The organism is Clostridium punense, from assembly GCF_017874425.1.
GTDB classification, from domain to species: domain Bacteria; phylum Bacillota; class Clostridia; order Clostridiales; family Clostridiaceae; genus Clostridium_J; species Clostridium_J punense.
In genome coordinates this window covers 57672-115342 of sequence record NZ_JAGGLL010000013.1, presented here as the reverse complement: position 1 = coordinate 115342, position 57671 = coordinate 57672, and the positions used below count along the sequence as shown (strand labels likewise).

Annotated in this window: 51 protein-coding genes, 1 pseudogene and 1 other annotated feature (1 of these 53 only partly in view); of the genes and pseudogenes, 6 read left to right on the top strand and 46 right to left on the bottom strand. The window is 31.4% G+C overall.

Features of this window, described 5'->3' with window-relative positions:
• Positions 1-25 precede the first annotated feature (25 nt).
• The 30 genes from J2Z44_RS09810 to J2Z44_RS09665 form a co-directional block, all read right to left on the bottom strand.
• Positions 26-733 carry a pirin family protein gene (locus J2Z44_RS09810; protein WP_021282026.1) on the bottom strand — a complete coding sequence of 236 codons (708 nt, stop codon included), beginning with the start codon at positions 731-733 and terminating at the stop codon, positions 26-28.
• Between the two features lie 281 nt (positions 734-1014).
• Positions 1015-1461 carry a MarR family winged helix-turn-helix transcriptional regulator gene (locus tag J2Z44_RS09805; protein ID WP_021282027.1) on the bottom strand — a complete coding sequence of 149 codons (447 nt, stop codon included), beginning with the start codon at positions 1459-1461 and terminating at the stop codon, positions 1015-1017.
• Between the two features lie 100 nt (positions 1462-1561).
• Positions 1562-1822, bottom strand: a complete 261-nt coding sequence (locus tag J2Z44_RS09800; RefSeq protein WP_021282028.1) for a TfoX/Sxy family protein — start codon at positions 1820-1822, stop codon at positions 1562-1564.
• Between the two features lie 148 nt (positions 1823-1970).
• A complete protein-coding gene (locus J2Z44_RS09795; protein WP_021282029.1) occupies positions 1971-4022 on the bottom strand; it encodes a methyl-accepting chemotaxis protein in 2052 nt (683 codons plus the stop codon).
• Between the two features lie 544 nt (positions 4023-4566).
• Positions 4567-6618, bottom strand: coding sequence for a methyl-accepting chemotaxis protein (locus tag J2Z44_RS09790; RefSeq protein WP_021282030.1), 2052 nt, complete (start codon positions 6616-6618; stop codon positions 4567-4569).
• Between the two features lie 111 nt (positions 6619-6729).
• Positions 6730-7182 carry a cupin domain-containing protein gene (locus J2Z44_RS09785; RefSeq protein WP_209649534.1) on the bottom strand — a complete coding sequence of 151 codons (453 nt, stop codon included), beginning with the start codon at positions 7180-7182 and terminating at the stop codon, positions 6730-6732.
• A 100-nt stretch (positions 7183-7282) separates the two neighbouring features.
• The gene (gene eutH / locus J2Z44_RS09780; protein WP_021282032.1) at positions 7283-8365 is read right to left on the bottom strand and encodes an ethanolamine utilization protein EutH; all 1083 of its coding nucleotides are present in this window, start codon (positions 8363-8365) and stop codon (positions 7283-7285) included.
• Positions 8366-8515: 150 nt separating this feature from the next.
• Positions 8516-9058 (bottom strand): BMC domain-containing protein, encoded by a 543-nt coding sequence (locus J2Z44_RS09775; RefSeq protein WP_021282033.1) that lies wholly within the window; start codon positions 9056-9058, stop codon positions 8516-8518.
• Between the two features lie 21 nt (positions 9059-9079).
• Positions 9080-9352, bottom strand: coding sequence for a EutN/CcmL family microcompartment protein (locus J2Z44_RS09770; protein WP_021282034.1), 273 nt, complete (start codon positions 9350-9352; stop codon positions 9080-9082).
• 28 nt (positions 9353-9380) lie between these two features.
• Positions 9381-10100: a hypothetical protein gene (locus J2Z44_RS09765; protein ID WP_021282035.1), complete on the bottom strand. Its 720-nt coding sequence runs from the start codon at positions 10098-10100 to the stop codon at positions 9381-9383.
• Positions 10101-10259: 159 nt separating this feature from the next.
• Positions 10260-10892 carry an ethanolamine utilization phosphate acetyltransferase EutD gene (gene eutD / locus J2Z44_RS09760; protein WP_205410109.1) on the bottom strand — a complete coding sequence of 211 codons (633 nt, stop codon included), beginning with the start codon at positions 10890-10892 and terminating at the stop codon, positions 10260-10262.
• 20 nt (positions 10893-10912) lie between these two features.
• Positions 10913-11665 (bottom strand): hypothetical protein, encoded by a 753-nt coding sequence (locus J2Z44_RS09755; RefSeq protein WP_021282037.1) that lies wholly within the window; start codon positions 11663-11665, stop codon positions 10913-10915.
• A gap of 554 nt (positions 11666-12219) precedes the next feature.
• A complete protein-coding gene (eutM, locus tag J2Z44_RS09750; RefSeq protein ID WP_021282038.1) occupies positions 12220-12504 on the bottom strand; it encodes an ethanolamine utilization microcompartment protein EutM in 285 nt (94 codons plus the stop codon).
• A gap of 187 nt (positions 12505-12691) precedes the next feature.
• On the bottom strand, positions 12692-14158 hold the full coding sequence (locus tag J2Z44_RS09745; RefSeq protein WP_021282039.1) for an acetaldehyde dehydrogenase (acetylating): 1467 nt from the start codon (positions 14156-14158) through the stop codon (positions 12692-12694).
• A 12-nt stretch (positions 14159-14170) separates the two neighbouring features.
• Positions 14171-14890, bottom strand: coding sequence for a BMC domain-containing protein (locus tag J2Z44_RS09740; RefSeq protein WP_209649533.1), 720 nt, complete (start codon positions 14888-14890; stop codon positions 14171-14173).
• Positions 14891-14905: 15 nt separating this feature from the next.
• Positions 14906-15562, bottom strand: coding sequence for an ethanolamine utilization microcompartment protein EutL (eutL, locus tag J2Z44_RS09735; RefSeq protein ID WP_021282042.1), 657 nt, complete (start codon positions 15560-15562; stop codon positions 14906-14908).
• A gap of 17 nt (positions 15563-15579) precedes the next feature.
• Positions 15580-16461 carry an ethanolamine ammonia-lyase subunit EutC gene (eutC, locus tag J2Z44_RS09730; RefSeq protein ID WP_021282043.1) on the bottom strand — a complete coding sequence of 294 codons (882 nt, stop codon included), beginning with the start codon at positions 16459-16461 and terminating at the stop codon, positions 15580-15582.
• Positions 16462-16475: 14 nt separating this feature from the next.
• Positions 16476-17843: an ethanolamine ammonia-lyase subunit EutB gene (locus J2Z44_RS09725; RefSeq protein ID WP_021282044.1), complete on the bottom strand. Its 1368-nt coding sequence runs from the start codon at positions 17841-17843 to the stop codon at positions 16476-16478.
• 22 nt (positions 17844-17865) lie between these two features.
• A complete protein-coding gene (gene eutA / locus J2Z44_RS09720; protein ID WP_031271011.1) occupies positions 17866-19299 on the bottom strand; it encodes an ethanolamine ammonia-lyase reactivating factor EutA in 1434 nt (477 codons plus the stop codon).
• A 135-nt stretch (positions 19300-19434) separates the two neighbouring features.
• Entirely contained in the window at positions 19435-20841 is a 1407-nt protein-coding gene (locus J2Z44_RS09715; RefSeq protein ID WP_021282046.1) for a sensor histidine kinase, read from the bottom strand.
• 32 nt (positions 20842-20873) lie between these two features.
• Positions 20874-21452 (bottom strand): ANTAR domain-containing response regulator, encoded by a 579-nt coding sequence (locus J2Z44_RS09710; RefSeq protein WP_021282047.1) that lies wholly within the window; start codon positions 21450-21452, stop codon positions 20874-20876.
• A gap of 42 nt (positions 21453-21494) precedes the next feature.
• Positions 21495-21932, bottom strand: coding sequence for a EutP/PduV family microcompartment system protein (locus J2Z44_RS09705; RefSeq protein ID WP_021282048.1), 438 nt, complete (start codon positions 21930-21932; stop codon positions 21495-21497).
• Positions 21933-21941: 9 nt separating this feature from the next.
• Positions 21942-22286 carry an ethanolamine utilization microcompartment protein EutS gene (gene eutS, locus J2Z44_RS09700; RefSeq protein WP_021282049.1) on the bottom strand — a complete coding sequence of 115 codons (345 nt, stop codon included), beginning with the start codon at positions 22284-22286 and terminating at the stop codon, positions 21942-21944.
• A gap of 172 nt (positions 22287-22458) precedes the next feature.
• The gene (locus J2Z44_RS09695) at positions 22459-23628 is read right to left on the bottom strand and encodes a 1-propanol dehydrogenase PduQ (RefSeq protein WP_021282050.1); all 1170 of its coding nucleotides are present in this window, start codon (positions 23626-23628) and stop codon (positions 22459-22461) included.
• Between the two features lie 364 nt (positions 23629-23992).
• A complete protein-coding gene (locus tag J2Z44_RS09690) occupies positions 23993-24382 on the bottom strand; it encodes a YbaN family protein (RefSeq protein ID WP_021282051.1) in 390 nt (129 codons plus the stop codon).
• Positions 24383-24779: 397 nt separating this feature from the next.
• Complete coding sequence (locus J2Z44_RS09685; RefSeq protein ID WP_245353225.1) at positions 24780-29237, bottom strand: amino acid adenylation domain-containing protein; 4458 nt, start codon at positions 29235-29237, stop codon at positions 24780-24782.
• 84 nt (positions 29238-29321) lie between these two features.
• A complete protein-coding gene (locus tag J2Z44_RS09680) occupies positions 29322-30014 on the bottom strand; it encodes a thioesterase II family protein (protein ID WP_209649532.1) in 693 nt (230 codons plus the stop codon).
• 63 nt (positions 30015-30077) lie between these two features.
• Positions 30078-30770 (bottom strand): 4'-phosphopantetheinyl transferase family protein, encoded by a 693-nt coding sequence (locus J2Z44_RS09675; protein WP_021282055.1) that lies wholly within the window; start codon positions 30768-30770, stop codon positions 30078-30080.
• Positions 30771-31223: 453 nt separating this feature from the next.
• Entirely contained in the window at positions 31224-31865 is a 642-nt protein-coding gene (locus J2Z44_RS09670; RefSeq protein ID WP_021282056.1) for a hypothetical protein, read from the bottom strand.
• A 455-nt stretch (positions 31866-32320) separates the two neighbouring features.
• Positions 32321-33727 (bottom strand): MATE family efflux transporter, encoded by a 1407-nt coding sequence (locus tag J2Z44_RS09665; RefSeq protein ID WP_209649531.1) that lies wholly within the window; start codon positions 33725-33727, stop codon positions 32321-32323.
• Positions 33728-34257: 530 nt separating this feature from the next.
• Between J2Z44_RS09665 and J2Z44_RS09660 the strand changes: the two genes are divergently transcribed.
• Positions 34258-35286: a patatin-like phospholipase family protein gene (locus J2Z44_RS09660; RefSeq protein ID WP_021282060.1), complete on the top strand. Its 1029-nt coding sequence runs from the start codon at positions 34258-34260 to the stop codon at positions 35284-35286.
• Positions 35287-35492: 206 nt separating this feature from the next.
• Here the strand turns inward: J2Z44_RS09660 and J2Z44_RS09655 are convergent, their stop codons facing one another.
• The 3 genes from J2Z44_RS09655 to J2Z44_RS09645 form a co-directional block, all read right to left on the bottom strand.
• Positions 35493-35957: a GNAT family N-acetyltransferase gene (locus J2Z44_RS09655; protein WP_021282061.1), complete on the bottom strand. Its 465-nt coding sequence runs from the start codon at positions 35955-35957 to the stop codon at positions 35493-35495.
• Between the two features lie 393 nt (positions 35958-36350).
• Complete coding sequence (locus tag J2Z44_RS09650) at positions 36351-36623, bottom strand: CD3324 family protein (protein ID WP_021282062.1); 273 nt, start codon at positions 36621-36623, stop codon at positions 36351-36353.
• Between the two features lie 459 nt (positions 36624-37082).
• Positions 37083-38363 carry an FAD-dependent oxidoreductase gene (locus tag J2Z44_RS09645; protein ID WP_021282063.1) on the bottom strand — a complete coding sequence of 427 codons (1281 nt, stop codon included), beginning with the start codon at positions 38361-38363 and terminating at the stop codon, positions 37083-37085.
• A 275-nt stretch (positions 38364-38638) separates the two neighbouring features.
• Here J2Z44_RS09645 and J2Z44_RS09640 point away from each other — a divergent pair, with 275 nt between their 5' ends.
• Positions 38639-39175 carry an HD domain-containing protein gene (locus J2Z44_RS09640; RefSeq protein WP_021282064.1) on the top strand — a complete coding sequence of 179 codons (537 nt, stop codon included), beginning with the start codon at positions 38639-38641 and terminating at the stop codon, positions 39173-39175.
• A gap of 171 nt (positions 39176-39346) precedes the next feature.
• On the opposite strand, the gene J2Z44_RS09635 is transcribed toward J2Z44_RS09640, so the two are convergent.
• From J2Z44_RS09635 to J2Z44_RS09605, 7 genes and pseudogenes are all read right to left on the bottom strand, one after another.
• A complete protein-coding gene (locus tag J2Z44_RS09635; protein WP_021282065.1) occupies positions 39347-40801 on the bottom strand; it encodes a PH domain-containing protein in 1455 nt (484 codons plus the stop codon).
• On the bottom strand, positions 40791-41282 hold the full coding sequence (locus tag J2Z44_RS21945; RefSeq protein ID WP_021282066.1) for a PH domain-containing protein: 492 nt from the start codon (positions 41280-41282) through the stop codon (positions 40791-40793). Before J2Z44_RS21945 ends, J2Z44_RS09635 begins: the two co-directional genes overlap by 11 nt.
• Entirely contained in the window at positions 41272-41844 is a 573-nt protein-coding gene (locus J2Z44_RS09625) for an HD domain-containing protein (RefSeq protein WP_021282067.1), read from the bottom strand. The genes J2Z44_RS21945 and J2Z44_RS09625 overlap by 11 nt, the downstream gene beginning before the upstream one ends.
• 262 nt (positions 41845-42106) lie before the next feature.
• Complete coding sequence (gene metG, locus J2Z44_RS09620; RefSeq protein WP_021282069.1) at positions 42107-43732, bottom strand: methionine--tRNA ligase; 1626 nt, start codon at positions 43730-43732, stop codon at positions 42107-42109.
• A 252-nt stretch (positions 43733-43984) separates the two neighbouring features.
• Positions 43985-44246: a binding site (T-box leader), on the bottom strand.
• Positions 44247-44528: 282 nt separating this feature from the next.
• Positions 44529-45104 (bottom strand): annotated as a pseudogene (locus tag J2Z44_RS09615) (DJ-1/PfpI family protein).
• 40 nt (positions 45105-45144) lie between these two features.
• Positions 45145-45693: a DUF2087 domain-containing protein gene (locus J2Z44_RS09610; RefSeq protein WP_021282072.1), complete on the bottom strand. Its 549-nt coding sequence runs from the start codon at positions 45691-45693 to the stop codon at positions 45145-45147.
• A complete protein-coding gene (locus J2Z44_RS09605) occupies positions 45694-46104 on the bottom strand; it encodes a hypothetical protein (RefSeq protein ID WP_021282073.1) in 411 nt (136 codons plus the stop codon).
• Positions 46105-46686: 582 nt separating this feature from the next.
• Here J2Z44_RS09605 and J2Z44_RS09600 point away from each other — a divergent pair.
• Genes J2Z44_RS09600 through J2Z44_RS09590 form a run of 3 tightly spaced genes read left to right on the top strand, consistent with a single transcriptional unit; the run spans position 46687 to position 50352 of the window.
• Positions 46687-47802, top strand: a complete 1116-nt coding sequence (locus tag J2Z44_RS09600; protein WP_209649530.1) for a glycosyltransferase — start codon at positions 46687-46689, stop codon at positions 47800-47802.
• Positions 47795-48892, top strand: coding sequence for a UDP-galactopyranose mutase (glf, locus tag J2Z44_RS09595; protein ID WP_021282075.1), 1098 nt, complete (start codon positions 47795-47797; stop codon positions 48890-48892). The genes J2Z44_RS09600 and glf overlap by 8 nt, the downstream gene beginning before the upstream one ends.
• Entirely contained in the window at positions 48892-50352 is a 1461-nt protein-coding gene (locus tag J2Z44_RS09590; protein WP_021282076.1) for a flippase, read from the top strand. The genes glf and J2Z44_RS09590 overlap by 1 nt, the downstream gene beginning before the upstream one ends.
• Before the next feature lie 46 nt (positions 50353-50398).
• On the opposite strand, the gene J2Z44_RS09585 is transcribed toward J2Z44_RS09590, so the two are convergent.
• On the bottom strand, positions 50399-51643 hold the full coding sequence (locus tag J2Z44_RS09585) for a dicarboxylate/amino acid:cation symporter (protein ID WP_209649529.1): 1245 nt from the start codon (positions 51641-51643) through the stop codon (positions 50399-50401).
• A gap of 128 nt (positions 51644-51771) precedes the next feature.
• Here J2Z44_RS09585 and J2Z44_RS09580 point away from each other — a divergent pair, with 128 nt between their 5' ends.
• Positions 51772-52635 (top strand): AraC family transcriptional regulator, encoded by an 864-nt coding sequence (locus J2Z44_RS09580; RefSeq protein WP_021282078.1) that lies wholly within the window; start codon positions 51772-51774, stop codon positions 52633-52635.
• A gap of 220 nt (positions 52636-52855) precedes the next feature.
• Here J2Z44_RS09580 and J2Z44_RS09575 read toward each other — a convergent pair whose 3' ends face one another.
• The 5 genes from J2Z44_RS09575 to J2Z44_RS09555 all read right to left on the bottom strand — a co-directional run.
• On the bottom strand, positions 52856-53557 hold the full coding sequence (locus J2Z44_RS09575; protein ID WP_021282079.1) for a CPBP family intramembrane glutamic endopeptidase: 702 nt from the start codon (positions 53555-53557) through the stop codon (positions 52856-52858).
• A 113-nt stretch (positions 53558-53670) separates the two neighbouring features.
• Positions 53671-55101 carry a sensor histidine kinase gene (locus J2Z44_RS09570; protein WP_021282080.1) on the bottom strand — a complete coding sequence of 477 codons (1431 nt, stop codon included), beginning with the start codon at positions 55099-55101 and terminating at the stop codon, positions 53671-53673.
• Positions 55102-55106: 5 nt separating this feature from the next.
• Positions 55107-55790, bottom strand: a complete 684-nt coding sequence (locus J2Z44_RS09565) for a response regulator transcription factor (protein ID WP_021282081.1) — start codon at positions 55788-55790, stop codon at positions 55107-55109.
• A gap of 198 nt (positions 55791-55988) precedes the next feature.
• Positions 55989-56987: an Ig-like domain-containing protein gene (locus tag J2Z44_RS09560; protein ID WP_021282082.1), complete on the bottom strand. Its 999-nt coding sequence runs from the start codon at positions 56985-56987 to the stop codon at positions 55989-55991.
• Between the two features lie 482 nt (positions 56988-57469).
• Positions 57470-57671 carry the end of an Ig-like domain-containing protein gene (locus J2Z44_RS09555; RefSeq protein ID WP_021282083.1) on the bottom strand. The gene runs 773 nt beyond the window's last position, so only the last 202 of its 975 coding nucleotides appear in the window; the start codon falls outside the window, past its right edge; its stop codon occupies positions 57470-57472.

Below are 57671 nucleotides of genomic sequence, written 5' to 3'. Positions count from 1 at the left end.
TATTATTAAATCTATTGTAATTTTTTTATTTTTCCTCACTTTTTTTCATTTCTATTATTATGAAATGTGAAAGTGTCTTAGCTCTAATTTTTATATTCTCTTCTATAATTTCCATAGCATCACTTCTACTTAAAGTTATACCATTTATAATCCCTTCTCCTTCTACTTGAACTAGATAACCTTGCCTTCCTTCTTTTACTTCATATTCTATTTCTCCATTCTCTTCTAACTCTAAAGCAGAGAAGTTTACGTCTTGATTTATCTTAATTGGAGCTTCTCCATCCTTACCAGAAACCATATGAAGCCACTTATTTTTTCTTTCTTCCCAGTGAAATCTGTATTCACCATAGTTTGGCTTGTAGTCCTTTTTATCAGGAAGTATCCAAATTTGAAGAAGCCTTGTTACATCTTCACCTAAGTTATGCTCACTATGATAAACTCCAGTGCCTGCACTCATATATTGAACATGACCACGATTTAAGGTGCTTTTATTTCCCATACTATCTCCATGAGTTAATGCACCTTGAACTACATAAGATATAATTTCCATATCCCTATGGGGATGAGTATCAAAACCTGTATGCGGATTAATCAAATCGTCATTTATAACTCTTAGCACTCCAAAGTTTATATTATTAGGATTATAATACTCTGCAAAGGAAAAGTGGAATATACTTTTTAACCATCCCAAATTGCTGGAGCCCATATTTTTACTTTCAATTTTTCTTATCATATTTTTCCCTCCTGTTCATAATTGTTACATAAACCTAAATTACTTACTTACTTGAACTTACAACCTTACCTTAATTCCTTAATGTTTTCTATAATGGGTTGTATTCATCATGAATAAAATTCGTCATTAATATAATTAATTTTTCCTCATATTAACCTATAATTGACCTGTAAAATACTCCGCCAATTTCAACTGCTGCGTCATTCAACTTATTAAGGTTCTATCTCTATTAAGTATATTACTAATTAGTAATATATTATTAAAAATTATGGTGTATTCTCCTATACACCTGATAATTTTTTTAATAAGCCTATAAGGCTTTGCTTTTCTTCACCTGTTAAGGTACTAAAAATATCATTAATATTTTCTATATGCTTAGGAAAGATATCCTCAATAATAGCCTTCCCCTTCTCAGTAATACTTATTAGGTTTACTCGCTTATCCTCTTCATCTTTGTACCTGATTACCAGTCCATCTTTAACTAAATTCTCAATAACCACCGTCATATTTCCACCAGTGGAAAGAGTTTTTTCTATTATATCTTGAATTTTCAAATCACCTTTATGGTATAACACTTCAAGAACTGAAAATTGTGAAACTGTTAATCCTCCCTCTTTGATAGTTTTATATTCTTGTCTATGAACATTATTTGTAGTTCTACTTAATGCGATTAAAGTTTTTAAATTTAAATCACTTAATTCTCCGTAAGTTATTTTTTTATTATCCATACTTAAAATATATTACTAATTAGTAATATTGTCAAGAGGTTTTTTTGTTTGTTTTAACAACCTATTTTTTATTTCCATACTTATGCTTATATAACGATAACTAAATTTCTTTCACAGAATTATAAAATTCTTTTAGCTGTACTTTCACTTCACTTGAAAGATTATGCCACCTAGTTTCTTGAATTGCACCTTCTAAAGCACATAACCTATTTATACAAGCTGAGCTATCTATAGCTCTAATATCTAACCAAGCTTGCTTACTTCCCACCTTTTTTAACGCCTCAATTGTATGAATTCCTACTTCTCCAAGTTGTGCTTCTAGCTTCTCTCCTATGTTGGGTAGTTTAGATAGTTCTCCCATGATTTTCTCCCCTTTCATCATCTACAATCTTCCATACTTACCTTTAATTATAGCCAAATTAAATGAAAAATAAAAGAACCATGTACCTTTGTACATGATTCTTCTAAGCTTTTATATACAATAAGAAGGGGAATTTCTTATTAGTAAACTAAACCTTAAACTGACCTATCATTTCATTAAGCTTCTGAGCTAAATTAGCTTGATTTTCCGCCGCCTTTGATATTTGCTCCATTCCATTAGCAGTTTCAGTAATACTACTTAAAATTTCACTAGTATTTTCTGAGGATGTCTGTGCAGTTAAGGCCATACTTTCAATAGCTTCTCCAATTTGATTCACTGTTGCAGTGATTTCCTCCGTCATTGCTGCAATATTTTCTGACATAGAACTTACAAAGGCTGCATCATCATTGTATCGCTGTCCTACTTGTACTAGAAGTTCATAGTCTTTAATTACATTTTCATTTATAAATCCGAGAACTCCAGAAGAGTTTTCAGATAAATTGTTAAAGGCAATTTGAACTTTATCAATAGTAGCTTTTATATTAATTACAGCACTTGCGGACTGCTCTGCTAGCTTTCTTACTTCTTCTGCAACTACAGCAAAGCCTTTGCCGCTTTCTCCTGCTCTAGCGGCTTCAATTGCTGCATTTAGTGCTAGTAAATTTGTTTGCTTAGATATATTAGCAATAGTTTCTGCCATTTCAACTATTTCACTAACTACTTTCACTTGTTCAATTGCTTTAACTATATTCTCTTCCTTCTCTTTATAAATAACATGTGCTTTAGCATTAGAGTCTTGTGCCCTAACACTAACTTTATTAGCCCTATTGCTGATTTCTTTAGATTCTAAACTTCCCTCTGTTGCCTTTCCTGAAAGCACTTGAATACTGGAATTTACTTCCTCTACAGATGCGGTTATTTCCTCCGCAGCAGCACTAGCTTCCTGAGAACTATTTAAAATTTCATTGGTAGAACTACTTATAGCGTTAATCCTTCCTGCCATTTCATCTACTGTTGCAGATAGTTCTTCACTGGTAGCACTCATGTCCTGAGAGTTTTCTGAAATCACCTTTATAATATTTTTTAAGTTATCACTCATTTTGTTTAGGTTTCCCGACATTTGTCCTAATTCATCTTGAGAGTTTATAACAAGGGTTTCAGTTAAATCTCCCTCAGCTATGGCCATTGCAAATTTATTTACCTTGCTGATATTTTTTGTAAGGTAAGTTGTGAACAATAAAACTGCAACTATAGCAAGTACTATTGTACCAATAGCTAAGGTTATAAGTTTATATAATAGTGAAGTTACTGGAGAGTATAATTCACTTTGAGGAATTGTAATCCCCATAGTCCAGCCTACTTCTGGTATATCAATGTAGTATACGTTATTTTTACCGTTTTCGTCAGTAAGTACATATTCACCCTTTTTCTTCTCTAACATATCTTTTCCTAAACTAGCTAAGCTTTCATTTTGCTCTTCAGTAATTTTCTTTATCATATTCTTCTTTTCATCTTTATCTGCAATATAAAGCCCAGTATCATCAATCAAAAAGGCTCTCCCACTGTTACCGACTTTTATATTTTTTATCATGTCTTGGATAGTTGAGATATTTATATCTGAGGTTACAACACCTATGAAGCTATTATTAGCATCATACATTGGACTTGTGCTGGTTATCATACTTATCTTAGTAACTGGATCCATATAGGCCTTAGACCAAAGAATATCATTTTTACTGCCTACAGCACTCTTATACCAAGGCTCCTGAAAATAATTATAACTTTCTGAGTTATATTCATCAGTATATTTTACTGTCCCGTTATCCTTATAAGCATAAAGTCCCTTAAACTTATCCTGTGGAGTAAATTTATAAGGTTCAAACCATATCCCTGCTCCTAAGGTTTCATCATTTGTAGCTGGCACTTTAACAAGTATATCTTGGTAATTCTTTTCTGGAAGTGCCCCTTGAGATGCTTCCACTACTTCAGCAAGAACTTCTGCAATTTGTCCATGTCTAAATAAATTTTTTCTTATGCCTTCAATATTTGCTGTAAGTTGATTTACCATTTTCGTTTTAATTTCCTCATTAATTATGGCCTTAGAGCTTAAGTAACTTATACTTGTTAAAGTCACCAAGGACAATAGGATAACTGGAAGTATAAAAGTTAAAGTTTTTATTTTGATACTCTTTAATTTCATGGCATTTCCCTCCTATTAATTCATATATCCAACTTAATTTAGATTAAGTTTTTACTCTTAATAAAATTTCTAGTTATGAGTTTAAAATAAAACCATAGCTATGTAACTAGTTTATATACTCATATTAAATCCTCATAACTTTATATTCGACCAAAATCGTCAACAGTTTACACCTTTTTATGAATATTTTTGTGTATTTTATTCATTTTTCACTTAACATAGTTTGCATATTAACTTTTGCTATTAATTATTTTTACATATTTTACATCATTGCATAACACACTACATCCCAAGGCTATTTTTCTTCCTTTCGACCACTATGCTATATTTCCAATATCCTCTAAGACTTTTTAAATCTGAAATGCTAATACCTTCAAAATACAAATTCAATTCATTGTATAAAAATTCAAACTCCAAAATTCTATTATGAATCTTAGAGTTTGAATTTAATTATTAAATCTAATTTTAGTGGTAAAAATATATTAATTCTAAAAGGTTACTCTTAAATTATAAATCCTAAAAAGAATTAGAAACCATTATAAATTTAGACTTTAAACTGACCTATCATTTCATTAAGCTTTTGAGCTAGATTAGCTTGATTTTCTGCTGCTTTTGATATTTGCTCCATACCATGGGAAGTTTCAGTGATACTACTTAAGATTTCACTAGTGTTTTCTGCAGATACTTGTGCTGTTTGAGCCATGCTTTCAATGGCTTCTCCAATTTGATTTACTGTGGCAGTTATTTCCTCGGACATAGCTGCAATATTTTCTGACATAGAGCTTACAAACTCTGCATCCTCATTATATCGTTTTCCAACTTTCACTAGGAGTTCATAATCCTTTATTACATTCTCATCAATAAAACTAAGTATACCAGAAGAATTCTCGCTAAGATTTTCAAAAGCCTCTTGAACCTTTCCAATGGTACCTTTTATATTTACTACAGCATTTGCTGATTGCTCTGCTAGCCTTCTTACTTCTTCAGCTACCACTGCAAAACCCTTTCCACTTTCCCCTGCTCTAGCAGCTTCAATTGCTGCATTTAATGCCAATAGATTAGTTTGTTTAGAAATATTAGCAATAGTTTCTGCCATTTCCACTATTTCACTTACTACTTTCACTTGTTCAATGGCACTAACTATGTTCTCTTCCTTATCTCTATAAATTGCTTGAGTTTCATCACTTGATTTTTCTGCCTTAATACTCACCTCATTGGCTCTATTACTAATTTCTTTGGCCTCTAAGCTTCCATCCACTGCCTTTCCCGAAAGTACATGAATGCTTGAATTTACCTCTTCTACAGAAGCAGTCACTTCCTGTGCAGCAGCACTTGCCTCTTGAGAACTGTTTAAAATTTCATTTGTGGACCTGCTTATAGCACTAATTCTTCCTGCCATTTCATCTACTGTTGCAGATAATTCTTCACTGGTAGCACTCATGTCCTGAGAATTCTCAGAAATCACCTTTATAATGCTTTTTAAGTTATCACTCATTTTGTTTAAGTTTACTGCCATTTGTCCTAATTCATCTTGAGATTTTATAACAAGGGTTTCAGTTAAATCGCCTTCAGCAATGGTCATAGCAAATTTATTCACTTTGCTGATATTTTTGGTTAGATAATTAGTAAATAGTAGTACTACTACTATAGATACAATTATTGTACTAATAGTTAATACTATTAGCTTAGATAACAGAGAATCCACTGGAGAGTATAACTCACTTTGCGGAATAGTAATTCCCATAGCCCACCCCACTTCAGGTATGTCAATGTAGTACACATTATTCTTACCATTCTCATCTGTAAGTACGTACTCTCCATTCTTCTTCTCTAGCATTTCCTTTCCTAAACTAGCTAGACTTTTGTTTTCTTCTTCAGTAATTTTCTTTATCATATTTTTCTTTTCATCTTTATCTGCAATATAAAGTCCAGTATTGTCAATTAAAAAGGCCCTTCCACTATTTCCGACCTTAATATTTTTTACCATCTCTTGAATAGTTGCTAGGCTAATATCTGAAGTAACTACCCCTAAAAAACTATTATTCTCATCCTGTATTGGGCTTGTGGACGTTATCATACTTATTTTAGTAACTGCATCTACATAAGGATTGGACCATTCAAGCTGATTTTTACTACCAACTCCAATTTTATACCAAGGTTCTTCAAAATAATTATGTTGTCCAGTACTATACTCGTCAGTGTATTTCACCTCACTGCCTTCCTTATAGGCATAAAGACCTTTAAACTGATTATTAGTACTAAACTTATATGGCTCAAACCAAATTCCTGCACCTAAGGTTTCTTCATTAGTTGCTGGAAGTTTTACTAATAGATTCTCATAATTTTTCTCAGGTAAAACTTTGTAGGATGCTTCCACCATTTCTGCTAAAGACTCTGTTATTTGTCCATGAATAAAGAGTTTCTTTTTTATCTCTTCAATATTAGAATTAAGTTGGTTAAACATCTTCCCTTTAATTTCATCATTTATTATAGCCTTAGAACTTAAGTAACTTATACCGGTCAAGGTTATTAGTGCTACTAAGATAACTGGAAGTATAAAGGCTAAAGTTTTCGTCTTAATACTTTTTAGTTTCATAATATTCTCCTCCTACTATTTCTACTAACGCACTAAAAAGAGGCAAGATTTCTCTTACCTCTTCTTAATAGTTTATCTAAGGTTGTCTAAGGTTGTTTGAGATTATTGATTTTATTCTAACTCAGCCCAGTTTGCTGGGTAAGTTACATACATAAATTTAGCATAGTTTGGAACAGTAAAATTAATTGAGGAGTTTTTAGGAATAAATATTATGTCACCTTTATGTCCTACTACTTTTCTTCCATCTATATCAATTTCTAAAGTTCCTTCTATTACATAGTCTACTTCATCATACTTTAAAGTCCATGCAAAGCTTGTTTCTTCCATTTCCATTATTCCACAACCAAGTCTTGGACTTTCTTCAAGAGTTAATACATCCTTTAAAAGAACCTTGTCCCCTTCTTTTCCTGTATCAAACTTCTCTGGCTTTACTGTACTTGTTTTTATAGCCATAATTCCACTTGGGTCAACTTGCTTTTCAAACTCTGGAGTAGTTTGTCCTATTTTTTCATTTATTATTTTTCTTATAATTTCTTCTATTAATTGTTCATTTATATTTTCCATTGTGACATCTCCTAAATTAAGATTATTTGTACTCAATTTATATTTGAATTTAGATATTGTACCTAAGTTTTTACTTTATTCTCCCATTGGTTTTAAACACTTAAGCTTTCTTTGCTTTTGGAGTAATTAAGCAAGCCACCGCAACTGCTGTAGCTCCTGCAACTAATTTACCTACTACCATAGCAGCAATCATTTCTTTATTAACTCCAGCTGCAAAACCTAAGTGATCACCAAATACAAAGGCAGCACTTACAGCAAAAGCTACGTTGATGATTTTTCCTCTTTCATCCATGTCTTTCATCATACCAAACATTGGAATGTTGTTTGCCAAAGTAGCTATCATTCCAGCTGCTGCAACTTCTCCTATACCTAAAAGAGAACCAAGTTTCATAAGAGGTTTTTGGAATACCTTTGTAATGAAGTGTACTAACGGGTAAGCACCAGCAAGAACTATAGCAATGCTTCCTACTACACTTATTCCCTCACTAATTGGAGCCATTCCAGGAATAACTACAAAACCTGTAAGAGTTTCTATTATTATAGCTGCAAGTCCAACAGTTATTACTGCTGTAACAAACTTACCAAAATAAGTAAAGCCTTTTATAATTTTTTCTGGTGCAAATTTTAATCCAAGAGCAATAAGCACTGCGAAAAGTATAATTGGAGTTAAGTTTTTTAGTACTAATAGTGCTGGTAATCCTGCTACCAATCCACCAACAAAAGATCCTAGTGGAATTGTAATCATACCAGCTAAAACTCCTTTAGCAAGGAATTTTTGATCTTCTTTTTCAATTATTCCAAGAGCTACTGGAATTGTAAATACTATAGTAGGTCCCATCATTGATCCTAAAATTAATCCTGCAAAAGGTGCAACACTTTGGTTTTCAGCAAGCTGTTGAGCTAACTGGTAACCACCCATGTCACAAGCAAGTAAGGTTGTTGCAAACATCGAAGGGTCTGCTCCAAGAGCTTTGTAAACTGGTACAACTATTGGTTTCAATACGTTAGCTAAAACTGGAGCAAAAGATATGATTCCAACCATGGCAATAGTTAAAGCACCCATAGCCATGATACCTTCTTCAAATTTTTCTCCATAACCAAATTTGTTACCAAGTATTTTGTCTACGGCACCTATTACCATGAATAGTACCATGATGTATATAATAATTTCATTTATACTCATTTTTCTATCCTCTTTTCTTTCTAAATTTATTACATATTCTAGATTTTTTCAGTGTGATGGGTTACTTCCCCCCTTGATTAAGTAAGGAAGTAAACCCTTTCACTGAGACAAATATATTTTACATATAAATTACTAGCTATATAAAATTCCCTATAAGTTATTAATAATGTCTTTACTAGGAGAAGGAATTATAGTTTTGTATATAACCTTTTTGGAGCTAATAGAGTTTTCAGCTATTTTAATAGCTTCTTCCACACTGCTCACAGAACCACTTATTACAAAATAGGATTTACCACCTATGCCATTGCCAAGAACAACTTTAATTAACCTAACTGAAGCTGACTTTAACGCTAAGTCTAATGCAATCATTGATGAAGTAACTGTGGCAGTCTCAAAGACTCCAATAGCTTCAGTACACTGAAAGGGTGCTCTTTTTCTTAAAGATGATATTAAATCCTCATGGGCATTAGAAATCACTGTACTTTCAACAATTTTTTCTTTATCTTTAACTACTACAGAGTTAACAGCTTCAGTGACATCTCCTATTTCTCCAGTAAGGATTATCATAAACTTTCCTGGACAAATATGCCTTAACATTAATATTTCAACTGTAGCAGCCTTAAGCATTTTATCTCCTGTTTCTATTCCCTTAGCTATACTGCTAAACTCCATAATCCCTAAAGATTTTAACATTGAATATCACCTGCGCTTTAATTAATCTTGTAATTCTAAAGAATCCACAATTCCAACTATGGTTGCATCCACAGGAACTTTTTTATTATCTCCTAAGTTAACTCTTGCTGAGCTTCCACCTACAATTAAAACTTGATCTCCAATTCCAGCACCAACACTATCTGCTGCAACAATTGCTTCTTCAGTCTTTCGGCCCTTATAATCTAATTTTCTTACCACTAAAAATTTCAAGCCATTTAGACCTTCATCTTTTCTAGTAGCCCATAAATTCCCTACAACTTCTCCTACTATCATAATTATAGACCTTACCTCTCGTGAATTATTATTGTTTTATAATTTGTACCTTTGAAACTCTTGCATAATCCATGGCTAAAGGTGTTACTATGGATTTTTTAGAAACCAAAACTTTATTTATTCCGTTTTTATAAATATTTCTTAGCTCCACTTCAGAAATTAGCTTCTTCTTCGTTAAATCCACAAACTCTACTTCATTAGTTTCTCTATAAGCTTTTTCTTCCATATTATCTTTTAATTTAGAAACTTTTTCTTCTACTTCGTATTTTGCACCATCAATTTCACTTAAAAGTTCCTTTAGTCCTACATAAACAACTCCATAGGACTTTAATTTTTCTTCATAGGTTTTGAATAAATTAAAGAATTGTTTATTAGCTGTTGTCCCAAAATTTTGGTATTCTAAACCTTTTTTCATTGCGAATACTTTTTTTCCTCTTAGAATAACATCAGTAAATACAGTTTCCTTTACAGAACCGCCTATGCCATTAGCTAAATTAGCTAACTCTTTAGGTGATATATTTTGAAGAACTATACCTTCATAACACTCTAAAGCTTCCATATTGTCTATGGAGTCTACAAGGTAGTTATTATCTCTTAGTGCTCCAGAAAGAACTGGGCATAAATCCTCAGCTTTCTCAAGGATTAACACCTTCTTTTTATCAGTGAAACACTCCTTACTACTTAACATTTCTTTTAGTCTTGCCATAACCTCCTTGGTTATAAGCTCTACTAATTCTTCTTTATTCATTTTATCTTCCCCTTTTACTTAGGAAATTAAATTTATAGAAAACTCACCAAAACTTAATGGCTTATCTCATATTTATTATAATACTTATAAATCACATTAAGCTTATTGCTACAGCCCTATAATTACAAAATTAAGGTCTATCCTGAGTATGTTTTATAGTTATTTCAGTATTACTGCTCTCATACCTTTAGAGAATCCACAAGCATTAGCTTCATCATAATCTAAATGTACTACAGTATTAAACTTATCACTAACTCTAACTGCCACATTAGTGAAGATTACTCCTCTATCCCCTGTTAGCTTAATGCTTACTTCATCATTGTTACTTACTCCATATTTTTTTGCATCTTCTGTAGTAATATGAATATGTCTTTTTGCAGCAATTACGCCCTTATCTAATTTTAGCACTGACTTGCTAGTGGCAAGGATTATAGAACCACTATTTTCTACATCTCCTGACATTTTAACTGGTGCCTTTACTCCTATAGATACAGCATCAGTCATTGATAATTCTACCTGAGTTTCTTCTCTTTCTGGTCCTAAAACTGAAACATTATGTAAAGTTCCCTTAGGACCTATCAGTGTAACTTTTTCTTCACATAGATACTGACCTGGTTGAGATAGCTCTCTTTTTTTAGTAAGCTCATAGCCCTTACCAAATAAAAGTTCCACTGCAGTCTTTGAAAGGTGAACATGTCTTCCTGAAGCCTCAACTAAAATTCCTTCATCTTCTGCTTCATTCTTTAATCTTCTTACAACTTCATCAACTATATAATTAAGATTCAACTCCATTTTGCTCATCCACTCATCTCCTATTTATACTTTCCAGCCATATACTTACACATCATAATATAAAAACAGCTGCTTAACCTATTTAGTGCTAAGGCTAAATCCATTCTAGTAGGCTCTCCTTCTCCATTTTTGAAAGCCTGATATGCTGAAATTTCTACTTCTCTACTTTGTGCTCTAAGTGCATTTAGAGCAACTACTACTGGTCCCATATCACAGCTTGGGAAAATAATATGGTCTGTGTTTAAATGTTTTTTAGGGTTGTGGGAGTAGGCTCTTAACTCGACATAATTTAACCCAATAAGAGATTTAATTGAAAACTCACTTTCCACAACTTCAGCTTCCAAGACTTTTCTTACATAAGAAAGTACTTCTTCCAGCTCTTTTACTACTTTCATTTCATTTAAGCTCTTACATTGAATTTGAACTTCTAATATTTTTGCTTGAAGACTGTCTACGTTTCCTCTAAAAATAATTCTTTTATGATCTTTAGCAACCAGTTTATTTTTATTAAGCTGAGTCATATGCTCAGGTTTCTTTTCAAAAACTCCTCCATTGATATGGATGTATTTTGGTATAAAACCCTTAGGCTCACTTTGAATATTCTGATTTTTTGCTTCTTTACTTTTTTCATCTTTATATATCAATTTAATATTCTTATCTTGTAGGTATTGTCTTGCTGAAGGAGTAATTATAACTCCCTTTTCAATTTCAAATTCTTTTATTTCTAAATTTTTAAGTTTTGCTCTTAAGGTGCTTTCTGTTAAAACACTCATTTCCTCACATCCTTTAAATAATGAACAAGTTCATAAAGATGTTATTTATAAAGATATGCAGGGTTTAGTGCTGTTTAATAGGTTAGTTACTAGGTTGGTTACATAGGTTGGATTTTTTAATTTAACCCTGCATATCTGAATTAACTTAATTCCTTGTAGTATAGTTTTCTAAGCTTAAAATGTCACTGCAACGTTTTGGAATCCCCCCTGTGTTACCAGGGGAGATTTAAAGGGAGGTTGCAAGTAAGTTCCCTTTAGACTTTTAAAGGCACATAAACTTTAAAAGCCAGAGTTAATTAATCTATCAATAAATTTTACTAGTTTAGCTTTATTTGTTTAATCAACTTTGGAAGGGGGCACTCTCACTCTAAGCTTATTAAAGTATTAAGAATGAGAGTGATATCCTTGGTAAGTGTGATTAAATGAATAAATTTGTTTTTTCAATCCCTTTATAAGTATTTTCAACTTTATTAAAATGTTTTTTCATACAACAATTATTTTCAGCTAAAAGCTATCACTTATAAAGGCGTAAAAATTATCCTTCTAAAATTTGATTAAAGATTAGCTTTTGGAAGAATAACTTCTACTTCACTGTGTGGTCTTGGAATTACGTGTACTGACACTAATTCTCCAACTCTTTCAGCAGCTGCTGCTCCTGCATCTGTAGCAGCCTTAACAGCTCCAACATCTCCTCTAACTAGTACTGTTACTAGTCCGCCACCAACTTGCTCTTTTCCTATTAATGTTACGTTTGCAGCTTTAACCATTGCGTCTGCTGCTTCAATTGCTCCTACTAATCCTTTAGTTTCGATCATTCCTAATGCGTTCATATTTGCCATTTTAATATCCTCCTAAAATTTCGTTTATTATTTTAATTTTATTTTTTATAGTGAACCAAGGCATGAACTAAACTTTTACCTGAACCTACCTTGGTTATTTATTGCTTAAAGCAACTTTTTTGTTATGAGTTTAAGATTATATATCATTGCGTGGATTAATGCTTAAATCTTACTATATTAGAAAATCTTATTTATTTAGTGCTGATAATTTCTCAACTACTTTGCTTATGATTAACTCTAAATATTCTTCATTAATGGTATTAACAGGTTCTTCCTGTTTTGTTCCCCTTAAATCTTCAAGCTCTCTAACTCCATAAGCCACTCTTTTTATGTTTAATAGATTAATTGGACCTACATTGTCAGAAGTTGAACTTCCACCAACAGCTCCACAGCCTAGGGTTAAGGCAGGTACTAGGTTTGTTGATCCACCTATACCTCCTAAAGCTCCTGGAGTATTTACAAGTAATCTTGAAACTGGAATTCTTAGTCCAAATTCTTTGATTACCTCTTTATTTTCACTATGAAGTACTAGAGTATGTCCCTTTCCTTCATTCATTAATATTTCTGTACAAAGGTTAATCCCTTCTTCTAAGTTATCTACAGTGTAGAAAGCTAGAATTGGAGTAAGCTTTTCTCTTGAGTAAGGATTATTTTTTCCTACTGTAGTTTGCTCAGAAATTAGAACTCTAGCTCCTGCTGGAACATTTAAGTTTGCCATGGATGCTAGTGCCTCAACACTTTTACCAACTATCTGTGGGTTCATGGTTCCATTAGCTCTTAAAATGAAGTTTCCAAGTTTTTTAGATTCTTCTTCATTTAAGAAGTAAGCACCTTGCTTTTTAAGTTCCTTTATAACCAATTCCTTCATTGATTTCTCAACTACTACTGATTGTTCTGAAGCACAAATTACTCCATTATCAAAGGTCTTACTGTCTAAGATTCTTTTAACAGCAAGCTCCACCTTTGCTGACTTATCTATAAAGGCCGGTCCATTTCCTGGTCCTACTCCAATGGCTGGAGTTCCAGAACTATAAGCAGCTTTTACCATTGCCTCTCCTCCAGTTGCAAGGATAAGTGCTGTATCTTTATGTTTCATTAATAAGTTTGTGCTTTCAAGAGACGGTATAGTAATACATCCAATTAACCCTTCTGGAGCCCCTGCTTTAACAGCTGCTTCAGTTAAAACTTTTGCAGTTTCAATAATGCAATTCTTAGCATTTGGGTGAGGAGAAACTACTATTCCATTTCCTGACTTTAACGCAATTAAAGTTTTATAAATTGTTGTAGAAGTTGGATTGGTTGAAGGAATTAATCCAGCTACTACTCCTACTGGAACAGCAACCTCGAAGAATTTCTTTTCTTCATCTTCTCTTATTATTCCAACAGTTTTCATGTCCTTTATATTTTCATAAACCACTTTGCTTGCAAAGGTGTTTTTAACTACTTTGTCTTCCCATCTACCAAAACCTGTTTCTTCCCAAGCCATTTTTGCAAGCTTAACAGCTTCTTTTTCTGCTGCCTTTGCAACTTCTTCAACAATCTTATCAACTTTCTCTTGGGTAAAAGTTTTATATATTTCTTGAGCATCTTTAGCCTTGGCGATAAGATTTCTAGTTTCTTGTATAGACATCAAATCTTTATCTAAAGTTATCATTTATCCTACCTCCTAGTTGCCCTTTAGTATGGCTTCAATCAGTTGTTCTTTCTTACTAAACTTAATTTGCTTCTTAGTTAAAGAAATATTTAGCTCTTCTCTAAGCTGTCTTGCTAAGGATCTAAGTTCTGTAACTTTCAAAGCTTCAAGTTCTTCTCTTTTCATGGATTTACTTAATTGCCTCTTTGTTATAACCTGATTTTTATCCTTTTCTAGGTTTTCACTTAAGTTTTCTTTCCCATCTTCTAAAGAGATTTCTTCTTCCTTAGTAGATTCAATTGTACTCTTGTCCTCTACTAAACTACTCTGCTCTAGGGTTGTTACATCAACCCTTGCACTATCATCTTCTTTAGCTTCTTTTATCTCTTGTTTTTCTTCAACTAAGGTGCTTTGTTTCTCTTCTGTTATATTCTTGTCTTCAAATATTTCAATAGTTTCTTTTTTTTCAAGTATGCTCCATACTCCCTCATCCGCTCTTGCAATAACATGGGTGTTTCTTAAGACTCCTAGCTTGTCTACTGCAATTGCAGCAGCTTCCACTGCAGCTTTAACAGAGCCTACTTCTCCAGTAATAAGTATGGTAACAATACCACCCTTTACGAATTCACAGCTAACAAGTTCAACACTTGCTGATTTAGCAGCTACATCTAATGCTTCAACAGCCCCAATAAACCCTGTGGTTTCAATTAATCCTAAGGTGGAATTTGACCTGGTTAATTTGGAATTAATCATAATCACTACCTAAGATTAGTAATCTGTAGGATTATCTGCTACAAATTTAACTGCTGCTGCAAAGGCATCACAAGCTGCTTTACAAGCCGATTGGCTTCCTGTTAATAAAGCTCCACCAAAGTTTGTTTCTGATGGTGGGCCAAAGAAAGCTTTAAGATCTACTGCTGCAGCCTTCATTGCTGCATCTAGAGCATACATAGCTTCAAGTGGTGGTGCAATTAAGTAAGCTAAAGCCTCTCCTTCTTCTATTCCAGCTGTTTTAGAAAGATAAGAACCTGTTCTTGATATACATTGTGCATAGTATGCTATGCTATCATCTTCATTGGCACTGTAGAAAGTAGCTACTCCACTCTCAATAAAATCTACTGCTGCATTAAGTCCACTTCTAACTTCTGCTGGGCTTGGTCCTGCAATGATTCCAATTACTTCTCCTGCAAGCTTTGTGTTTGCATTAGCAGCTCCACCATAAAGGGATCTTCCATACACTACTTCCACATCTGCTGCTTTTGTGGCTTCGTCTAATGCTGTATATGTAACGTCATCGCAATCAGCTGTGATTATTCCTATACTCTTGTGTTCTGGTTTTAATTCAAATTGTTTTGCCATATCAGCATTTACATTAGGAATTATTTTAACGCTTAATACTGATGGACGAAGTTGATCATTTTTCATTTTCTTTTCCCCCTAAATTATAGTTTTAAATCTAATCCGCTGGCTTTTTTCTCTAACATTAATTTAATAATATCTGCTATATAAGCACCTGCTTCAACAGAAGGTGTACCACCCTTGTGAATGTTTGATACCACAGTTCTTCTTGATTCTGGCATTCCAACAGTTCCTTTGTATGCAATGTAAGCACTCATACTTTCTGCAGTAACAAGACCTGGTCTTTCACCAATTAGTACGCAAGTTACATCTGCACCAATTTCTTCAGAAATTACATCCATTGCTCCAACTCTTCCTAGTTTCACAAAGAAAGGTGTTCCAACAGTGATACCATAACCTTCAAGCCCTTGAATTAAAGCTGGTAGAATATCCTTCACGTTAGCTTCAATAGCTTTTGAGCTTAAGCCGTCTGATACATAAATTTGAACTTGAGGTTTTTTCTTGAAGGAGCTTAGTTTAGCTAACTCTTCTTTTGATATTTGTCTTCCAAGGTCTGGTCTTGTTATAAACTCATCCTTAGAAGAACAATTAGTTTGTAGCGTTATTAAATTCATTTCCTTTAAAATATCTTCATTAACATCTGTAAATACAGAGTCCTGAGCTGATGCGTGGTCTGCTCTGAATCTTAGCATGGTTTCAGTTTTATATCTTGCTCCAGTTCTGCCAATACCAATTCTTGCTGGAGTGTGTTTTTTCATTTTTAAGTAACCTTCTCTATCTGTAGGATCTTCTACAAGAAGAGTTGTTTTTATGTCAACTTCAGTTATATCTGGAATCATTCCATTTAAATCAACTTCATAAGTTTCCTTTGTTGTGCTTTTTTCAGTAGCTGCTGCTCCTTGTTTTGTAGTCATTTCTACTAGAACTTGCTCAACTAATCTTTTTAATTCATTTTCTGAAAACATTTTTTTACCCCCTCTTACTTCTTAAGAAATATAGAACCGTCGCCTGCTTTTCCTGTTAGTCTTCCATTTTCCATGAAGCCCCACTTCTCAAGCCATGCTTCAAATTCAGCTATTGGTCTTTTGCCTAAAAGTTCTCTTAAGGCAGCAGTTTCGTGGAAGCCTGTACATTGATAGTTAAGCATTACATCGTCTCCATGAGGAATTCCCATAAAGTATGTGCATCCTGCAGTACCAAGTAATATTGCTAAGTTTTCTATATCATTTTGGTCTGCTTTCATGTGGTTTGTATAACACGCATCACAACCCATTGGAAGTCCTGTTAATTTACCCATGAAGTGGTCTTCAAGTCCTGCTCTTATAACCTGCTTATTGTCATATAAGTACTCTGGTCCTATAAATCCTACAACAGTATTTACTATGAAAGGTTGATACTTTTTAGCAAAGCCATAGCATCTTGCTTCCATTGTTACTTGGTCTGCTCCATAGTGAGCATCTGAAGATAACTCTGAACCTTGTCCAGTTTCAAAATACATTACGTTAGGACCTGCTGCAGTACCATGAGTTAAGGCAAGTTGTCTTGCTTCTTCAATTAAGTCTCCTGATATTCCAAAGGCTTCGTTTCCTTTTTGAGAACCTGCAATACTTTGGAATATTAAATCTGTTGGAGCACCTTGTCTAATTGCTTCCATTTGTGTAGTTACGTGAGCAAGTACACAGTTTTGAGTTGGTATTTCATATTTTTGTTTTATTTCTTCAAATTTCTTAAGTACCTTTGATACACTTCCAACAGTGTCATCTACTGGGTTTAATCCTATAACAGCATCACCTATTCCATAAGTTAAACCTTCTAATAATGATGCTAATATTCCATCTACATCATCTGTTGGATGATTTGGCTGTAATCTTGCAGATAATCTTCCTGGTTCTCCTATAGTTGTGTTAGCATGGGCTGTTACTTTTATTTTGCTAGCTCCGTAAACTAAGTCTAAGTTTGACATTAACTTAGCTACAGCTGCTATAACCTCACTAGTTAATCCTCTACTAATTCTTCTTATATCTGCTCCTGTAGTTTTTTCATTTAAAATCCACTCTCTTAGCTCAGATATAGTCCAGTTTTTAATTTCTCCATAGATTTTTTCATTAACAGCATCTTGGATAATTCTTGTAACTTCATCCATTTCATAAGGAACCACAGGATTATTTCTTACATCAGCCACAGTTAAGTTACTTAAAACCACTTTAGCTGCAACTCTTTCCTGAGCAGTAACTGCAGCTATACCTGCTAGTTTATCTCCTGATTTTTCCTCATTAGCTTTTGCTAGAACTTCTTTAACATCTTTAAATTGATACACTTTACCAAACAATTGTGTTTTTAGTATCACTTTGTTCACCCCTCTATTAAAATTATGAATTGAATACTAATGTTTTAATGACTACTGGAACTACCTTTCCATTTACAAGTGGACTACCAATGTCAATGTAGTCACCATTTTCAACCTTAATGCTGTCAATACAAACTACATTGCTGCTTTTATTTAGCTGTCTATGAATAGTTTGTCCTAAAACTTTTGCTATATCATTTTCAACAATAACAAACACTGGATAATTCCTTTGTAAAAGTTCAGTCATTCCATTTATTAAAGCTTTTGACAGGTTTTGAATATCAACAAAACTTGGACTCTTTGGTCCCTTTATTGCCACTGCCACCTGTTGACTTTCATTTTCTAAGTTAAACCACTTAAGTTTTTCTCTAAGACTTTCTTCTATTGAGTTAAAGCCCTTATCCTCATCCTCTGAGGAAAGCTTTAGTATAGGTAAATTCTTTATTGGAAATATATCTTCTGTGTAGGTTATGGTACTACCACTTATATCAGTGGTATGTGAGCCTGCACCTACAACAGTGGCTCTAATAGTTTCTTTGGCAGGTTTCAGTTTTAGCGTTTTAACTAAAGTTGATTTTGCAATTTCTTCTCCTAAAACTACTCCCATATCTCCATACTTAAAGGGGTCAGAGTAGTCACTTCCATAAATATAATCAGCTACTCCACCAGAAAAGGTTATATGTTCAATGGTATAGCCATCTTTGATACCCTTATTAGTTAAAAGCTTTTCATACATTGGAGTTCTTACCTTTAAACACACTGACTCTTCTAAAATTCCTACCATTGCCTTAGCAATTTTTCTTATTTTGTCTAAATCAGCAACTTGTCCTACATCAATTGCTACACCAATGCTTTCTGCCAGCTTTTTAATTTTAGGGTAGATATAATAAATTTTTTTACTTTGTAAATCTATTTTTATAAGCCTACCACCTATATCTAAACAGCCTGTATCTACTAACTCTCCATTTTTAAATAAAGCTAAGTTAGAAGTTCCACCGCCAATATCAATGTTTACCACATAGGCATTTTCTTCATCTGAAACCTTATCTGCTCCTGCACCTCTACCTGCAATAATAGATTCCAAATCAGGACCTGCTGTTGCTACCACGAAGTCTCCTGCAAAACCACTAAGATTTTGTAATACTTCATTGGCATTTTCTTTTCTAGCCGTATCCCCTGTAATTATCACTGCTCCAGTTTTAACATCTTTTACAGTAACTCCAGCCCTTTCATATTCTGCTGCTATGATTTCTCTTACCTTGTTTCCATCAATTTTTTTTTGATCTATTAAAGGTGTGAAGTGGATATTACTTCTATATATGATTTCTTTATCCACAATTTTAATTCTAGGTACCGTAAAGCTACTTGCTGTGTTTTCAATGGTTATATTGCTAAACACAAGTTGAGTTGTAGAAGTACCAATGTCAATTCCTACACTTAAAATTTTTTCTTGTATTTTTCTCACCCCTTTTTAGAGAAATATAAAAGCCCAGAATTTATATTTTTAAATAGCTACATTAAATATAACCATTTAAAAATATATACTCTGGGCTCCGTTGCCACCTAATAAACACGTCATTGTGCTTATATATTAATTTTTAAAATCAAAGATTACCTTTGTACCCTCTGAATTAGAATAAATATCTAAATTTCCTTCTAGCTTATCATGTATCAGGCTTCTTACAATCATAAGACCTAAACTATTTTTAGGAACTGTATCCACTTCAAAGCCATTACCATTATCTATAATAGAAATGGTGGAATACATATTTCCTTTTTCAATATTAATTATGATTTCTCCTTCACTTTTTTCCTTAAAGGCATGCTTTATAGAGTTTTGAAGAAGTTCATTGACTACTAGTGCGGTTGTGGTTGCTTTATCAGAACTTATTCTAAAGTCATCACCAGTAATCTTAATTGCTAAATCTATGTTATCCCTTTTTTCGAAGGTTACCATACTAGATTTTATTCTATTAATAACTTCTTTGATGTTTACCTCATCAATACCTTGCTTTGCAAGAATTTCATGGGTAGCTGCTATGCTTAATATTCTATTTATACTATCATTCATAGCATTTAAGAAAGCTTCATTATGAATTCTTCTAGACTGCAGTCTTAGAAGACTTGCAATGGTTTGAAGGTTATTCTTAACTCTATGGTGAATTTCTCTTATTACCACAGACTTATGAACTAATTCCTTCTCCTTTTCCTTCATATCAGTTATATCTCTTATGAGCACAACTAATTTTAAAGCTTTATTACTTTGAACTATATACTTTATCTGTAAGCACATCCCCCCTACTTCATGTTCGAAGGTGTCAATACAGTTATTTGAAATTATATCTTTAAAGCATCTGTTAGTTACAGAGAGATTTGCAAAGTTCATTCCAAGAATGTCCTCATTGTATCCTAACTTACTGTAAAGTAACTCTGCACCAGGATTCTTAAACTTTAAGATACCACTTTCATCAAAAATTAAGATAGCTTCATTAACATAATAAGCTATGTCACTTTCTTTTTCATATTTTCCTGCTATTTGTGTAGTTAACTCTTCATTAGCCTCAGCTAATATTTCTATTTTTCTGTCATTGCATAAGTCTTCTGTAACATCCTTTTCAATGATTAAAATACCAATAGTTTTATTTTCTTTGTTTCTAATAGGTTCCACACTTTGTTTCACCTTAATTTGCTCTTGGGTTATTCCTTTAATATTTCTTCCTGGCATTCCAATTTCAATAGCTCTGATAACTGCTGGTTCATTTTGCCTTATGGCAAGCTTTCCCACAACACTTTCCTTGTATAAGGAAGGTTTGTTTGATGGTTTTGCCTCAGCTACTACAATAGCAGCATCATTATGTGTAGTGGGACAATCAATAAAAACATCGCTTTCCGTTGAATCAGCAATGAACTGAATGGTTCTGGCTATATGCTGAATAATTTCTATATCTGTATCTTCTAAGTTTGTATGTTTTAAGCATAATTCTTTTATTTCATTCATTTCCTATCACATCGCCTTATATATTAGTAAAATTAAACCCCATCTTTGCTCATTATAATTATTTCTGAAATATCCTCCATAGTAACTCTTTTTTTCATGCTTAAATTCCTAATCATTGAGAAAGCTTCTTGCTCTGTGATTCCATGCTCAACCATTAAAATTCCTTTAGCCTTTTCAATTACTTTTCTAGCTTCAAGTTTTTTTTGAACATTTATCATGTTAGTTTTGATTTCTTTAATTTCTTTAGCTCTAGAAATTGCCACCTCTACTGCAGGTATTAGTGATTTATTATCCAAGGGTTTTACTAAATACCCAATAACCCCTGCTTCTTTTGCTTTTTCTACAAAGTTAGTGTCGCTGTATGCACTTAAAAGAATTATGCCATCAGCAAGCCCTTCTTGTATAATTATCTTCGAAGCATTTATACCATCTAATAATGGCATTTTAATGTCCATAATCACAATATTTGGAGAAAACTTTCTGCACATTTCTATAGCGTCAAAACCATCTGAAGCCTCGCCTACCACGTTGTAGCCTGCTTCTTCTAACATTTCTCTAATATCCATCCTTGTAATAGGTTCATCGTCGGCTATTACAATTTTTTTATTCATGTTCCCACCTCTTCTAGAAGTAATAAACCTTAAGTTACAAAGTTATTGTTCCCAATTTAAATATTTTTTTATATTATCAATTCCTAAATTTTCAGTTGTACTTATATTAAAAACTTCTTGTGCCCCTGCCTCTTTTAAATATCTTTTGGCCTCGAAAAGCTCCTTTTCCTGTTTACATAAGTCAATTTTACTTATTATACCGATTACAGGTTTTGCAAAAATACTTCCAAAGCCAGGTGGAAAAATACTCATATCCTTATTACAAGGTTGAATTAAAGCGATTACATCCACCTCTACAGAACTTGCAATAATTGCGTTGTAGTAATTTCTATTTTCAATGTACTCTCCTGGAGTATCTATTACTAGGTTACTAAATTCTAAAGCTTGAGTTTTTTTATACTCTATTCTTTCATTATTTAGTACCTGAGTAAGGCTTGTCTTACCACAACCAGTCTCACCAATTAGCATTATCTTTTTCATCCTGTCCTCCTAAGATCTTGTGATGTTTGCAGTAGTAAAGTTTAACACAGTTTCTAGCATATGAGCTACAGCCTTTAATGACGCCTCTACACTAGAAACATCACCTACTATTACTAAAGAACCACTAAACCTGTCTACAAAACCTATTTCTACATCTGCAGCTTTTGTAGCCACATCTGCTGCAATTATAGCTGCTTCACTAGGAGTTATGGTTAAAATTCCAATAGCTTCACTATATTCCTCGGATAATCCTAGCTTTTTGTAAATACTTTTGCTAGGATGGGCAATTAAGTGAGCTAGGGTAATTTGTTTTCCTGGAACATATTCTTGTATTACTCTTTGCTTATCTTCCAAAGTTAATCACTCCATTTAAACATAAAAAGCCCCTAAAATGCATTTCAGTGCAATTAGGAGCTCCGTTGCTCATAGTTTGTTTGTTCGCCGTTGAACAATTGTTAAAAATTTATGTCTTTATTATATAAAATTACATCAATGTTGTCAATATTTTATCAATTATTTTTTTATATTATCTCCCATAGTAAGCCTTCTTAAATAATTCATTTAAATCTTCACTAGTAACACCTCTTGGATTTGTTGGAGTGCATCCATCTTTTACAGCTATTTCACTGATCTCATCAAGATTATTTATGAAATCCCCCTCACTGATATTTAACTCAATAATCTTGCTTGGAATTCCTATACTCTTAATTAATGTCTTCAGTCCATTAATTAAAGCTTTCACTCCTTCTCTAACATTATTAGAATTAGTTAGCCCTAAAAACTTAGCAATTTCAGCATATTTTATAGCTGCTCTTGTGTACTCCTGTGCTGCAGAAACTCTTACCTCTGCGTTAAATTCAATTACATAAGGTAAAAGTAATGCATTAGCTTTTCCATGAGGAATATGGAATCTTCCCCCTAAAATATGTGCCATACTGTGATTTATTCCCAAAGAAGCATTTGTAAAGGCAAGTCCTGCAATACAGGAAGCATTGTGCATTTTTTCTCTTGCTTCCATGTCTTCTCCATTATCATAGGCCTTCTTTAAGTTTTTAAACACAAGTTTAATTGCCTTTTCTGCAAGGGCATCTGTATAGTCTGTAGAATTTGTTGACACATAAGCTTCTATAGCATGAGTTAACACATCTATTCCTGTATCAGCGGTAATAGCTTTTGGTACAGATTTAACTAGCTCCGCATCTAAAATAGCCATATCTGGTATCATAGCTTCTTCTACCAATGGATATTTCATATTGAACTTTTTATCAGTAATAACGGAAAAAGCTGTCACCTCAGAGCCTGTACCACTAGTAGTTGGGATTGCAATAAACTTTGGTTTAATAATTTTAGCTGAGGAATCCAAACCCATTTTTACTAAAGTTCTGAAATAGCTAATAGCCTTAGCTGCATCAATAGCTGATCCTCCTCCCATGGTTATAACTGCATCTGGGTTAAATTTATCCATAGCCTTAACACCCTTTGCAACTATTTCAATTGGTGGGTCAGGAACTATTTCTGAAAAGATTTCATAATTAATATTTCCAAGTTCTAATTGCTCTGTAACCTTATTAATAAAACCAGAGGTTACCATAAAAGGATCTGTTACAATAAAGGCTTTTTTACAATTTATGTCTCTTAGTTTTTTTAGTTCTCCTTGTCCAAAGTACACCTTAGGCCCAACAGAAAAAATACTCATTTAATCACTTCCTACTTTCATGTTTTATAACTAACAGAAATCTCAATTAATAATCATATTTATGATCCCAAAGGATTGGAAGAAGAAATTACTTTACTAAAGGTTCTTAATTAAAGGTGTTATAAATCATATAAACCCTTTAAATTTGAATTTCTTTAGAAACCTCAAGGGGTTAATAGTCATCTTCCAGAATGTGGTTTTAAATAAACAAAAAAGCTCCTTAAGAAAAATCTTAAGGAGCATCGTTGCTCACAAAATATATACGCCTTTGTATATAAATTATTAAATTAAAAGTTCTGTAATTCTTTAATATATATGTTATTACTATAATTAGTATTTGTCAATAAATAAAGAAACAGATTCTCTACACCTTCTCAACTTCAACCTTTATTGTTTTAATCTTAAAAATAAAGTAATAATATTTGCATAAGATAACCAAAATCAATATAATTTTCACGGGTATACTTTTCAATATAATTAGGGGGAATGCTATCATGAAGTCTGCAAATAATAGTATTGAAAGCTTTTGTTTAATAGTCATAGCCCTTTCCCTTACAAAGGTTTCAAGATGTTTCTTGTAAATTTTTGTTTCCTTGAACCACTTATCAAATTTTTCTGATCCCCTAACAAAACAAAAGGATGCTAATAGAAGAAATGGCGTAGTAGGTAAAATTGGTAGAACTATGCCTATGACTGCACAAGCAAATGCAATGAATCCTACTACTACAAAAATTAGGTTTTTAAATGTTTCCACTACAAATGCCTCCTTACTTCACAGTTTATATATAAATATATGTCTATATATAGCGTTTATGGAAGATGTGTTAAAAACTCCATAAATTATAATAGTCTATATTTCTTTCTATAGACCAATAGATATACCACCATAAACTACCTAAATCTATTATAACATTATGCTTCCTGTAATCATATTTATTCTTAAGTGAGATTTTTTAAGGAACCAGAGTTAAGACTTAACTTATACATGAGTCCTAAACTGGTTCCCTTAATGGTTTATAAGGATGAATGAAATTCATCCTGAATAAGTTAAAATTTTATGATGAAACCCTATATCATGCCCAATGGTTTCACTTAAATTAAAAATCTTAACCTGTTTAAGATATACATATTTTTCAGCATTAATTCATAATTTATTGCTCTAATTGTGACGCAGCTACTAAGTCTTCCACCAAGTGATTAATCTCATTGCTATTTTCACTATGAGGGGTACCTAAGTACTCCTCTAAAACTTTCCTATAGATACCGATAAAGTTCTCTACAGTGGACTCTTTAAATTTGTTCTTCCCATAGGTAATACCTATTCTTAGGGTCTTATTTACTATCATAGCTGTAATATCTAACTTAGAAGTTAGTCTATTATTCTCATCTGTATCCAATCCACACTGAATATTAACGGTACCTAAAGACTTGTCTTCTAAAATATTATCAAAATCTCCAAGATAATTAAATCTTACTAGACTATCCTCGGATTGCTTTAGCTCACCCTTTAAATATTTTATTATACTGTAGTTAAACCCCTTGTTTGGTATGTTTCTTAGCTGCTCTCTTAATGATAAAAAGTTCGAATCTATATCCTTACTATGGACCTTTAAATGCGCAGGATACATACTTGTAAACCAGCCCACAGTTCTTGAGATGTCAGTAGACTTGTCTATGGCTTCTCTTCCATGTCTTTCAAGCTCTATAGTAATATCTTTGGAATTATTCCATTTGTTCAATGCAATTGCTAAAGCTGCTATCAATGCCTCATGGAACTTCATTTCATAATTTTCCTTAGCTGTTTTGGTTAGCCCTTCAATTGCTACTGTTTGAAAATCACTATAAATAGTGGTTGATGTTTTTACAGTATCTTGAACTTCTTTGGAAGCTATGGTGTTGTTAACCCTTCCCTCTTCTAAGGTTCTCCAATACTCCGTCTCTTTCCCTACATCCTTTTTACTATATTCATATAAACTCTCTGACCATGATTTAAAAGAAGTTGTCTTCTTGGGGAGAACTATTCTTTCATTATTTTGAAGCTGATGTATCCCCCCAATAAAATCTTCTAAAATTATCCTCCAAGATATGCCGTCAACTAATAAATGGTGAGCAGTAAATAATAATCCTTGACCTCTTTCGCCTAAATTAAATACATATAGTTTAAACAATTTAGTGCTTTCGATACTAAACTTATCTTTAATTTTGCCTCTTAAGCTCTCCATTTCTTTAAGCTGCTGCCCATAGGAAAGCTTTGAAAGGTCTATGATTTCTACATTTTCTTCTTCATTAAGCTGTGTATTATTATAATATAAACTATTCTTCTCTTTATTGTAGTTTGCTCTTAAAATATCATGATGTTCTACTAGCTTACTTATGGCAGCTTTTATAACAGTACCCTCTATTGATTTACTATTTTCCAATAAAACATACTGATTATAATAATTTTCATTATAAAGTCTTTTCTTAAAGAACCACTTCATAATAGGTGTTAATGGAATATCCCCTTCACAAACCTCAAGAACTTTTTCTTCTTTCTCTTCATGTATTATTAGGGTGTCAGCTATATCTTTAATGGTAGTAAGGGTAAGTATATCTTTTACTTCAACCATAAATCCTAAGTTTTTCAGTTTAGAGGCAATTTGTATTGCCTTAATTGAATCTCCACCAAGGCTATAAAACTCATCGTTCATACTGATATTGCTAACTCCTAAAACCTCTTCAAAGATACTTACTAAAGCTCTCTCTTCGGTACTTTCACCTTTTATAAGCACTTTTTCCTCTCCACTGCTCTGTGGTAAAGCTTTATAGTCAATTTTACCATTGGTAGTTAAAGGAAGCCTGTCTAAAAATATAAACTTTCCTGGAATCATATATTGTGGTACAAACCTTAATAACCATTGCTTTATCTCAGAAGTTTCTATTTCCTCTCGGTTTACTATAAAAGCTTCTAATCCATAACTTCCTGATGGGTTTTCTTTATACACTACCACAGCATCTTTTATTTTCTCATTTTTCATTAGGTGTTCCTCAATTTCACCTACTTCTATTCTAAATCCCCTTAGTTTAACCTGATTGTCAACCCTACCAACGTATTCTATTAATCCATTTTTCAAATACCTTACTAAATCACCAGTTCTATACATGCTTTTGCTTTCAATGAAGGGATTAGTTATAAATTTACTACTAGTTAAGGCTTCATTGTTTATATACCCTCTAGAAACTCCATCCCCCGATACAAATAATTCTCCAACGGTACCATCTGGAACAATATTATAATCCTTATCAAGAATATACACTTGGACATTATCTGCTGGATATCCAATTGGTACAGATAGGTCATTATTCTTTTCAAAATCATATTTATGAATCATGCATCCCACAACGGTTTCAGTAGGTCCATATTCATTAAGTATTTCTATCTTTCCACCAAAGCTTTTATATATGTCTCTTGCCAATGCAACCTTTAAGTCATCTCCCCCTACTATAAGTCTTTTAACCTTAGATTGAGTATTATCTAAATCCTTAAGTAAGGTTAAATGAGCAGGGGTAAGCTTTATAACTGTTGCTTTGTTTTCTTCCAAAATCTTAAATAATGCAAATTCATCATCCTTCTTCTCATATACAATAACTTGGTTTCCTGATACTAAAGGAGCAAAAATAGAGGTTACAGTTAAGTCAAAGGCTATGGATGAATATAGTGGAACTACTTCTGACCTGTCTTTTAAGTACATTTTAGCAGCCCAACAAATATAATTCACTAACCCTCTATGCTCAATCATTACTCCTTTAGGTTTACCTGTAGACCCTGAAGTATAAATAATATAAACTAAATCTTCTACATTGATTTTCTCCTTTAGATTCTCTTTTTCAAAGAAACTTATATCTACATTTTTTATATTAATCCATTTGCAAGGTAACTCACGGTGCTCTTCTACCTGAAAATTACTTATTAAAATTACACTTTTAGAATCTTCAAGAATATATTTAATTCTCTCTATAGGATTACTAGGATCAATTGGTAAATAAGCTGCTCCAACCTTTAAAATTCCTAAAATACTTATAACCAACTCTAAGGAATGAGTTTCCAAAATTGCAACTATATCCTGTGCTTTTACGCCTTCACTCTTAAGGTAATTTGCAAATTTATTTGACCTTTCATTTAACTGTCTATAGGTCAGGGTTTCTTCCTCAAAGGATACAGCTATGTTATTTGGTGTTTTTTTTACTTGTTCTTCAAATAACTGAATTATAGTTTTATCTTTAGGATACTTGTAGTCCGTAGCATTAATAGCCTTAATCTTATAGTTTAATTCTTCTTCACTGAGAAGTTTTATATCCTTTATTCTTGAGTCCTCATTTGACAGGATTTCCTTAGCTATTTTAATCAAATAATCCTTCATTATGGAAATATCTTCTTCAGAGTATTCAGCAACTTTATAATCAAAACTTAAGGTGATATGCCCTTCTAACCATTCTTTTATTATTAGCTGTAAGGAGTAACTTTGATTGCCATTGTAATGCTCATCTACTTCTATATCAATTCCCTCTAGATTATCTTCATACTTGGAATTATAATAGTTCACAGCAAATTTAAATAAACTATCGAACCCTTTCTTACTTAATTCTAAATCTTTAATTAGCAAATCATAAGGATATCTTTGATTAATAAAAGAAATCTTTAATTCACGATTCACAGCATTAATTAGTTCTTTTATTGATAAGTCCGTATTTAAATTTAGTCTAAAGGGCATTGTACTAGTAAACATTCCTATCATATTTTTTTCTTTGCTTCCAGACCTATTAAATACAGGAACCCCAAGAGCAATATCCTTTTCATTACTAGTCTTGTTCACATAAATAAGAAAAACTGTTATAAAAAAGGTGTTTAAAGAGCTTTTCCTTACTTTTAAAAATTCTTTAATATCATTTGACAACTCACTATCTAATTCAAAAGTTTCTCTTTTTCCCTGTACACTAAGGGTGGTTCTATATAAACTGCCCTCTGGTAAATCGCTAAACTTATCATTCCAATACCTCTTATTTTTTAAGAATTTTTCAGAACTTAAGTACTCACTCTCTTTATTTACATACTCTATATATGAATATACTTCATTTGTGTTTTTTCCTGCCTCGGTATTTAACCTTGCATATATATCGCATATTTGCTTTTGAATAAGGCTTATTGACCAACCATCAGCTATAATATGGTGAATGTTTAAAAGTATTCCATACTCCTTTTCACTTATTTTATATAATGCAAAATAATATAGTGGACTATTTTCCAAAGGAAACACCTTTCTCATTATATTTTCTACCCAAAGTTTATGATGCTTTATTGGATTCTCACAGCCACTAAAATCAGCAACATCTATAGTCGCTTCATTATATTCACTTATATATTGAAGTGGTTGTCCATCCTTTTCTGTTACTCTTATTCTTAGACCTTCATTAATTTCTACTATCTTATTTAGAACTTTCTTTAAGTCCTCAACCTTAATACTTTCTTTTATCTTCAAACACCCCCCAAGATTATGAAGGGATGAATTTCTATTTGTTTTTGCAGTATACCAAACTCTTTTTTGAGGGTGGGTTAAATTATAAAATGTCATATTTTCGGTGTTCATGTTTTACCTCTCATAAAATCAAAAATTTAAGCAATGAATCTATTTCTTTTGTCTTACTCTTCTCAAATACTATTTAACTAAAGTGTTATTAATTATTTCAGTTATTCTTTCTATGTTATTATTTATAAAAAAATGGTTTCCTTGAAAATTATATGCCTTAATACTGCCACAGCCATACTGTTCCCAAGCCTTCACATCTTTTGGTGCATTAGGGTCTTCTTCCCCACTTAATAGTGAAATATCACACTTAATTTTTTCCTCTCTTACAGTGAGCATATATGTCTCACAAATCTTAAAATCGCTTTTTAGCACAGGAAGAAACAGAGCAAGTACCTCTTTATTTTTTTTTAGCTCCTCTGGTGTTCCTCCTAGCTCCATAAGCTTATCCATGAAGACTTCATCAGGAAAATCATCTACCTTTTCCTTCATAGGTTCACAGCTTGGATCTTTACACCCCGAAAGGAATATATGTTTTGGCTTTCTTAGCCCTTTTTTACTTATTTTATAATAAAGTTCAAAGGCTAAAATGCTCCCCAAACTATGCCCAAATATAGCATACTCATTGTCAGCTATTTTATCTTTTATCTTATTAAAAACATCTTCTATAGCTTCTTCTATGTTTTCATAGACTCCTTCCCCTTTTCTTCTTCCTCTCCCTTTTAGTTCTATTGGTTGAAAATCAATTGTTGGCTCAATGAAGTCTTTCCATTTATAAAATATTACCTCTGATCCACCAGCATAGGGCAAACAAAATAGTATCATTTTAATCACCTCGTAAAGTTTATCTTAATATTCAAAATATTTATATGCTTTTATATTATAGGTTTAGGTATATATAAAGTTACAAATTAAATTTTCTACATCTATAAAAGTGACATGTTTAAAATTTATTGGATTGAAGGAACAAATTGCTACTTTATAGCTAGCTTCCAAATTTAAACTTTTTATATTACACTCATCATATTGTTCTTCCCTAATTACTGTAGCCTGCTCCTGATTATTGTAATCCACAGAAAAGTCCTTAATACACATATTTAGTCCTTGTCCGTAAGCCTTAACATAACTTTCTTTTATAGTCCAAATTTCATAGAATTTATTTATCTGATTTTTAAAATCTTCTCTCTTAATATAGTTAATTTCCTTTACTGTGAAAAAGTTAGACGCAATAGTTTCATATTCTATAGGTACTACCTTCTCTATATCTATCCCAATTGGCTTACTATCAATTGCACATAGGACATAGTCTCCTGAATGAGAAATATTAAAATGAAAATCTGAATAATCCCTTAAAAAAGGCTTTCCATAGATATTAGTTTCAAAAATCATGTCACCGTTCTTTATACTTATGTTTTCTGCGATTATATATCTTACTAAGATTTCTCCAACTAAACTTCTTAGCTTATCCTCTCTATGTTTTAACTTTTGAAGCTTTGACTTCTTTTCTTTAGATATAAATCTAGTAAGATCTTCTAAAATTTCTTCACTAACTTCCTTAATTTTAGTTACATAAACCCTCATAAATCTTTCCTATCATATTTATTCATAAAAAGTCATTTTCCTACATATAATACTTGTCACAAAACATTATATAATGTTTTGTTGCAGCATTCTGTCATATTGTGTATAATAAACCACATTTTACAATTTGTTAACATTTCCACATTTTTCTTTACTCTTTAGGAATTTGCAAGGCCTCGAAAACAATGGATGTATATCCTAACAGTTCAAAATAGGTATTTGTAAATATAGACCTATTGGCTATTTGCAATAGTTTTTTCTTCTATTCACATACTCCCATGCTGGCCTAAAAAAAGCTTCTTAAGAAAAATCTTAAGAAGCTTTTTATTTGCTAAACATATAGATATTAGTATATAGATTATTAAATTACTACTTCTACCTTTTTATAAAAAAGTAGTATATCCACAATAATTATTTGTTAATTGCAAAGTTATTATTAAAAGTATTTTATGTTTACTGTCCAGCAGCTAATAAACCTATTCCATTTCCAAACTCAACCATGCTTTGAGGTAGCCAAATCTTATCTTTTTTTGTAAATTTGAATATCTTTTCCTTTGTGTCTTGTGAAGGTGAAGCACTTTGATAACCATTTATTAAATTCTTAACGTACTCATCTCCAACTTTGTTTATAGCCTCTTTTTGATCAGTAAGCCCCATTTGCTTTACTGTTTCCAATGCATCATCTGCTGCTTTGTTATCAATAGCAACCTCATCTATATATGTAGATTTTATTCTTACTTCTGCACTGTCTTCTGCTTGCGAAATTATTTCTGAGGTGCATGTCAATTTTTTTAAAGCTTCTGCGCGTACATTATAAAGCTCTTCTAGCTTCTCTTCCTTAACTTCTATACCACTAGACTTTAAGTTGTTCTTAACTAAAGAAATCGTGGTATCTTTTTGAATCTTTGCTGAAGCATCAATTTCTTCATTTGGTACATTAATTTTTGCTATGGCTTCTTTATCTCCCTTGATAAAGAAATCAAACATACTTGTAGCTGTCATGTCAGGTGTAACCTTTTCTTTGGCACTACAACCTACAGCAAAGAATAGACATAGTGTAAGATATACAATTAGCATTTTTTTAAAATTTCTCATAAATCCCCATCCCTTCAAAATTAAATCCTTAAATAGTATATACTTATACTTACTTTTTGTCAAATATTACTTGATAACCCTCAATATGTAATATAATTCATAATTTTGTAAATAACTTTTTATAATATTCATATTTTATTATGTTAAAGTAAATGTATTAACATTTACTTATGACTTACCTCCTGCAATTGTTATTTTAAAACATATTGCCAAGTTCTATGATAATAATACTTGCATACACTTTATAAGGAAAAAAGGATAATTTTACTATAAAAAGAATAAAAGAACTACATTTTAGGATAAAGTGTAATTCTTTTATATAATTCTTATTGAATTTTATATATTATTTTAACAACTTTTAGAGAGTCAAAGTATTATCCTTTAAAAGTTAAGTATTAATTTAAAATCCTTATGGACACTAATCAATCTCACTTCACTATCTCTACCTCATTAGATTATTTTTCGGCTATTACAATCTTTTTTTCAGAAATAATATTATTCTTGGTTGTTATTGCAGAAACCCATTTTACTCTCATCATTAAAACGGTAATAATTACAGCTGCCATATAGTTAGAGAATAGGTTTCCCCAGAATACTGAGTAGAATCCAAGAACATGTTCCGTCGCTAAGATAAATACATATCTTAAAAGCCATATTCTAAGAATTCCCATAACCAGAGGTATTCCTGTACGACCAAGTCCTATAAAGGCTCCTTGTTGAACCATACAAATACCAAAACCAATAACTGAGTAGGTATATATATGAAGTGATTTATTGGCAATTTCTAGTACATCTCGCTGACTTGTAAACAATACCGTTAAATGTGAGGATAAGGGCACTACAATAATAATTAATAAAGCTGCAGTAACAGCACTAACTATACAGCCTTGAATGCAAGATCTACGTGCTTTATCCCCCTGTCCAGCTCCCACATTCATACTTACCATGGTGGTTACTGCTGACCCAAAAGCTGAAGGAAGTATAAAGCAAACGGAAGTTATGCTTCCTGCAATTCCTTGACCTGTTAACACTACAGGACCGTATTTCTCAATTTCATTGTTTATTAAAAAGAATCCCAAATTAAGCATTAAGCTGGATAGCACTGAAGGTATTCCTATTTTAACTAGTTTACGCAAAACTTTAAGATCGAATTTAAAGCCTTTGAGAATAAGTCTATCCTCCCCTTTTTTAATAAATAACTCGTAAAACATCCAAAAACAAATAAGAAAGTTTGAAGCAAAAGAAGACATTATAGCTCCCATTAGCCCAAAACGCAAAACTGCAATAAATAATATATTAAATATAAATTTTAAAACAAGCATCAATACCATTCTTATAAATGTAGCTTCTGGTTTTCCATTAGCATTTTTAATAGCATTATATATAGCCTCCATAAATAAAAAAGGTAAAGTTAAGGAATTCAAAGAAAGATATAAGAAAACTTCATGAGAAATTTGTGCATCAACACGCCCTGATACTGGGTAAGATAACAAATAAAGTATTGGAGCCATTAAAAGCCCTATAAGGAAAGCAGCTACTACAACTTGAGTTGAAACATGTTTTGCTCCCTTATAATCACCTCTACCATTCATTTGTCCAATCATAGCCATAGCAGCTACACTCAGCCCTTGAGCAATGGCAGCAGTCATATTTATTATTGGTCCTGAATAAGTAATTGCACTAGCACCTATGGTTCCTACAATATTGTTGATAAAAATACCATCCATAATAGGCATTATAGATTGTACTAACCCCATCATTAGTGTAGGAGCTGATAGTAAAAAAAGAGTTGAGAGGATAGGTCCATTTAATATTAACTCACGCCTTTTTTCTGTATTTTGCTTTAAAAAACTTAAATTCATGTTTGTACACACCAGCTTTCATATATTACCCTTGTCTAGAAGATTAATTGTAGGGAATTAAATTCAAAGCTTAACTCATACATAGAACCTAGCTTTGTTACCTTAAGCTTTTTCAAAATGAATAACTTAAGCCTACACTATGTAAACCTCTAATTAACTAATAGGTAAGTTTTAGATTATCAAAAATACTCCAATTTTAATTATAGGGACAATTAATACTACATTCAAAGGGCGATTATCTATGAAAAGTTAATGTATTTTGAACAAACAGGTTTATTCGAACTTATATAAGAAATAATGGCTGTACAAAGAAAAATATTTTATAAAGTGAACTTTTTTAAGCAAACCATCATTTAAACCACTATATTGATTAGACTTCAGAGATTTTATATTAATTTATGAATTTAAGGTGAATAATTTCACTATGTACAACATTGCTAAACAAGTTAACTTTTTTATTTACTAGACCTCTTTGTACAAAAAATATTAATACTACTTGTAACCTATTTAATCTTTCTAGAGTATATTAAATGGAAATATTTAAATTAGGTGATTTTATGCATAAAATTAGAAATTTGGTCTTTGAAGGTGGAGGCATTCATGGAATTGCATATTTAGGAATTTTACAATATTTATACGAAAATAATATGATGGAAAACGTGAAAAGAGTTGCAGGAACCTCTGCGGGAGCAATAACAGCATGTATAACTAGCTTTAATCTCCCTTTTCTAGAGGTGAAAAACATTGCTGACTCATTGGATTTTAAAAAAGTTCCTCAAAAATACGACAGTAAAGTTATAGACATAATTCCTCATGAAGTTAAGCTTTACTTAGACAAAATATATGGAGATTATGCCTGTGTTAATAGATTAGTAAAAAACTATGGTTGGTTTTCTAGTGAATACTTCTATCAATGGTTAAAAACTCATATTGAAAGCCAATTTGATAAAAGTAAAAAGGCCCCTCCTTATACCTTCGCAGATTTTAATAATCCTTCAATCCATAAGGATAACAGACCTTTCTTTGACTTGTATGTAATTGGAACTGATATTTCCTATAAGGCTTCCAAAGTATTTTCTTATACAACTACCCCTGATATGGAAGTAGCAGAGGCTGTTAGAATTTCAATGTCTATCCCTTTATTTTTTGAAGCTATAACTGTAGATGATGCCTTTGAAGCTTCTTCAAATCTAAAAAACATCTATTCTGATGGAGGAATTATGAGAAATTATCCCATAAATATTTTCGATTATCCTACCATCAATGGCAAAACCATCTATAGGTTTAATCCTCAAACCTTAGGGGCAAGGTTTAAGGGACATACAAAATATAAGGAAGTCAACAACTTTTTAGATTTTATATTAAATCTATTCCTTTGTTTTTCAAAAATTCAGCAGGACTCTTATAACGAAAATACTCAAGATATTGATAGATCAATTGACATAGATACTGGTGAAATATCCTCTGTAAACTTTAACGTATCTCCTGGGGACGAAGCCTACAACTTTCTTTATACCCAAGGATATAAGGCAGCTGAAAATTATTTTATGAATAAATAAATTCGCCCTGCTACTCTTCTATATTACTTAAAAATCCTGACTAATACGAAAGTTATCTATAAATAGAGAAATTACTCTTGCTTTGCTATTCTACAAACACTTAAACAGGAAAGCCATGGATAATAGCGGAACTAATTCTTCACTTCTCCATGGCTCTATTAATATTCAATTACAAGTTTCTAATTATTGTAAGGAATCAAGAGCTTTTACCAAGCTTTCTTCATTTCATAAAATTCTTTTTCTTCACCATTTACAAACCAAGTGAACTCTTCTGTAACTTCAAAACCTAATCTTCTATATATTTTTATGGCTCTTTCATTGAACTTTGCTACAAGCAAGTACAATTCACCAAATCTATAGGTTTTCTTACCAAACTCAATTATACTAGATATTACTTCTGTTCCCATTCCTTTTCCTGTTAAACTTGGTCTCATTTGAACTCCAACCATATACTTCTTGTCCTCTTCATCGTAATCAAAGGAGCAATTTCCTATTAACTCATTATTTTCATTATACATAGCAAAAATATCATCTTCCTTATGTATATTGCTAGCCCATTGCTGCTTCATTTCAGTTTTGTCATTATCATAAAAAGAATATATCCCTTCATACTTCCAAGTGGAAATATCTCTTGAATCCTTTTCAATTGGTTTTCTAAATTCAATATTCATACCCAATACCTCCTATTAATGCTATAGTTATATTTTAACCCATATTTTCCTTAAATGGAAACTTAAAAACAGTTGTTAATAGAAATCAAGACTTCGAAGTTATCCTTAGATGATTTTAGCTAATATATGTTTCATAGCTTATAACTAAGGTAAATGAGTTAAATATCATATAATTATTCTAATAAGCTTATAAAATTCTCAACAAATAGTTTGGAACAGAATAATAGTATTTGTAAATATCATAAAAAATAGAATTTAATTATTTAATGAGGAAGAAATTTAAATAAAAATAGAATAAGCTTAAGTCCTCTGTCACCAAAAAAATAAAGAGATATTTCTTATTAACAATATGTCAATAAGAAATATCTCTCCAAATTAAATAATAATGACTTTTTACAGGTTCTTTTCCTTACATATTATCCTTCTTATACTTTTATCCGAAAGATAATATGTTTTTGCTAGTTCTAAAACAGTGACTCCCTTAGAGTATTTATGAAAGATTTCTTCATCTCTTTCTTTAATAGCTTTCCTTGTGCCATTTCTTTCACCCCAAGCTTTTTCCTTACCACTTTTTCTTGGAATGTACAAACATTCACCATCTATATATTCCTGTACTAAACTAATTATTTCTTCTGGCAGAACACTTTCCGCCTTAATATACCCCATAGCTTTGCCTCCTTATTCATCAAATAACTTAGCAAAGACTACTTCAAAATAATTAAATACTAAACCAATTTAATTTCTTCATAGCAGTCTTTGCTATGAAGTAAAATATACCTTTATATGATATTTCATTGAACTTCCCCCAATCTAATATTGTTAATCAGCGAACAAATTAATTTTGTCCAAGCTCCTTGGAGTGATAAATAACTTTCATGTAAAGAGTATAATGTAAATATCCCTCCAAAGTTGTATTTGGTAATTTTTACTACCTATGTCAATAATACTAGCATTGTATTTTAAATCAGTCAATATTTCTACCCTGTACCAATATATCATTGCTTAACATTGCAATAAAATAACCTTCTAGTTTATTCTTATCTTTACCACTGATCAGGCATTAAAGCATTAAGCTTTTTTCCCTCAGTAGAATCTTAGTTCTTAGTTTTGATAGTCATCATGAATTTAACATAGTTTCTCATCATACAATCCAATTAATCCAGTTTTTTCAACTCTACTAAAAAGTTCTTCTCTATCTATTGAGTATAATTTAGTTTCTTTCATTCTTTCAAAATAAACTGATCCTGCAAAAGTGAATTTTAGCTTATCGCCCTCTGGCTCATACATTTTCTCATTAGAGTAGGCTATGAAATCTCCTATGGCTAAAGTGTCTGGTAGTTGTACTTGCGGAAGATTTAAAGCATATCTTACACTATTATGTCCTGCTAAATAGCCTGTTACCATAGCTTCCGTATGCCCAATGTAAAAACCACTTTTTTCTCCTGCCACAAAAAGATTTTCAACTTCTCTTACTCTCATGGTATTTTCTCTTGGGGCAATAGATAAATGCCTAATGGAGTTAGCTACTCCCCCTGAATAGGGATCTTCAAATCGTGCTCTTTCAAAGCCTTTAATTTTTCTTAACTTTTCAATTGGATAATAAGGTGCCATAAGTTTTGCATGACCTGTATCTAAAAGCACTATATTTTCTGCAAAGGCATCTAAGGCATAATGCTGACATATTTTAATATTGAGCTTCTCAGTATTTCTCTCCTCGGGTGACAAGGGAATTATAGCCACTCCTTCTTTATTGAGCTTTTGTTGAATTTCTTCACTTAGAGTTTCTTTATTTATCTTTACAGAACCACTAAAAGACCCATAATTTCCATCTTTACGTCTACCCATTCTGTCTTTAATTCCACATTTCTCTGTAATGCTTACTCTTCCCCCAAAGGTTGGACATCTTAATATGCACATAGCGCAGCCATTTCCGTACTTATGGCAATTATTCATTGGCCCTGTGGATCCTGTCGTTTCAACAAAAGCATCTCCTGTAATTTTCTTACCCTCATCTAATAGGATAGCTTTTATTCTGCTATTTTCCATCTCCACATTTTTAGCTGTGGTGTAAAATAAGACTTCAATGCCCATTTCTTCAATCTTTTTTCTTACTTCACTTTCAACTAAGTTTACATCATAAATACTAGCATGTTTATGTCCTGGGAAATCCACATTTCTATGTCTTGAGCACCTATCTGTAATTTCAAATAATTCTCTTCCTCCAAGTAATATGGACTCCTCTGCTGCAGTATATCTACCATTATTTCTGGTGAGTCCTCCTACATTACCAAGTCCTAATAACAGGTCCGTCCTTTCTAATAAGGTTACCTTAGCTCCTGCTTTCTTAGCAGCTATGGCTGCAGCACATCCTGCCCAACCTCCACCAATTACTACGATTTCTTTCATTTACTGTCCTCCCTAATATTACTGTTCAATAGTTATACAATAACTATTCTATGAACATATATTAGGATTTGGAACTAACTTGTAGAAATCAATTAAAGAAAGAAATTTACTGTGTTCGACAGTATTCTATTCACTAGGCTTAATAAGTTAGAGAAGCAATCTATGTATAATTTGTGTAAAATATTTGTAATTATGGAATGATTCAATATATAATAGGGTAGTGAACGATTGCAATATTCTGAATTTAAAATGATTAATATTATGGAGGGGTTAAGATGGTAAATATGGATAGTCTTTTGGGCTTTGTTAAACCATACTATGAAGATAAGGACATAATGCATGATTTGTCTCACATAAGCAGAGTATTAATATATGTTGAAAAGTTATTAAAAATTGGAAACTATGAAGCAGATGTGGATACTCTCAAATATGCTGCCTACTTTCATGGATTTATCTATAATAGTGAAGAAAAGATAGTTGAGTGGTTAAAATGCCAAAAACTTTCGAGTAAGATGATAGATAAAATAATCACTGTTGCATGGGAATCGCAAAAGGATGAAGCAGCACAAACATTAGAGGGTAAACTTCTTCATGATGCACATATGATTGAAGGAGGAAAGACATATCTTATTGTAAAGTCTTTAATAACAGGTTCTGTCAGAGGACAAACATTGAAACAAACCATTGAATATATCGAGAATAATATATTGGGTAAAGGAATTTGCTACTTACCAGAAGCACAGATAATCTATTATCAACAACAAGAATTTGCAAAAGCTTTTGTTAAAGACTTGAAAGAAGGTTTAGCATAACATTAGATTTACTTATAATACTAATTAAGGGAACTTTTTATAAGTTCCCTTAAAATATAATATATTATCAACATTATTCTTAAATATAGCCTTATCTTAAAATAATTAGGAACCAAGCTACTAAAAACAGCTTTCTTATGATTCCTATGGCAAATGATGTAGAACAGCACACTAAACAATTAAATTTTCATACAAGCTGTCAATAAGCTCTTCCTCCATGTGTCTTACCTTAACAGAATCAGCTAAATTATTTGATTGGATATCCAACTTATAATCACAGATCATAGCTTTTCTTTGAAGGGGATTTTGAATTTTTTCTATAGATTGAATACTACTTTGTCTAATGTAATTTGTAGTTTTAGTAAAGCCGCCAGCACTAGTAACAATGATTTTATCAGTTACTCCTAAAGATGTATTCTTATAATTAAGATATCCTGCTATTGCACTTAGTAAAACTATTACTGCTATAACTACTAGCTTAAACTCACTAGGTATACCTTCAATAATAAAATATAGAGGAATTAAAATTATTAAAGGAATTAAAATCCTCATCAACATAAATCTTTTTATACTACTTTTAGGTGGTTTTTCTACCTTATTAGAAAAAATCATCTCAGGCAGCATTTTATCTAGAAATTCTTCTTTAAATTTATTATTAGCTATAGGGTATAGTATGGCTTTCTCATTCTTTTCATCTCCATAACCTATAGTTACAGTTTCAAGAGTATATATTCCTAACCATTGCTGCAACAAACCCTGCTTATATTTTAATCCATGTATTTTTTCTATAGGAATAGAATACTCCTTTTTATTTATCAATCCATAGCTTATACTAAAGTTATCATTTTTCACTTTTATAGTAAATCCATAGAACTTAACTATCTCAAATATAATAGATAGTAAATTTATAATAATATACACAAGTATAAGTACACCTATTATCATAAATAAAACTTTAGTTCTATTTTCAAAAACTATACTATTCATACTTATTGTTTCTTCTAAACTTTTTATTATGGAAGTTTTGGCAAATTTCTCGAAATCATCTGCTAAATTCATTACAGCAAAAAATCCCCCAATGGCCCAAGCTAACTTACCTTTGGTAACTGCATATATTACAATTTCCTTTATAGAAATTACTTTTTCTAAGTTTTTTTCATCTTTTTTATCTAGCAAATCTAGGTCACTTTCATTACCTGTTTTACTAGATAATATAATTTCTCGAAGTTCTTCTGCTAAGCTATATTTAAGCTTCATATTAAATTCTGTTTCTTTCTCAGTAACATTTCCAGTATTTATTTTCACTGTACAAATATTAAAAATTCTATCTACTAAGCTTTTGCCAACATCTATTGTATCAATCTTATTAAAAGGTATCTCTTGCTTAGTACTTCTAAGAATCCCTGTTTTATAAACTAGCAAATTTTCCTCTATATAAAACTCAGTATCTTTCCACTTTTTTATTGCTTTAATTACTGATCCAATTATGAGTATTCCCATTCCAATATAAACAGCTGCTTTTCTAATGGAAAACATTAATATAAAGAAGATAAATAAATTCTTTAATGAAGTAAAAATATCCTGGATTATAACAGTCCAATGGTTTCTAATGGGCTTACTTGTCATTTGCTTCCACCTTTTCCTTAACCTTATCTTTTAAGAACTCACTTATTTCTTCCGCTGTTTTTAATTCAATGTTTGGAATGGTATAGCTTCCTCCAGCAGTATAAATCTGAAGGTTAGCTAAATTAAATCTTCTATTTACAGGGCCTTCACTTATTTTTATATGTTGAACCCTAACTATTGGTATTACAACAGTTTTAATCCAATATATGCCTTCTGAAAACTCTATTTTATCCTTCGTTATCCTATACTTCCACTGCTTGTACTCTATTGAAGGATACAATATTGTATTTAATATCATAAAAAATATAATAATGCCTACTCCTATATTAATATACAAGCTTGAGGTTCCACTTAAAAACTCTAGCTTTGTTGTAAGAAAATAGCTCCCTCCTATTAATATGGCTGAAAATATTGCTGTTGTTATTGCTCTAGATATACACCAAGATTTAATTGAATTAATGTGTAACTTACTATATTCCACGATGCCCTCCTTGTTTAAAAATAGTTTTAATCATTTCTTTTTTTTGTTTATAGTGCTCTTTGCTTTCCTCAGACATTTTATTATAGCTTCTTTCAAGTTTATTTTTAACAAACTCTGTTCCCTCTTCAATGCTTAGTTGCCTTTGAACAAAGGCTAAATGAAATAGTGATGGTAGTGTATCATAATGAGAAATAGCATCTGCAACACATATTTCCTCTTTGGAGTTTTTTTCTTTTATCACACTTCCTCTATGATTTAATATACATAATTTCACTAAATGAATTTTATCTGGTGGATAGTTATATTCATTTAGGATTTTTTCTGCCATATCTGCTCCGTGGATATGATGATTTTCGTAAAGCTTATAATCAGTAATTGAAGCTATATCATGAAGCCAGGCTGCAATTTCACATACTTCCACATCTGCTCCATATAATTGAGCCAGTTCAATGGTATATCTAGCTACAATTTTAATATGATCATAAATTCCCATGCCAAAAAGGTTATTTGGACTTTCGCATCTTCTTTTTATATCATTTTTTAGCTCCTCAAGGATATACATTCTTCCTCCTCCATTCCATATATATTTTTATAACTTTCCTTTATATTTTCTATGTTTTTGTTAAAAAAATGTTTGTACTTTTCACTTACAATTATAACATATATATCCAAATGATACCTAATAACTCCCTGTATTTTTGTCTATCTTTGTCTAGAGAAAAAGAAAAAGTTCTCTGCTAATAAAATAGATTCTTCAAGATGTTTATACTTTTTAGTTGATATTTTCTATTAGAGTACTTCTTCTTTAGTTTAAAATTAATCCATTAATCCCTTAACAACCTTTTTCTCTCTTCTTCAATTAAACTTTTATCAAGCCTTTGAAATAGTATGCTAACTTCTCCAATTTCTCTTCCCTTCTCTAGTTCAATTAGACTCCACTGATTTTCATGAATTCCTAGCCAAGTTTTTACCTCTTCAGAAGACTCAGGCAAGAAAGGTGTTAATAAATTCGATAGATTTCCTATTACGTAAATGCAGTTATAAATTGTGTTTTTGCACCCATCCATGTCACTATTTACAGTAATCCAAGGTGTGTTCTCATCAAAGTATTTATTAATACGTCTTATGAATTCAAAGATTTTTTCAATGGCAACCTTTAGGTTTCCTTTGTCGATAAAATCCCCTACTTCATCATATAACTCTTGAATTTCTTCTCTAAATTTGCTTTCAACTTCTCCTTTAGGAATTTCATTGTTAAGATATTTCTTAGCAAATACTAAGGTCCTATTAACTAAATTACCATAGGCTCCAAGGAGTTCCCCATTATTGCTATTTATAAATTCTCTCCAAGAAAAGTCTGTATCTCTTCTTTCTGGTCCATTAATTAAGAAGAAATATCTTAAAGCATCTGTGTTATATCGCTGTACAATATCTGGTATCCATACTGCCCAGTTATTACTGGTAGATATTTTTCTTCCTTCTAAAGTCAAATACTCACTTGATATTATTCTATCTGGCAACTTCTCATAACCTATTCCATTTATTAATGAGGGTAATATTATAGAGTGGAAAGGGATATTATCCTTACCATGTATATAATAAGAAAGGGCATCCTCCTTCCAAAACTCTTCATAACTTCTATTGTTCTCTTTAGCCCATTTTTTACTTAAAGATAAATAGCCTAATACGGCATCAATCCACACATAGACTTTTTTATCCTGAAACCCTTCTATAGAAATATCTATGCCTAGAGTTAGATCCCTAGATATTGCTCTATCACATAAGCCTTCCTTCAGATATCTTTCAGTGTTATTAACGGCATTAATTCTCCAGCTCTCCTTTGCTTTTTCTAAGTTTTCTTCAACTACTCTCTGAAATTTTGATAGTGAAAAATATAGTTGTTTAGCTTCTTTTACTATAGGTTTTCCATTACATAACTTACATACTCTTTCCGATAGCTGTAGAGGCTCTAAAAGAGTGCCACAATTGTCGCATTGATCACCTCTTGCTATAGAATTGCATTTTGGGCATACTCCTTCTACATATCTATCTGGTAAAAACTCCTTGCAATGGTCACAGTATATCTGTTCCACTTGTTTTTCATAAATAAGACCTTTGTTATATAAAATTATAATTGCTTCTTGAACCTCTTTTTTGTGAAATTCATCATCAGTTCTTCCATAGTAATCATAAGAAAAACTTAATTTATCAAAACATGCTTTAAACTCTTTATGATACTTATCTGCTATGGCTTTTGGTGATACCCCTTCATTCTTCGCCCTTATAGCTATGGGAGTTCCATGACAATCACTGCCAGAAAGGTATAACACCTTATTCCCCTTGGCTCTATGATATCTTGCAATTACATCCCCTGGTAAAAGTGCTGCTATGTGACCTACATGTAGTGATCCATTGGCATAAGGCCAAGCTCCTCCTATAAAAATATTCATTGTAATTCCTCCCTCTATAATCTTTAATTTTCTTTAATATACTTCTTAAATTTTCTAATTTATTTTCTAAAATCTTTTTTAAGAAAACATCCTTCTCAATTGTTAACTACCACAAAAATACAATCCCCCCACACTCTACTAAAGTGCCTTTTCCGTCACTGAATAATAGAATTCTTTAGAAATAATTTAAATAGTATAATTCCATCTTCAAATAAGGCTAAAATAAAAAAACTCCCGTCCTAAGAAATTAATCCTAGGAACGAGAGCTAAACTTCGTGTTACCATCCTAATTTATATATACTTCGCAATATATACCTCTTCAAGTACGTCATATATAAATCTATATGATTATACTCTATCACTATAACGGATGAACCCGTTGCAGCCTTAATTTAAAAAATCTCGGTGCACCGCTCCAAGGCCATTTTCACTTTAATATCCTTTGCTTCCTCTCACCATTAGAAACTCTCTGTAAAAGTATTTTTAAAGTTACTTTCCTCTTCTCTGCTTTATACTAATTATACTACTTTGGAACTTACTGTCAATATATTGCGCGAAAATTTAGTATACTTCACTTTCCAGTGATTTGCCCTGATAAGTTGATATAATTTACATTATATTTTTTCCATATACTAGATCTATTTATTTTGCAGTTAAAATATTACTTAATCTAAAAGTTTCTTTGCTGAATGCACATAAGAACTATCCTTTTAACTATGATGAACCGAATAATTGCAAAGAAAGCCTTAGCTGCTTACTCAATCTTCAGGAACTTATATACATCCATATAAAATAACTAAATACCTTTAGTTATCTTTATAAAATTATTCTTATCTTCTTCGTCTTCAAATCCATCAAAATAATCGAGGATTTCAACTGCAAAATCAATAAAAGCATATCCTTGTGCAGTTATTACATTTTTATCTCTAACAACTCTATCAACTATAAAATTTTGTCTAGGAAAAGGATCCTCTTCCTTAAAATTTTGCACATGAGTTTCAGTCCAATTAATTATCGATGTTGTGTATTTCACATCATTTAAAACCCCTGCTTTTGCTAGGAATCTAGGACCAGCACATATAGCTCCCAATAAATTACCCTTTGTTTTCACACTTTGTATTAGTTCTACAAGCTCTTCTCTAACTTCTCCATTTCATCCCCCTGGAATAATTAATCCCTCTACCTCATCTTTTAAAGCATCTTTAATAGTCTTTGAAGGTTTGTACATAATTCCTGATTTGCTTGTTATTATATTATCCTCATATCCAACAGTAACTATTTCCTTCCCTAAATCTCCACCTAAAAGATGAGTAACAAAAGTTATTTCAAAGTCTGCCATATTGTCATAAATAAAAACTAATATCTTTCCCATAAAAATCCCTCCAATTCCCCTTTAATTACCTTTTATTATATCATTTAACTACTTTGTAAACATTATTTTCTCTTTCAAGAATTTTGAACTCTATCATAGCTCTTCTAATTGTGCAAAAATCATCATGAAAATCAGCAATAATGATATTAACTTCTCTTTCAGGATATTCCTTATCTGGTTCAAAACTCTCAGCAATTTTCTCTAATACTATTTTTCTTTTTTTCTGTTGAACTGGAATAGACTTTAACTTACCATAGCTGAAAAAAGTTTTAATTACACTTTCTTTGTATTGTTCTTCTCTTTCAGATTGTATATCCGTTTCCCACTGGGCTTCACTAATGATTTCACCTAAGTTTAAACAAAGCATATCTTTATTTAAATAGTAAGTTACATAATACTGTTCTTTAATTGAGTAAACTAGCTCAACCTCTTCCAGTTTCTTCAGGTGAAAAGATACAGTTGAAGGTGCTAAATCTAGCCTTTCAGATAACAATTCCACATACATAGGGCTTTCCATCAAATTATTTATTATAAGGAGCCTTGATTTATCAGCAAGGCATTTGAATATTTTTATGCAATTTTCCTTCATCTAATCCTCCTGACTATATTTATCAATATGCTTAATAAATATATCTTTTATTTGCTCTGAAGTTTTAATCTTGATTTCTTCCTTAAAATATTCTTCCATCATATTAAACTCTTTATCTTTAACCATTTTTTCTTTCCATGGTTCTGGAATCTTATAAAAAAAATTAAAATATTCTTGTGAAAGCTTTCTAAGTAACTCTTGCTCACTGTCTTCGCCACTACTATAAACCTTCCTGTAGCTTACATTAAAAAGCTTATAAAACATATCTACCACATTTACCTTTATCTTTTCTAAAATTGCTTCATCCTCTGAACCTTCTTCAGCTAACTTTAAGGATTTTTCTTTCAAATCATTAGTTAACTCCTGAAGTTCTCCTAAATATTCTACTTTTAATTCTTCACATAATAACATATTGACCCCTCCAAAAATAAATCTCTAATATACCCAAAACAATATAAGATATAAAAATATCCTCACAAGTTTTATTTCTATATTCATCTAATTAAATTTCACTCCCAGAAATGTATTGTGTCAATTTATTTTCATATACATCGAATCATTTTTCTGTAATTTTATTCAAGCTCACTTATATATGTGTACATTTAAAACTATCATCATATCATCTAGTCTAAGATTACCTAAATTTCTTACTTCTTAAGTTTTTTAGTCTTTAGTATAAATTTCAAAAAATATTTTGGAGACTCCAAATTTATAGATTATATATTTACAAGTAAATTGACCTATGATTTTTTATACTGGCTATCCTTTGTTAAGTTTAATTAAGTCATATTACTAAGCTAGCTTTACTTACATAATTACCATCCTATAAAATACTAGTTATTTTGATTGTGTTAATTTACTTATTAACACCTTGTACTTATTCATAAATGAGGTATATCCCCATTCACTCTTGTTAATAATAACCAATGGAGCATAAACTGGTAATTTTTTATCACCAATATAATTGATTAATTACACAATAGGAGGATATAAATGGATAAGTATGTTTTAGAACCCCAAATCTCAAATTTGTTCCATGCAGGTAGTAAAGCAAGAGAAGATGTTAACTATTTTTTGAAAAATAATGGTTTTGAGGTTTTGACTTTTAAAGTAAATGACTCAAAGAAATTCCTGAAAAAATTGAAGAACTATATCAACTTTTTTTTAACGTCACCAGGTGTTGTACGCAAAGTTCAACCTAATTCTCTAGTATTAATCCAATATCCCTACCCTCATCGTTCAATAGTTTTAACATCTATTTTTAGAAGGCTCATGAGAAAAAATGTAAAGGTTGTTGCATTGGTTCATGATATAGATACCCTAAGATTCCAAAGGCCCGATGAGGAGATTGAAAAAGAAATACAGCGTTTGAACTCTTTTCATCATGTTATCTCCCATAATCCTATAATGACAGAATGGCTGACAAATAAAGGTTTGAAAAAGAATGTTTTTAACCTAGAAGTATTTGATTATAGAATGAATAACTTAGCACCAAATTTCTTAACGGAATTTGGAGAAGAACTTGCTTCTTACCCTGATGAAAGTCTTGCCACCAATGGCACTAAATCCCTAGTATTTGCCGGAAACCTTTCTATGCATAAATCAAAGTTTTTATATGCTTTTACCGATGAAATTCTTAAAGATTTATCCTTGAATCTCTATGGTATAGAATTTGATGATACCAGCATTAACTGTAAGAATTATTCCTATAAGGGCGTTTTTAAGCCTGATGAACTACCTAGAAAGATGGAAGGACACTTCGGCCTTATATGGGATGGTGAGGAACTCAATACCTGCTCAGGACATTTTGGGCAATACTTAAGATTCAATAATCCTCATAAGCTTTCTTTGTACATGGCCGCTGGAATGCCTGTGGTTACGTGGAAAAATGCAGCAATAGCAGATTTAATTTCTAAGAATAGAATAGGCATCTTAGTTGATAGTCTTACTGAAATTGCTGATGCTATTTCTGAAGTTAGTAATGAGCAATACCTAGAAATGAAAAATAACATTTCTGACTTCAACAAAAAAGTAACCAGCGGACACTATATCCAAAGTATAATTAGAAAAATTGAAGAGGATTTTAGTGAGGAGAATAAAAATGTATAAATACGTAGTAGTCGGTGCAGGTTTAAGTGGAATTACCATAGCTGAAAGAATTGCAACCTGTCTCCATGAGAATGTTTTGGTAATTGAAAAAAGAAATCATATTGGTGGAAATTGTTATGATTCCTATAATGAAGACGGTATATTGATACATAATTATGGTCCTCATATTTTCCACACAAATCATAAAGATGTATGGGACTATTTAAGTAATTTTACTAAATGGAATTATTATCAGCACAGAGTACTATCTTACATAGATGGGCAGTTAATTCCTATGCCTATAACCACAGAGACTATAAATAAACTCTACAATTTAAATTTATCCAACTTTGAAATTGAAGAATTCTTAAAAAAGCAAGCACAACCTATTGATCAAGTGACAAACTCAGAGGACGTGGTTTTAAGTAAAGCTGGTAAGGAAATTTACGAAAAATTCTTTAAGAATTATACAAAAAAACAGTGGGATGTATACCCAGATGCTTTAGACAAGTCCGTTATTTCAAGAATTCCAGTAAGATATAATAGGGATACTCGCTACTTTACTAATCAATACCAAGGAATGCCTAAATCTGGATACACAGCTATGGTTCATAAAATGGTAACTAATCCCAGGATACATATCTTACTAAACACAGATTACAAGGAAGTTCTTCATAATTTTAATTATGAAAAACTAATATACACTGGACCGGTAGATTACTTTTTTGACTATACACATGGAAAACTTACCTACAGGTCAATAAAATTTGATTTTGAAACCCTAGACTACTCTTGCTACCAAGAAGCACCAGTTGTAAATTATCCTAATGATTATGATTTTACTAGAATTACAGAGTTTACAAAAATGACTGGTCAACAAAGCAATAAAACTACTATTTTAAAAGAATATCCTACTTGGGAAGGAGAACCTTATTATCCTTACCCAACTAAAGAATGTGCTGATCAATATAATTTATACAAAGAAGAGTGCAATAAAGAAAAAAGCGTTATATTTATAGGACGCTTAGCTGAATATAAGTATTATGATATGGATGCTACAATTAAAAGAGCTTTAGACACATTTAATAATGAGTTTATGGTGAAAGCTTAATGGAAAGCATTGCAAAAAACTATACCTATAATGTAATTTATCAAATACTTTCAGTAATAATTCCATTTATTACTGTCCCCTATGTATCTAGAGTTTTAGGGGCTGAGGGTATTGGAATAAATGCTTATACTGCTTCTATAGTCCAATACTTTGCAATTTTTGGCTCTTTAGGTATAGGTCTCTATGCTAGCAGAACTGTAGCTTACAAAAGAGACGATAAAGAAGAACTCTCAAAAGCTTTTTGGAGTATCTTTACTTTACAATGTGTACTATGTAGTATTTCATTTACTTTATACATTATATTTACTATTTTCTTTGTTGATAAATACAAGTTAATCCAAGTAATTCAAGCCCTAAATCTAATGTCCATTGCTATCGACATTAGTTGGCTGTTTGTTGGAATTGAAGATTTTAAGAAATTAATTATCAGAAGTATATTTTTTAGGATTTTAGGAGTAGTTTGCATTTTTGTATTTATAAAAACTCCTGAAGACTTATGGAAATACATTGTAATTTCCACTTTATCCGTATTTCTAGGACAAATTGTTATGTGGGCTTACTTAAAAAATATCGTAAATAAAGTGAAAATAACCTTTAAAGATATAACCTCCCACTTAAAACCTTCTCTTGAGCTGTTTATTCCCCAAATAGCCATCCATGTGTACTTGGTGGTAAATAAAACTATGCTAGGAGTCATGTCTACCACTCAAGAGGTTGGTTTTTATGAAAGTGCTGATAAGATAATTAAAATTTCATTGGCATCAATTACTGCTATTGGAGGGGTAATGCTTCCTAGAATATCAAATAGCTTTGCTAAAGGCGAAAAAGATAAGGTAAGTTACTACATATATACAGTGCTAAACTTTGTATCCTATTTAGCAATTCCCTTCATGCTAGGAATGATAGGTGTTTCTAGACAATTTACTGGTTGGTTCCTAGGCAGTGAGTTTGCAAAATGTAGCACCCTATTAATCATTCTAAGCCCTATAGTCATTGCTATTGCTTGGAGTAATGTAATGGGAATGCAGTATATGATTCCTACAGGCAGAACTAGTGAATTTACTATTTCAGTAGTAGTTGGTGCTGTTTTAAATTTAGGACTTAATTTAGTTTTCATAAAAAAATTCCAATCCATCGGAGCTGCCATAGCTACAGTATTAGCTGAAATTGCAGTGACTTCAACTCAAATGTACTTTTTAAGAAATGATATAAAGATATCAAAACTCTATTCTAATTTAGGAAAGTATTTTATTTCTGGCTTAATAATGTTCATTCCTGTAACCCTTATAGGTTGTTTTCTTGGGCCTGCCCCAAAAACTACCCTTATACAGGTATCAACAGGTGGAGTTGTTTATATCCTATGTTTATTCCTATTAAAATCAGATATTAATACCTTTATATTTAGTAAAATTTTTAATAAACTCTATAAGAGATACTTAGCTAGGAAGGCTGAAGTCTAAAAAATTTAAGCTATGCTTAAGAGGCATAGCTTAAATATCAAAAGATTTATTTTAACCAACTTTTACCGTCGACCAGTCTGGTAACAAGCATTGCACAAACTGTATTTCCTGTGGAATTTAGCACTGTAGCCGGAGCATCTATAATTGTGCTAATTACAGCTATGATTGGAAGAGCCGTTGGTGGAAATCCATATATACTTATTATAAGCATTTCTCCAATCATTCCACCACCAGGTATAGCTCCCATTACGGCTCCAACTAAAAATCCTACTGCTAATATTGATAGAAGAGTTGGAGCATTATTAAAGTCCTTACCAAATATACCAAATAGAAATACTACTTTTAATACGCCCCCAATAACTGATCCATCTTTATGAGTATTTGCCCCTAGAGGTATAACAGTTTCTGCAATATCCTGTGGTACTCCTATTTTTTTAGTCGCTTCAAGATTAACTGGAATAGATGCAGCACTAGAACAAGTTGCTAATGCTGTTACAGTTGGTGAAAGAGCATTTTTCCAAAAGCTTCCAAACCCTCTTTTTCCTGCTGATAAATATGAGTACAAGCTAAAGATTGCAAAATAATAAATAAGAGTTAACCCTCCATATAAAAGAAATACCTTTAAATATCCCTCTAAAATCTGTGTTCCTAACTGTCCTACAACTGAGGCAAAATAGCAACCTAAACCTATTGGAGCATAGTACATTATTATATCTACCATCTTCATCATTACAACAGTTGCAGAACTTAAAAAGTTCCTTACAACTACAGCTTTTTCTCCTACTAAAGCTGTTGATAATCCAAATAGAGTGGAAAATAGAATAAGTTGAAGCATATTGCTCTTAGAAAGCAATGCTGAAAAATCTCCTACTGTAATTGTTTTTACCAATTGTTGTGATAATGCTATCTTTTCAGTGCTATTACTAACTTTCACATCTGATTGCGATAGAAGTGTTTTTATAACTTCGCTCTTTAGTCCTTCTGTTGGATTAAAGATTAGTGTTCCTATTATAGCTAATATGCCCGCTATTAAAGCAGTACCAATAAAAACTATTGCAACATTTGCTATTATTTTCCCCAACCTATTCATATTTCCCATATTTGCTATGGCGGAAGCTACACTAAAGAAAACCAAAGGTACTATTATGGTAAACATCAAGTTTAAAAAAATTTGCCCAAAAGGTTCTAGTATTGTGGCTTTAGGACCAAATACAATTCCTATTATCCCACCAAATAGTATTGATAAAAGTAATACTATGGAAGTTTTATAATTCTTTAATAATTTACTCATATATACTCAACTCCTAAAAATTCATCTATATTAACTATTATAGTAGCTTTAAATACAATTTTTATTGTAACTAGTGTTTAATTTATTGCATAAAGTGCTATAATTAATATATAGTTTGAGGTGATAATATGAATAAAAGTATTTCTACTGAAAAAGTGAAAAAAGGATACCTAAATGAGGATTTTCACTTTTTCAACCTAAAAGATCAAAAGAAAAATGAATTTGAAACTCACTACCATGATTTTAATAAAATAATTATTTTTATTTCTGGTCAGGTTACTTACATAATTGAAGGAAAATCTTATACTCTTAAGCCTTGGGATATTCTTTTAGTAGGAAAAAATGACCTCCATTTACCAATAATAAGTTCTACCACTCCCTATGAAAGAATAATATTATGGTTAAATCCTTTGTTTTTAGAAGAACATAATAAAGATAATTGTAATCTTTTGAATTGTTTTCAATTGGCAACTGAAAAAAAACTTAATCTAATTAGATTAAATAGAATGAATATAACTTCACTTAAACAAAATCTTTCTGACCTAGAAGAGTCAATTAAAGACAAAGCTTTTGGCAGTTATATTTTAAAAAATGCATTATTTCTTCAGCTAATGGTGAAGATAAACAGATTATTTCTGGAAACAAGTTTTGGTGAAAGTATTGAAGATATTAAATATGATCCTAGAATAGAAAACATTTTAAGTTTTATAAATTTAAATCTACAGGAGGATTTGTCCATAGATGTAATTTCTGAAAAGTTTTACCTAAACAAATATTATTTGATGCATCTATTTAAACAAGAAACTGGCTACACCTTACATAACTATATACAGAAAAAAAGAGTTATACGTGCAGCTGAAGTTCTTAGAAGTGGACTTCAAGCTGGTGAGGTTTGTTCCCTATGCGGCTTTGGAGATTACTCTACTTTTGTAAGAACCTTTAAAAAAGAATTTAATTTATCCCCTAAGCAATATTGTAAATATAATGAGTAAAATTATAAATTTGATGGTATCAACTTAAGTGGCTATAGCAACATTATTTATTTTATAACCTAAAAAAGGGCCAGGTTCATAGCGCACACATACTATGAACCTGGTCCTTATAAATCAACTGTTTTTTGCATTTCAATATAATTATTCACTTAATGAGTCTTTTTAGCTATACACTACAAGTGATTCTTTAAACTAGTTAACTATGCTATGGATTTTTTGTTTAGATTAATCCAAACAAAATAAATCCCACTGTATTAATTGCAAAGTTAGCAAACATGTGAACCATCCAAGATGAATATATATTTTTATTTCTTTCATTCAAGAAGTTAAATATTATTCCACCTACTATAAGTCCTATAATTATTAACAATAAGGTAGCTATAGAAAACCACCCAATCATCATTGAAACATGATATAAGGCAAAAGCTATGGAACTTATACTGTAAGAAAAAAATCTAGAAGTATATCTTTTTAAAGATAAAAATGCAAAACCACGAAAAAAGAATTCTTCTAACATAGAATTTATGAAAGATATATAGAGAGAAACAGAAACAAAGTTGTCTTTACTTACACCTACATTGCTTTCTAATGAAGAAGTTATTTTAGAAAAATCTAAAATGTTTTTCAGAAAAAAGTATGCTGCTAATATTACAAGAAATACTCCAACACCTAAAAGTAATGGCTTAATCAAACTATTCTTATGGATGGAAAATAGCTGCTTCAAATATATTTCCTTATCATAACCAGAATAAATTAATGGACATCCTAGAAATAAGAAAATTTTAATTATTGATTTTATAGCATAGCCTGGTCTTATGACTGCATCAACAATTCCCATAATTACACAGCACACTAAAATAATAAATAGAACTCTTCTTATTTTAGTTGATTTATTTTCTACCGCTATTTCAACAGTTCTCATACCATGCCCCCATAAATAAAAGTATTTATTACTTTATTATACCATATAAAATCCATGAATCTCTTTCCTAACCTTCTCAAAGTCTTAATTAAGTCAACTTATTTCTTATAAAATTAAATACTGTCAGTTAAGGTAACCCTAACCTTTACTAACTCTCCATTTTCAACAATTATCTCTCCACCATGTTCTTTTACAATCTCATTACATAAATATAAGCCTAACCCCCTACTCTCCTTATTATTAACTTCATTAAGTTTTACAAAAGGTTCAAATATGCTGTTAAAGATCTCCTCTGGAATTGGATTACTGTGGTTTATTACTTCAACATAATATTTATCTTGTACCCGATAGGAGTTTACATAAATCTCCTTACCATTAACAGAATACTTAATGGCATTGTCAATAAGATTAATCATCACCTGCCTAATCCTATCCTCCTGTGCCCTTATAACACCTTGGTTTATATTTTGCACTATTGTTAAGGAATACTTGCTTGCTTTAATACTCATATCATTACAGCTTTGCGTAATAAGCTTTTTCATGTCTACTTCTTTGACTTCCTCTTTGACCACATACAAACCCTTAGATACCTCTATAAGCTCTAAAACTAGCTTATGAAGTCTATCACTTTCAGAGTATATTCTTTCTATAGCTCTTTTATCAAAGGCTTTGTCCTCCACCATTCCAGTAAGTAACAATTCAGCATAACCTGAAATAGCTGTTAGTGGAGTTTTTAACTCATGAGTTACGCTGTTAAAAAATTCTCTTCTTCCTTTTTCAAGTTTATAAACCTTATCCTTTTCATTTTCTATAGTTTCAATTTGTTCTCTAATTTTATCCTTCATATTTATGAATTCTCGTGCTAATATGGCAACTTCATCTTTTCCATGTTGATTTATCGGAACATCATAATCCCCATTTCCAAGTTTTATGATAGCATTAGTTAAAGCCGTAATTGGTTTAGTAATTTTAGTTGTCATCAAAAATAAAAATATGAATATTGCTGCAAATATTCCCCCTTCAATGATATTTATAAGCTCCATAGTGTTCCTATATGTGATATATTCAGAATCAAAATTCTTTGCTATATTCACAATGCCAATATAATTATCATTAATAAATATGGGATAAGTTAAAGCAGCATTAATTCCACCATTCTTATAATTTAAATCTACAATACCCTTACCTTCCATAGCCATTGTATTGCTGTTTTTTACAACACTTTTAGATTCCTCTTCCATATTACCTACTATTAATTCTCCCTGCATATCTGTAATGTCTACAGTACATTGGTAATTTAGTGCAATGTATTTTACAATATAGCTTCCTTCTTCAATTAAGGACTCCTCTTTATTCTTTGAAGTATTGGTTAAAAGTTTGTATCTTATATATTCATGGGTACTATTCATCACTTGCTTTAATGAATTATTTATTCCACTTTCCATATTCACTTTTAATATTTTAGTAATTGCAACATTCATTATGATTACAGACACAATTAATATAAAAATCAGTCCACTTATAAATTTATTTCTTATTTTCATTGAAATTACCTCATCACGTAGCCTGTTCCAAAAACAGTATCAATGATAGATGGTAACCCTTCTTTATCTAGTTTGCTCCTTAGTCTTCTTACATGTACATCCACTGTCCTAATTTCTCCATCATAATCCATACCCCAAACTAAGTCTAACAAATCTTCTCTAGTGAAAACTTTATTTCTATTTTTAATAAAGAATTCTAGGAGTTCGTACTCCTTTGGCTTTAATTTAACTTCCTCTCCATCCCTAATAACATTTCTACCATCTAAATTAACCTTTATAAACCTATTAATTTCAATATAAAGTTGTTCTGCATGTTCCTTGTACTTATTAACCCTTCTCATGGCAACCTTAACTCTAGTAAGTACTTCTTTAATGTGAAAGGGTTTAGTAATGTAATCATCTGCTCCTAACTCTAACCCTAGTATTTTATCCACAATATCATTTCTTGCTGTAAGCATAATTACAGGAATTGGTCTTTTATCATTTATATATCTACATAATTCAAAACCGTTATCATCAGGCAAATTTATATCTAGCAAAACTAAATCTGGTTTGAAAAAATCTAAGGCATTCTTGGCATCTTTTGCAGTAAATACCCCCTTAACTGTGTATCCATCAGCTCTTAAGGCTGATACTAAAATATCATTAATTGATATTTCATCTTCAACTACTAAAACTTTAAACTCCATAATAAATCCCCTTACCCCTAACTTTTATATAGTTCATTTTCAAGTTAATATAGTACTCTTCAATCACTAATGTTTAACTTGCTTTCCTTTGCTCACATGGATACTAGTAAAAATAAATTTACTTATCAACTTTAGCAGTACTATAAATTTTTACTTTTATTTTAGCTTATTCTTATAGTCTTACTATCATTCCATATTTTAAGGTATAAATTGTTCTTCACTCTTTAATATGACACCATTTTCTAAATAAATGTGGCACAAAATTCCAACTTCACTTTTTTGCATTTGTATTTTTAACTCTTCAAAACTTACTGGTTGTTGGTATAATGTTTCTAGTTCATATCTATGTCCACATAGAGATATTCTAGCTTGAGATGACACTTCATAAGTTTCTACATTTTTGCTTTTATTTCTAATGTAATAACCATCCCATCTCCTTCCTTCTTCCACATCTAAATTATATCCATCTTTTAATGCTTCTGTTTCTGCTGTCCTATCCTCTGAGTTTTTATTAGAATAAAACTCAACTTCATCAACAGTTACATACATACTTTTACCTTCGTAGTATACTTTTCTTATATAACCTACTTTGTTTTCTCTTTTAAATTCCATCACATTAAGATTTAATTCTACATCTCTGTCATACTGCTCTATTTTTCCTTCATACTTTACTTGTCCAACTTTACTAGTATCAACAGTATTATTATTCCATACTACATCTACTTCCTTCTCTTCATTGTTTATCTTTACTTTAACTTTAGTTGGTAGAGTAAATTCTCCATTTTCATACAAACTTTTGTCAATCTTAAGAACTTCAAATTTTGATTTTATATCATTTAACATTTCCTTCATGTTTTCAATATCCACATTATTATTTATAGCTGTCTTAATAATATAGTAAGCATCGTCTAGCCTTTCCTTTTCCATATACTTGTTTTTAATTTCTATGTATGCTCCTTTATTAGCTTTATCCATGGAAATTGCCTTTTCAAAAGCGCTTCTTGCATCCTCATACTTTCCTTCATTTAAAAAGTTAATCCCATCTTTAATAACTTTTTTAACTTCATCTTCCTGCATTGTGGTCTCCTGCCTTATATCACTTGTTATTACAGTGGTCTTTTGCTTTTCTTCACATGCTGAAAAGATTAACATAACTGTTGTAAATAAAATTATTAGCATCAAAACTTTTTTTCTCATAGATAACCACTCCCTATATTTAGTATGTATAAATAATACCATGACATTTTTTCCAAAATTCGTGAATTTGTTTCCAACTTGTTTCCACAAAATAATTTCATATATTTCTCTATTATTTGATTAATATCCTACCTGAAACGCTCAAAAATTTTACACTCACAGTTTAATCTCACTAAAACTAGTAGTTACAACAGTTATTTCTTTAAAAAGTTAATTACGCTTTTAAAGAAATAACTGTTCACTTTCCTATACATACTTAGAATAATTATCATCCTTGTTAATATTATATCACTTCTAAATTAATAATTGATTTACTATACATAACTCTTTATGTCTATTTCACACATTCTTTCAATGCTTTTTAGTGAAGTTTTATTAACTTCATTTAGCAATAAGTTAAGGAACCAACTAGGTTCATATATCACTGATTCCTAAATTTGGTTCCTTATTTAAATTAAAGTTAGGTTTTTCTATGGTGTTATTTATGGCACATACTGCTCTTCAATTTTAATAATAACATCATTTTCTAAATTTATATGACATAAAAAGCGCTCTTGTTGTTGTTTAATTTCTTTAAACTTTTCATAACTTACTGGGTTTTGATATAAAGTTTCTAAATTAAATCTATATCCACAAAGAGTTATTTTTGCCTCTGGTGATATCTGAATATTTTTTAGTGTTTTA

Coding starts and splice junctions, on each gene's coding strand:
- J2Z44_RS09655 (WP_021282061.1), bottom strand. CDS start 35,957: ATGAATATTGAATTTAGAAAACCAATTGAAAAGGATTCAAGAGATATT.
- J2Z44_RS09585 (WP_209649529.1), bottom strand. CDS start 51,643: ATGAGTAAATTATTAAAGAATTATAAAACTTCCATAGTATTACTTTTA.
- J2Z44_RS09560 (WP_021282082.1), bottom strand. CDS start 56,987: ATGAGAAAAAAAGTTTTGATGCTAATAATTTTATTTACAACAGTTATG.
- J2Z44_RS09710 (WP_021282047.1), bottom strand. CDS start 21,452: ATGAATAAAAAAATTGTAATAGCCGACGATGAACCTATTACAAGGATG.
- J2Z44_RS09770 (WP_021282034.1), bottom strand. CDS start 9,352: ATGATAGTAGGAGAAGTTGTAGGGAATTTATGGGCTACTAGAAAAGAT.
- metG (WP_021282069.1), bottom strand. CDS start 43,732: ATGAATATTTTTATAGGAGGAGCTTGGCCTTATGCCAATGGATCACTA.
- J2Z44_RS09765 (WP_021282035.1), bottom strand. CDS start 10,100: ATGAATAAAGAAGAATTAGTAGAGCTTATAACCAAGGAGGTTATGGCA.
- J2Z44_RS09570 (WP_021282080.1), bottom strand. CDS start 55,101: ATGAAAATAAGAAATAAATTTATAAGTGGACTGATTTTTATATTAATT.
- eutM (WP_021282038.1), bottom strand. CDS start 12,504: ATGGCAAATATGAACGCATTAGGAATGATCGAAACTAAAGGATTAGTA.
- J2Z44_RS09715 (WP_021282046.1), bottom strand. CDS start 20,841: ATGAATGAAATAAAAGAATTATGCTTAAAACATACAAACTTAGAAGAT.
- J2Z44_RS09785 (WP_209649534.1), bottom strand. CDS start 7,182: ATGGAAAATATAAATGAACAATTAATAGAAGAAATTATAAGAAAAATA.
- J2Z44_RS09670 (WP_021282056.1), bottom strand. CDS start 31,865: ATGAGAAATTTTAAAAAAATGCTAATTGTATATCTTACACTATGTCTA.
- J2Z44_RS09610 (WP_021282072.1), bottom strand. CDS start 45,693: ATGAAGGAAAATTGCATAAAAATATTCAAATGCCTTGCTGATAAATCA.
- J2Z44_RS09665 (WP_209649531.1), bottom strand. CDS start 33,727: ATGAATTTAAGTTTTTTAAAGCAAAATACAGAAAAAAGGCGTGAGTTA.
- J2Z44_RS09680 (WP_209649532.1), bottom strand. CDS start 30,014: ATGATACTATTTTGTTTGCCCTATGCTGGTGGATCAGAGGTAATATTT.
- J2Z44_RS09590 (WP_021282076.1), top strand. CDS start 48,892: ATGGAAAGCATTGCAAAAAACTATACCTATAATGTAATTTATCAAATA.
- J2Z44_RS09790 (WP_021282030.1), bottom strand. CDS start 6,618: ATGAAACTAAAAAGTATTAAGACGAAAACTTTAGCCTTTATACTTCCA.
- J2Z44_RS09810 (WP_021282026.1), bottom strand. CDS start 733: ATGATAAGAAAAATTGAAAGTAAAAATATGGGCTCCAGCAATTTGGGA.
- J2Z44_RS09685 (WP_245353225.1), bottom strand. CDS start 29,237: ATGACATTTTATAATTTAACCCACCCTCAAAAAAGAGTTTGGTATACT.
- eutL (WP_021282042.1), bottom strand. CDS start 15,562: ATGAAAAATGATCAACTTCGTCCATCAGTATTAAGCGTTAAAATAATT.
- J2Z44_RS09605 (WP_021282073.1), bottom strand. CDS start 46,104: ATGTTATTATGTGAAGAATTAAAAGTAGAATATTTAGGAGAACTTCAG.
- J2Z44_RS09775 (WP_021282033.1), bottom strand. CDS start 9,058: ATGTTAAAATCTTTAGGGATTATGGAGTTTAGCAGTATAGCTAAGGGA.
- J2Z44_RS09795 (WP_021282029.1), bottom strand. CDS start 4,022: ATGAAATTAAAGAGTATCAAAATAAAAACTTTAACTTTTATACTTCCA.
- J2Z44_RS09565 (WP_021282081.1), bottom strand. CDS start 55,790: ATGGAGTTTAAAGTTTTAGTAGTTGAAGATGAAATATCAATTAATGAT.
- J2Z44_RS09600 (WP_209649530.1), top strand. CDS start 46,687: ATGGATAAGTATGTTTTAGAACCCCAAATCTCAAATTTGTTCCATGCA.
- eutC (WP_021282043.1), bottom strand. CDS start 16,461: ATGTTTTCAGAAAATGAATTAAAAAGATTAGTTGAGCAAGTTCTAGTA.
- J2Z44_RS09645 (WP_021282063.1), bottom strand. CDS start 38,363: ATGAAAGAAATCGTAGTAATTGGTGGAGGTTGGGCAGGATGTGCTGCA.
- J2Z44_RS09640 (WP_021282064.1), top strand. CDS start 38,639: ATGGTAAATATGGATAGTCTTTTGGGCTTTGTTAAACCATACTATGAA.
- J2Z44_RS09805 (WP_021282027.1), bottom strand. CDS start 1,461: ATGGATAATAAAAAAATAACTTACGGAGAATTAAGTGATTTAAATTTA.
- J2Z44_RS09625 (WP_021282067.1), bottom strand. CDS start 41,844: ATGTATATCCTTGAGGAGCTAAAAAATGATATAAAAAGAAGATGCGAA.
- J2Z44_RS09745 (WP_021282039.1), bottom strand. CDS start 14,158: ATGATAACTTTAGATAAAGATTTGATGTCTATACAAGAAACTAGAAAT.
- J2Z44_RS09660 (WP_021282060.1), top strand. CDS start 34,258: ATGGAAATATTTAAATTAGGTGATTTTATGCATAAAATTAGAAATTTG.
- J2Z44_RS09580 (WP_021282078.1), top strand. CDS start 51,772: ATGAATAAAAGTATTTCTACTGAAAAAGTGAAAAAAGGATACCTAAAT.
- glf (WP_021282075.1), top strand. CDS start 47,795: ATGTATAAATACGTAGTAGTCGGTGCAGGTTTAAGTGGAATTACCATA.
- eutD (WP_205410109.1), bottom strand. CDS start 10,892: ATGGAGTTGAATCTTAATTATATAGTTGATGAAGTTGTAAGAAGATTA.
- J2Z44_RS09575 (WP_021282079.1), bottom strand. CDS start 53,557: ATGAGAACTGTTGAAATAGCGGTAGAAAATAAATCAACTAAAATAAGA.
- J2Z44_RS09695 (WP_021282050.1), bottom strand. CDS start 23,628: ATGAGTATTTTTTCTGTTGGGCCTAAGGTGTACTTTGGACAAGGAGAA.
- eutH (WP_021282032.1), bottom strand. CDS start 8,365: ATGAGTATAAATGAAATTATTATATACATCATGGTACTATTCATGGTA.
- J2Z44_RS09755 (WP_021282037.1), bottom strand. CDS start 11,665: ATGAGTGTTTTAACAGAAAGCACCTTAAGAGCAAAACTTAAAAATTTA.
- J2Z44_RS09740 (WP_209649533.1), bottom strand. CDS start 14,890: ATGATTAATTCCAAATTAACCAGGTCAAATTCCACCTTAGGATTAATT.
- J2Z44_RS09650 (WP_021282062.1), bottom strand. CDS start 36,623: ATGGGGTATATTAAGGCGGAAAGTGTTCTGCCAGAAGAAATAATTAGT.
- J2Z44_RS09800 (WP_021282028.1), bottom strand. CDS start 1,822: ATGGGAGAACTATCTAAACTACCCAACATAGGAGAGAAGCTAGAAGCA.
- J2Z44_RS09705 (WP_021282048.1), bottom strand. CDS start 21,932: ATGAAAAAGATAATGCTAATTGGTGAGACTGGTTGTGGTAAGACAAGC.
- J2Z44_RS09635 (WP_021282065.1), bottom strand. CDS start 40,801: ATGACAAGTAAGCCCATTAGAAACCATTGGACTGTTATAATCCAGGAT.
- J2Z44_RS09675 (WP_021282055.1), bottom strand. CDS start 30,770: ATGAGGGTTTATGTAACTAAAATTAAGGAAGTTAGTGAAGAAATTTTA.